We start from the raw sequence: 57,671 nt of genomic DNA, 5'->3' as shown, positions 1-57,671 counted from the left end.
TAGAAAATGACGCCGGCCAGCGGAATCACCAACACATAGCCGGCATCGGTAGCCGTATGGCTGACAATGGCCACCAGAATAATGGAAGGGGTCAGCAGAAACCCGGGGGTGGAATCCAGCATGCGTTTGAGCCCGGCGTTAATAAAACCGGAATGCTCCGCCACCCCGATGCCCAGCATGGAGACCAGTACCACACCCAGGGGGGCAAAGGTCGTGAAGATGGTGACCATGCGTGACATAAAATCGGCCATGCTGTCACCGGTCAGCAGGTTATTGACCACCACCGGGGTCCCGGTTCTCGGGTCTATGGCATCGAAACTGGTCCCCGCCAGCAGGGCTGACAAAACCCAGACTATGATCATGCTGATCAGAAAAATAACGGCGGGATCGGGTAGCTTATTACCCACTTTTTCTATCTTGTCCAGCGCCCGGGTCGTCCAGGTAGGGTTAGTTGTCATCGGATGGCTCCAAATTATTATTATCTGCGTAGCACCTCAGCCACGCTCCTTTTTTCCAAGTGTGCCATAGCTGGTCAAGATAAAAAATGTCCAATGAGGGTTCAGCCACTCTCCCCCCAAGCCCAGCCACAAGATCTGAAAAAATCCGACTCGTTCTGATTTGATTAGATTTTAAACATGCATGCCGATACACTTCCTTGTGAATGTATCAATTTGTAAACGGATGCCAATGGATTGCCTTCTTCGCTGGCTAGTGTTGTTTAGTGCATTTCTCTGCCTTCACTCTGTCTGGGCCCGGCAAGCTCCGCCACCAATGGAGCACCCGTTGCGCTACTGTGTGGACCCCGATTGGATGCCTTACGAGGCCATTGATGCAGGCAGTCACACGGGGATGGCCTCTGACTATCTGAGGTTGGTGGCCGAAAGGGCCGGCCTGGATCTGGAGCTACTGCCGACCCAAAGCTGGCAGCAAACCATTGATGCCCTTAAGACGGGTACATGCCAATTATCGCCCATGTTAAATCGCAGCGAGCACCGGGAAAGTTATCTGGGGTTCAGCGATGTGTATTTCTATGCTCCCAACGTATTGGTGTCGAGAAAAGACGAGCCTTTTCTACAGGGCTTTACCAATATTGGCGACAGGCTGCTGGCACTGCCCCAGGATTACCGCTTACTGGAATATGTGCAAAAATACTATCCAAAAATCAGAACACTGGTCGTTAAAAGCGAAAAGCACGGCCTGCAGGCCGTGTCAGAGGGCAAGGCAGATTTGTTTGCCGGCTCTCTTTACTCGGTCAACGCCCACATCCAGCAGGCCGCTCTATTTAACCTGAAGATTGCCGGCTGGGGTGGCCCCCAGGACGAATTGCGAATAGGTGTCGCCCCTGAGCTGACATATCTCCTGCCGGCGTTAAATAAGGCGCTGGCCAGCATCAGCGAAGAGGAACATCTGGATATTCAACAACGCTGGATTAATCTGCGAATTATCCAGAACAACAATTACGATCTGGTTTGGCAGGTGGTGGCGGTGACCCTGGCAGTGCTGCTACTGCTGTTTATCTGGAACATCAGTATTCGACGCTACAGCTTGCGACTTGCCACCAAAAATCAGCAGCTGGAGTCACTGCGGAGTCAGTTGGAGGACACCAATGCCGAGCTGCAGTTTCTCTCCAATCATGATCCGCTGACCAAGCTGTATAACCGCCATTACTTCAACCTGCGTATCCAGCAGGAGCAACGCCAGTCACAGCAACATGACAAAACCTGCCTGATCATCCTGGATATTGATCACTTCAAAGAGATCAATGATTGCCACGGTCATGCCTGTGGCGATACCATTCTGGCGGAGCTGTCCGGGGTGCTGACCCGCTGTGTGCGGGACCAGGACATTGTTGCCCGTTGGGGAGGTGAAGAGTTTGTTATTCTTTGCCACCAGACGGAGTTGTCAGAGGCCGGTAAACTTGCAGAACGCATTGCCGGTAAAGTACGTCAGCGGCGGTTTTCAGGGGGGTTGTCCCTTAGTTGCAGCTTTGGGGTGGCGGAATTGCAGCCCCGGGAGAACATGACGAAATGTCTGGAGAGGGCCGATCAGGCTCTGTATGAAGCCAAGTCTCAGGGGCGCGACAGGGTCTGCGTCAGCCACTGAGCTCACCTGAAGTCCAAGGAATTAATCTGTTATGACAATATGGGTCGATGCCGACGCCTGTCCTGTGGTGATCAAGGAAATCCTGTTCCGCGCTGCCGAACGCACCCAAACCGAGACCCTGCTGGTCGCCAATCAGCCCCTTCGGACTCCGGCCTCACGCTTTGTCCGTTCGCTGGTGGTCTCATCCGGCTTTGATGAGGCCGACAACGAGATCGTACTACGGGTCCAGCCAGGTGATCTGGTGGTGACTGCCGATATTCCGCTGGCCGCCGATGTCATCGCCAAAGGTGCCGAAGCCCTGAATCCCCGGGGTGAAGTCTATTCCGGCGAAAATATCCGCCAGCGTCTGAATATGCGGGATTTTATGGATACGATGCGCGCCAGCGGCGTGCAGTCAGGAGGACCGCCACCGCTGGGAGCCAGGGAGAAACAGGCCTTTGCCAATGGCCTGGACAGTTACCTGGCCAGGCACAAAGGCCGCTCATGAACCTGTTGGCGCCAAACCTGGAATCTTACCGAAAGGACCCGGGCCACTGGGCAGCAAGGTAGGCAAACACCGTCCAGGCGGCCAGATTCTGCTGCAACGCCTTTGGGTCCACCTTATCCAGTGTGTCATCAGCCGTATGGTGTAAGTCGAAATAGTCCGTGCCATCCTGCATCAAGTCCACCGCAGGCATCCCCAGTTTAACCATTTGTCCCACGTCCGGACCACCAGAGGCAATGCTGTCGCTTCTGACTACCCCTAGGGCACCCATCAGTTGCGCCATGCTGTCGATGACCGGCAAAGCCTGCGCACCGACTTTGGCCGACAGGGCCCAGACCGGACCGGCCCCAAAATCGGATTCAGCGCCGATAATATGTTTGTCCATATCATCTTGGTGTGCAGCTGCATAAGCTTTGGCACCCACCAGGCCCACTTCCTCGGCGGCAAACAATACCACCCGGATGGTGCGGTAAGGGCGTTGTTTGAGGCTATCCTGAATCAGATTGGCCGCCGCCATGGTCAGGGCCACGCCTGCGCCGTCGTCCACTGCGCCTGTGCCCAGATCCCAACTATCAAGGTGTGCCCCTAACAATACTACCTCATCGGGCTTGGTGCGGCCCTGGATCTCGCCGATGACGTTAGCGACTTCCACTTCGCCCTTATCCCGGGTTTGGATGTTGACGGTAAGGCTGACGGGATTGCCCCGCTCCAGCATCCTCTCCAGTAAGTCAGCATCCGGGTTTGACAAAGCGGCAGCCGCAATTTTTGGCTTATCTTCGTCATATCTTAGTACGCCGGTATGGGGCAGCCGGTGGCTATCGGTACCAATAGACCGGATCAACAGCGCCTTGGCGCCCATGGCGCCGGCGATACTGGCTCCCTCCCCCCTGGCTCGCACGGCAGGACCGTAACCTGAGCCTGTCTTATGTCTGTGCATTCGGTTTGAGATAAAGACAATCTTGTCCTTTACCTCACCGGGACTGGCCTTTTCCAGCGCCTCCAGGGTGGCAAAATGGGCTATCTCCCCTGTTGCGCCCCCTGGTGGTGTAGAGACAGAGTGACCAAGAGTGGAAATCTGCAGCGGCTGGGTAAAAGGTGCGATGACGGCGGCGGATTCGGACAGGCGCTGCCATTGCTTGACTTTCACGGGCTCGGTCCAGACTTTGTCAAATCCCATCTCCCTGAATTTAGTCTTGGCCCATTCGATAGCCTCCAGTTCCTTGTCTGAACCTGCCAGTCGCGGCCCCACCTCTGTAGTCAGGGACTCCAGTAACTTATAAGCCTGGTCAGATGTCAGGGCCTGGTCCCTGAGCTGTGCGGCCTTATCCAGGGTGGCGCTGTCCATGGCCGCCGATTGGACGGCCAGACTCAGCGCACAAAGTAATAACATCACAGTAGGTTTAAGGGTCCCAATAAGCTGCATAGATTTCCTTGTTTGTTATCAGACCGGCAAGATTATCCTTCTGCGTGAATGGGATCCAGTGGCCGTCGTCAGGCAGCCATGTCGGCAAGACAAGCGTACAGATCGTTAAGTTCCTGGTGCCAGCCCTGTACATTCATTTTCCGCTGGTGATGATTCAAAAAGCCGGACTCTTTCAGTGTCAGGCGGGTGCCGCCATCGGTCTGCTCCAGCGACCACTCAACCAGAGTGGATTGTTCAGCAGCAAAGGGCACATCCTTATCCTGCATCCAGCGCCAGGCCAGAAAGCGGTTAGGTTCTACCCTTTCAATTCGCATAGCGAAGCGCCCCGAACAGACCTCTTCAGGCCATTCAAACCAGCCTTCACTTCCCTCGGCCAACTGGTAATCGGCTCTGGAGCCAAACCACTGACTGACCTTAGCCGGGTCGCTAATGGCCTGCCAGACCTGTTCGATGGACTGATTGAATTCCAGCTGTCTGCTGATGCTGTCTATGTCACTCATGATCTTCTCCCAGATAATGTTTAAGTCGGGACAATCGTTCATCCCACTGTTCGGCAAAGGGTTGTAACCACAGCGCCACCCGTTCAATAGGCTTTGGATTGAGCCGGTGGAGTCGTTCCTTGCCAGCAAATTCAGCCGAAACAATCTTCGCCTTAATCAGGATATCCAGATGCTTGGTAATGGCCTGACGACTGATGCCAGCCCCTTCACTGAGCTGCTTGATGGACAACGGACCATGCAGCCAGAGTGCTTCGATCAACTGGCGTCGTTTGGGGTCGGCAAGGGCACTGAAAATATCCATGACAAGACAATATGCAACCATATGGTTGCATGTCAAATAAAAAGAAATACTTCATTTGAATGAAGTAACTACGGAGGTTTGGTAAAGCGACATGCAAGATAAAAGGCTTTGATAAAAAGTAAAAAGCCCGGCAATTGCCGGGCTTTTTTATAAGGTATGTCAACGGGAAAATTAATCTTAGTTAAGTTTTTCTTTGATACGTGCAGACTTACCGCTACGCTCACGCAGATAGTACAGTTTGGCGCGACGTACGGCACCGCGACGCTTCACTTCGATGGAAGCGACAGCTGGGCTGTGAGTCTGGAATACACGCTCAACGCCTTCACCGCTGGAAATCTTACGCACGGTGAATGCAGAGTGCAGACCACGGTTACGCTTGGCGATAACAACGCCTTCGTAAGCCTGAAGACGCTCTTTGTCGCCTTCCTTAACCCGTACCTGAACGATCACAGTGTCACCTGGGCCGAAAGCAGGAACGTCTTTTTTCAACTGTTCTTCTTCAATACGCTTGATGATATCTTGATTGATTTTGCTCATCATAACCTCTCATCCTGGATTAACTGTCATCTTGCTGCAAAGGCGCTTGCTGCTGGGACAATTCACTTTGAAATTGCCTCAATAATCGCTTTTGCTCCTCAGTCAGAGCCAGGTCGTTTAACAATTCAGGGCGTCGTTGCCAGGTTCTTCCCAGCGACTGTTTTAACCGCCACTGCCTGATTTTTTCATGGTTACCGGACAGTAGTACTTCCGGAACCGGGCGACCGTCGAGATTCTCCGGACGGGTATAGTGCGGGCAATCCAGCAGACCATCATTGAATGAGTCCTGCTCGGCGGATTGTTCATGACCGAGAACTCCGGGCACAAATCGCGCTATCGCATCCATCAACACCATGGCCGGGAGTTCCCCGCCACTGAGGACGTAGTCGCCGATAGACCATTCTTCGTCTACCTCGGCTTCTATGACCCGCTCGTCGATGCCTTCGTAGCGACCAGCTACCAGAACCAGGTTTTCCGTTTGGGAAAGGGCCTGAACTCCCTGCTGATCCAGCTTTTTACCCTGGGGTGACAAATAGATCACCCTGGAGTTGTCTCCCGCCGCCTGTTTGGCTGCATGGATTGCGTCTGTCAGCGGTTGAACCATCATCAACATACCGGGGCCGCCGCCATAAGGCCTATCGTCCACTGTACGATGCTTGTCATGGGTAAAGTCTCTGGGATTGAAACAGTCGACCTGTATCAGCCCCGATCTGACTGCCCGACCAAACACACCCTGCTGGGTGAAATTGTCGAACATGTCCGGAAACAAACTGACCACACAAAACTTGCGGGTCATCAGAAATCCGCTTCCCAATCCACAGTGATGGTTTTCTCCGCCCGATCCACCTGTTTGACCACCTGGTCCAACAGATAAGGGATCATGCGTTCTTTCTGACCAAAGGCGTCATTGATATTGGCTTTGACGACCATCACGTCGTTGGAGCCCGTCTCAAACAGTTCCCTGACAGTACCCATGTCGTAACCTTTGAGGTTAACCACACGCATCCCTACCAGATCACGCCAGTAAAAATCACCTTCTTCCAGCTCCGGCAGTTGCTCTGCCTGGATGCAGATCTCCAGGTTTTTCAGTCTGTCGACTGCATCCCTGTCATCCACCCCGTCGAGCTTGGCGACTAAACCGTTGTTGTGTTCACGCCATTGGTCTACCTTCAGTTCTTTCAGCCCGCCCTCGGTCTTTAACAACCAGGGCGCGTAATCGAAAATCCCCTCGGGTACGTCAGTATAGGAAGTGATCTTGACCCAACCTTTGACACCATAAGGCGCACCGATTTTGCCTACCACCAGAGTTTCAGACGCGTCACTCATTCCTATACCTCAGTCGGCCTGCTTACGCAGCGGCCTTTTTTGCATCTTTGACCAGACGAGCAACGCGGTCAGACAGGCTTGCACCTACACCGACCCAATGCTCAACACGGTCCAGATCGATACGCAGTTTTTCTTCCTGACCTTGAGCAGTCGGGTTGAAAAAGCCAATTTTCTCAATGAAACGGCCATCGCGCGCACGGCGGCTGTCAGCCACCACGACCTGATAAAATGGAGCTTTTTTAGCGCCACCACGCTGTAAACGAATAGTAACCATAGTTGCCTCTAAACTCGTTAAGCGTTGACATTACCTTATTTACCCCCGAACACAGCCGTAAACAGCCGGATTCAAGGGCCGCGGTATTGTACGGATTTTGCCCCCGAATGCAAGGAGAAATGCTGATTCGGTGAGGAGTGGAGCGTAATGGGGTAGGAGTAAGACAGGCCGGCTTCAGCCGGCCAATTATGTCCAGTCTATCTGGGGAACATGCCACCCGGACCGCCGGGAGGCATCATGCCTTTCATTTTTCTCATCATCTTCTGCATGCCGCCCCCTGTCATTTTCTTCATCATTTTCTGCATCTGGGTAAACTGTTTCAGCATCCGGTTGACATCCTGGATCTGAGTGCCTGAACCTGCTGCGATACGGCGCTTTCGTGACCCCTTGATGATATCGGGATGAGCGCGTTCACCCGGCGTCATGGAATTGATAATGGCTTCCATCTGATTGAAGCTCTTGTCGTTGGCCTTGTCTTTTATCTGTGCCGACATATTGCCCATGCCCGGCATCTTGTCGAGCATTGACATCATGCCGCCCATGCTGCGCATCTGTTCGAGCTGTTCCTTGAAGTCCTGCAGGTCGAAGCCTTTACCCTTCTGGATCTTCTTGGCCATCTTCTGCGCTTTGTCTTTATCAACTTTGCGCTCAACTTCTTCAATCAGGCTCAGTACGTCACCCATGCCCAGGATACGCGACGCCACCCGGTCGGGGTGGAAAGGCTCCAGGGCGTCGGCTTTCTCACCCATGCCCAGAAACTTGATGGGCTTGCCGGTAATATGTCTGACGGACAGGGCGGCCCCGCCTCTGGCGTCACCGTCGGCCTTGGTCAGTATGACGCCGGTCAGGGGCAGCGCCTCGTTGAAGGCCTTGGCGGTATTAGCCGCGTCCTGTCCCGTCATCGCATCCACCACAAACAGGGTTTCAACCGGCTTGATGGCCTGATGCAGGGCCTTAATCTCGGCCATCATGGTTTCGTCTACGTGCAACCGACCGGCGGTATCTACCAGCAGGACATCGTAGAATTGTTTTCTGGCCATCTCGATGGCGCCATTAACAATATCGACGGGCTTCTGCTCAACACTGGAAGGGAAAAACCCCACCTGGACTTCCGTAGCCAGGGTTTCCAGCTGCTTGATGGCTGCTGGACGATAAACGTCCGCACTGACAACCAGAACCTTTTTCTTCTCCCGCTCTTTGAGGAACTTGGCCAGTTTGCCCACACTGGTTGTTTTACCGGCGCCCTGCAGACCCGCCATCATAACGACGGCGGGGGGCTGTGTGGCCAGATCCAACTTTTCGTTGGCCTGGCCCATGATGGCTTCCAGCTCGCCACGGACTATCTTGATAAAAACCTGACCCGGATTAAGGCTCTTGCTGACCTCGATACCGACAGCCTTGTCCTTGACCTGACTGATAAATTCGCGCACCACAGGCAGGGCAACATCAGCCTCCAGTAATGCCATACGGACTTCCCGCAGGGTATCTTTGATATTGTCTTCAGTCAGACGTCCACGACCACTGATATTTTTCAGCGTCTGGCCAAGTCGTTCGGTAAGGTTCTCAAACATTGTGATCGCTATCCTGTTCTGGCACTGTCTCTGTTTGGCTGCGCCGCAGAGTGTTGATTCAACCCGGTTTGGCGCGGATTATACCTGAGTCCAACTGGATGCAACACCGGCAATTCCCGGATCTGTGACAGAAGCGCTCTGGCGTCATGTCAGCCGTGAGGATATACTTGGCGGCGCTTTAAGGAAGGGTCTACACGCTCAGATGAGTCATATTGATAACTACGAAAAGCAGGCTGCAATGGAAGCTAACGAGGCGATAAGATGATGCTGTTGGGACTGCTGGTAACCCTGCTATACCTGTTTGCCGCCGCCCATATCGGCAGCAGGTTGTTTCACCATGAGGGTCCCAGACACAAATTATCTGCTATGGCGGGTACCCTGGCGGTGGTGCTGCATCTTGTTCTATTGGTGGAGGGTATCTTTTCCCTGCCGGGGCAGAATATGAGCATTCTGAATGTGGCGTCTCTGGTGGCCTGGATGATCAGCCTGTCCATGACCATCGCTTCGTTCAGTCTGACCAATGCCATTCTGTTACCTGTGGTCTATGGTTTTGCCTCTCTGACCGTACTGGTCAACCTGCTGGTGCCCGACACCTATCAAATGCACATAGAAATGCGCCCTGCACTGCTCACCCATATCAGCCTGGCGCTGTTTGCTTACGGTTGTTTAATGATAAGCCTCCTGTATGCACTGCAACTGGCCTATATTAACTTTCGCCTCAAGCATAAGCAGAAATCCATGTTGCACTCTTCTCTGCCGCCATTGATGATAGTGGAGCAGATTCTGTTCAAGCTGCTGCTGGTTGGAACTGTACTGCTGACCCTTTCGCTGATTAGCGGCTTTGTCTTCCTCAATGACATGTTCGCCCAGCACCAGGCCCATAAGACAGTACTTTCGCTGCTCGCCTGGTTGCTCTTTACGACGCTCTTGCTGGGGCATTACCGGTTCGGCTGGCGCGGTCGTCCGGTGATTGTCGCCACGGTGGCCGGGGCCCTGCTCCTGACGCTGGCTTACTTCGGCAGTCGATTCGTCAAGGAAGTTTTACTGGGAATGTGAAAAAGACTTTGGCAGACTTACTCTTCTGAGCTCAGTGGCGTCGAACAATAAAAGCGCACATTCTGGCAACCGGATTAATAAGCGTCATAGCCGATCAACCAGGTCCGACGCCGTTATCAATACAGGAACCCATTTTTGGACGACATATCAACCGGCACTTTATTTATACTGCTTGCCATCTTGATTCTGTTTTCAGCTTATTTCTCCAGCTCCGAAACGGGTATGATGACCATCAACCGTTATCGCCTCAAGCATTTAGTCAAAGAGGATCATGGTGGAGCGAAGCGGGTTCACAAGCTCCTGCTGCGTCCTGACAGATTGATTGGACTGATACTGATTGGCAACAACCTGGTCAATATCGCCGCGTCGGCCATTGCCACCATTATCGGCATGCGCTTGTTTGGTGACGTAGGTATTGCCATCGCCACCTTTGCCCTGACCCTGGTAATCCTGGTGTTTGCCGAGGTCACGCCCAAGACGCTGGCTGCCCTGTATCCGGAGAAGATCTCTTTCCCGAGCTCCTTTATCCTGCTGCCAATGCTGAAAATACTCTATCCGTTGGTCTATATCGTCAATGGGTTTACCAATCTGATTCTTGCCCTGTTCCGTATCAGCCCTAAAAGTGGCGATGAAGACAGCCTGAGCCGGGAAGAGCTCCGGACAGTGGTTCACGAAGCCGGGGCTATGATTCCCAAGCAGCACCAGGACATGCTGGTAGGTATTCTGGATCTTGAAAAGGTTACTGCAGAGGACATCATGATCCCGCGCAGCGAAATTGTCGCCATCGATATCAATGACGACTGGAAATCCATCCAGAAGCAGTTGGTTCATTCACAGCACACCCGTGTATTGCTGTATCGGGACAGTATCGACGACGCGGTGGGCTTTGTGCATGTGCGTGATGCGTTGAAGCTGCTGGCCAAGGATCAATTTTCCAAAGCCAATCTGTTAAGGGCCGTCAGAGAGATTTATTTCACACCCGAGACCACTCCACTGCACACCCTGCTGTATAAGTTCCAGTCCGCCAAGGAGCGTATCGGTCTGGTGGTGGATGAATACGGTGATATTCAGGGTCTGGTCACGCTGGAAGATATTCTTGAAGAAATAGTAGGAGATTTTACCACCACCATACTGCCCACTCACAGCAAGGAAGTGAATCTGGAAGCGGACGGCAGTGTGCTGGTAGACGGCAGCGCCAACATCCGGGACCTGAATAAGGAAATGGACTGGAATTTTCCCACCGAGGGACCCAAGACGGTTAATGGCCTGATTCTGGAGCATTTCGAAGAAATTCCGCCCGCCAATGTGGCCTGCAGACTGGCTGGTTATCCCATCGAAATAGTCGAGATGACGGATAATATGGTCAAGACAGTGCGCGTCATGCCTATGCTGTACAAAGAACCGGAGCACAGCCGCAGTGAATCGGCTGGCAACTAACGAGGCTCATTCTTAGCCTGCTCGACACGACGTTGACGAATATTGGCCTTCAGCTTTTCAACACTGTCGTTGAGCTTATGCAGACGCTCCATGATCACTTTCAACTCGTCGTCATAGACGAGATCAGACTGGGCCACATGGTTTTCCAGAATCTGCTGCAAATAAGCGGGTAAACTTTTACTGGACATCTCTCCCTCCTTCCGACTTGTTATCGGAGGCGGGAGAAAAAGCTGAAGCAAATTCTCAGGGGATATACTGCTTGATCAGCGAAGCTTTATTGGTTGAGGGATCATAATCCAGATGCGCCACCCCTGCCGTGGCAAACAGCAATGAGTACAAGTGATCGCACAGCTCATCCACCAGACTGCTGACAAAAGGCATATGGCTGATGATCAGAAGCGATTGAACGTCGCTGCGGCTTGAGAGCAGCGCCCCCAGATAATGATGAAACTGCTCCGGCTCCCCATAGGGCGTCACATCGTCGGTTTCCATCACTTCGGCGGCGGGCAGGCGGCTGCAGACTGAATCCAGGGTCTGCAAGGCTCTGTTGTATGGGCTGACTATCACCAGATCGACCTTCTCCAGCAGCCCGCTCAGCCACTGCCCTGTCGTATCGGCCTCCTCCCTGCCGTGTTCTGTCAAATTACGGCGGGCGTCCTGAACGAAACAGGACTCTGCTTCCCCGTGACGCATAATAAAAATCTGCATTAGCGTTGGTATTCCTGATACAAGGCAAACCCCGGTCACAGATGATCGGACCTGGCTGAGTTGCAATTTGGGACATTATCCTATTTGATACGAGTTAAACAACCAAACGGGTATAACAGCAAGTGATCATCAGTGCATATGATAGATGCCGTTACCGGCGCCTGATACTGGACAATGGTCTCAGATTGCTGCTTGCCAATGACCCAGACAGCAGAAAGTCTGCTGCGTCCGTCACCATTGCCATGGGACACTTTCAGGATCCCGACGATTGCCAGGGCCTGGCCCACCTCCTTGAGCATCTGCTGTTTCTGGGTAACGAAGAGAACCCGTCACCCAATCATCTGGCTGACACCCTCGCCTCAAACGGCGGACATGTTAACGCCTGGACAGGCACAGAACAATCCAGTTTCTACTTTGATGTACTCAGTAATGCTTTTGAACCTGCGTTGGCCCAGTTTTCTGCCATGCTCAGCCAGCCACTTTTTCTGCCCGCTACAATAGAAAAAGAAATCCAGGCCATTGACGCAGAGTTCAAACTCAAGCAACAGGATGATTTGCGCCGCCTCTATCAGGTGCATAAAGAAACCTGCAACCCGACCCATCCTTTCAGCAAGTTTTCAGTGGGCAACGCAGAAATTTTCGGCCGCTTCAATGGTGTTGAGCTGCAAGAGAAGTTACGGGCAATGCATGCAGAGCATTACCGGGCTGAAAACATGACAATCTGTCTGGTTTCAGATCTGTCCCTGGATGATATGGAAGGATTGGCCCGGCGCTATCTTTCAGGCCTGTCCGCGAAAAAGCAGGCTGTCGCAGAGCCACTGCCTCCCCTGTATCTTCCTGAACAGTTGGGCGTAATACTGAACATAGTGCCGTTGAAGACTGCCAGGCGCATGATCGTCAGCTTTGCCCTGCCGGACGTCTATCCCTACTACAGGAGCAAGCCGCTTAATCTGATCAGTCACCTGATTGGCGATGAGGGGCCCGGCAGCCTGCTGAGCAGACTGAAGGGACTGGGCTGGGCCACCAGCCTCAGTGCCGGCGGCGGCATTCAGGGCAGTAATTTCAAAGACTTCAATATCAATCTGCAGCTAACCGAACTGGGGGCAGAGCATTGGCAGGCTATTCTTGGACTCATGTTCAGTTACTTGCAACTCATCCGCCAGCAGGGCGTCTCAGCATGGCGATTTGAAGAGCGGCGCAAGTTTGGCCAGATGGCCTTCGATTTTCACGACAAACCCAAACCCGTCGACCTGGCTTCGCACCTGTCGGTACAAATGCAGCATTTTGCAGATGACTGGGTCCTGTGTGGGGACTATCTGATGGATCATTTCGAACCTGAATTGATTCATCGGATGCTGGACAGGATGACAGCGCAAAATATGCGCCTTAAGCTGATTCTGCCAGAACTGCAGACAGATCGCCTGGCCGCATGGTATGCCACGCCCTATAAAATCTTCCCCTTACCTGCAAAGCTATTGCAGGGGCTGGAGAATACCGGTCTGGACCCTCATCTGAGTCTGCCCAGTGCGAACGACTATTTAAGTGTGCGCACCACGCCGGTTGAGGTGGAAAAGGATTACCTGACCCCGGTCAAGCTTAAGGACGAAGAGGGTTTCAGTTTCTGGTTTGCCCAGGACAACGAATTCAAACAGCCAAAAGGCGAACTTTACCTGTCTTTCGATTCTGCTGCCGTCCTGCACGGAGAAGCCGTCAGTGCCTACAAACGCATCTGGACCACTATGGTGCAGGAACGGTTGAGCCAGGATTACTATCAAGCCATGATTGCCGGTCTGCACTTTCACTTCTATGCACACCAAGGGGGCTTCTCGCTGCACACCAGTGGCTTTACAGACAGGCAATTTGACCTGGCAGAGGCCATGCTTGAGCAGATTCTGTCATTCCGGTTCAGCGAGCAGGAGTTTGAACAGGCGCGGCTCAGGCAATGGCAGGCAATGCAGAACAGTCTTCTGAACAAACCTGTCAACCGGCTATTCACCCGATTGTCCGTTTTGCTGCAGCCACTTAGCTTTTCGCCCGTCTCGCTGCTGCCTATCTTGGAGCAGGCAAGTAGCCAGGGTATGAAGGAAAAGCAGCGCGAAATACTTGGGGCCCTGCATTTGGAGTCGTTCGCCTATGGCGACTGGCCATCCAGACAGGCAAGAGATTTCAGTAACAGGATCGCCGGAAAAATCCTGCATAAGGTCACCCCGACAAAAAGCATCGCACGCAATGTTATCGCCCTGGAAGAGGGCCGCGAATATCTGGCTGAGGTGCCCTGCCAGGCAGGCGATCATGCTGTGCTGCAGTATTTCCAGACACCCACTGCCGATGTGCACGACATTGCACTGACAATACTGACAGAACAATTGCTGGCCGCTCCCTTCTTCAATCAATTACGAACTGAAAAACAACTCGGCTATCTGGTGGGCAGCGGCTACATGCCTTATAACCAGCACCCGGGGATGGGCTTTTATATCCAGTCGCCGAATCACACGCCGGAGGCTCTGGTCAGTGAAATCGAGCATTTTCTACAACAGGCTGACCTGCGCGTGCAAACCATGCCGGAGGAAGAGTTGAACGCCATCAAAGCTGGAGTGGCCAAGCAACTGGACAGTAAGGACAACAGCCTGTCAATGCGCAGCCAACGTTTATGGCTGGCCATTGGCAATAAGGACTGGCACTTTGATCAACAACATAGACTCAGCGAGCAGATACTTACCCTGAGTCGCGAGGAAATCCTGACGTTTTGCCGGCGTCTGTATTCTGGCCAGAAGTTTGGTTCTCTTCTTTTATACAGTCGCCAGTCCGGCCAGCAAAAACTGGCCCATTCCGGCACGATGATCGAAGATTTGCCGCAATTTAAGGCAACAGCCCGCCAAATCAGATAAAAGCCGCCATTTCTGCACTACTCCCTTTGACTTGCCTGCCTACATATTTTAACTTACGGAAGCGTTACCGATTACCAACAGCAGGATAGCTGTGGCTTGCAGCCATAATTGTTAAACCGCGAAGAGGGATTTTTGCTTAGCAGGCACTCGGCAACCCAAATCAGCCGAAAATTACAATTACTATAAAGCAGCCAAGCTGCATAAAGGTGTCTTTTGCGTTTCAGCCCGGTCATTATGACTTTTTTCTGGATTTTTGCCTGCCTGGCTGTTGTCGGGGCGCAGTCAGCTTCTGCCGTCACCAACACCTCCGAACTTCAATTTGAAAACTATTCCCTTGAAGATGGTCTGAGTCAGAGCACAGTACTGGATATTGCTGAAGACGCGCACGGTTTCATTTGGGTGGCGACAGCAGACGGGTTAAACCGCTTCGATGGCTATGAATTCCGTCAGTATCATCATGATCCTCAGAATCCAAGGAGCATTCCTGATCCTTTTGTTCGACAGTTATTTATTGATCGAAACAATCAGTTGTGGGTGGGAACAAATAATGGGTTGGCAAAATATGATGCCATTTCTGACAGCTTTGTTGTTTACACAAGCAAGAATACCAATCTTACAGGTCATGTAATATGGTCAATCAATGAAGTCGGAAATGATTTGCTTGTCGCTGATGAAAACAACATTTACAAGTTGGATAATAAAAATCAGGAAGTTGATTTTGTTAAATGGACTGATTTAGAAACACTGCCAGAAACTACGGAGATAGTCTCTTTTGGCGATATGATTGTGATTGGAACATATGGTCATGGAATTCAAATCTATGACCAGAGAAAGAAGGAAATATATAAGTTATCCGCTACAAACCCATGGTCAATTGAGATTTTTGCCGGTTATCTTTATCAAGCGGATGTAATTGATGACAAGTTATGGCTCGCCACGGAACAAGGTGTATATGTTGTCGATTCCAGTTTCAATTTAGTAGAGAAATTGGATACCACGTCCAAACCAAAGCTTATAAGCAATATTGTCAGAACAATAGTCCAAGATAATGATGGTCAAGTTTGGTTAGGAACTACAGAAGGAGTATCTATTTATGCCCCCTCATCTAACGAAGTGTTTAGTATAAGCAAAGAAAATGACGTATTAGTTTCGCTCAAGAGCCTCTATACTTTTAAAGTCTTTAAGGATAGTAAGGGATCAATATGGCTAGGAAGTTTTACGGACGGTCTTCACAGATATAACAAGAAAACATTGTACATAAAACACTACATTTCGATTCCTCACAGTGAAATATCTATATCTGACAACAAAGTTTGGGCATTCGCAGAAAATAGCGATGGGTTGGTATGGATTGCCACTCAGAGTGGCGGGTTGAACCTATTTGATCCCTACTCAGGAGTTGTTAAACGCTATATTCCAAAGTTCCCCCATTCTGTTTGGGACATTGCCATAGACATCAACGGAAAGCTATGGATAGCCAGTTCTGATGGCATCTTCGTGTTCACACATGATAATAAAAAGGAAACTCTAATTCCTGAAGCTCACCTCCTTGGTGGCTCTGTAATCGAGAGTCTGGTTTCACATCAAAATAAGGTTTGGATTGTATCAAACACGGGCTCTCTCAGTTGGTTAAGTACCGACGAGCTCACATTTCACAACGTGAAAGTTGCTGATTCAAGAATGCAGAGCGTTAGCCCAAAGCTAGTTGATACCAACAATAACTTATGGCTCATATCAAACCTAGGAGTATCTCTCTATAACCTTGACTCAAAAGAATTTAACCACCTTGTTTTCAATGGTTTGCAGAGGAATATAACTCTTAGTTCAACGAACTCTGTCTTGGAGACTGCCGATTATTTCTGGTTGTCCACGTTGGATAATGGCATCTTCAAGGTTTCAAAGACAGACTACAGCGTGGTTCAACATATTGATGAGAATGCTGGCTTGTCTAATGACGTGGTCCTAACCATGGTGCTTACAGGTGGTTCTCTTTGGGTAGCGACACTTAACCAGGGTATAGACCAGATAGATCCTGTATCTGGCAAGATAGTACGGTACATAACCAAGGAAATGCTTGAGTTTAATGAATTAAACGAGGGGGCAGGACTTGTTGCCTCTACGGGTAATATGTTGTTTGGAGGCACCAAAGGATTTCACATCTTTAATCCAGATCGATTACCCCTACTTGACAACAGGGTACCTCCAGACAGAGCTCCGTTAATTACTGGACTTAGCATATTCAACCAACGGGTTGAACTAGGCCACGTTGATAGTCCATTACAGTCACCTGTTCACTTATCCTCAAGTATTAGCCTGGCAAATGACGCATCGCCATTTTCCCTCGAATTTGCCCTTGTTAACCCAAAAGATTCAAGTTGGGTGAGCTACCGCTATCAACTATCGGGCCTGTCTGAAAAGTGGTTGGTAGCTGAGCGAAGTATTCGTCAGGCAACATTTACCAATTTGGGCTTTGGCAATTATACCTTCCGGGTTCAGGCCAGAGAACTGGATGGTCCCTGGTCTCCGGCCACCGAATTGAAGATCCATGTAAAGGCCCCTGCCTGGTTGCACCGCTATGCGTTGATCGCTTATGCCTTCGTCGCTTTTCTGTTGCTCAGTTATTGGTACCGTCAATATCAGGTCCGTAAAACTACCCTCCATCGGGTCAGGGACAGCGAAGAACGCTTGAAACTGACGCTGTGGAGCAGTGGCGATGAGCTATGGGACTGGGACATTAAAAAGGGAGAAATATTCCGCTCCAATATATGGGGCTCGATGGACTTCCCCCAGGACAACCAACGGGTATTTACCCAGCTTGAACCCAATATACACCATGCCGATCTGGAACGTACCCGCGAAGCCTTGAGCCAGCATTTGCAAGGGGAAACCGAGTTCTATGAAACCACCTACCGGGTCAGGGATTTTCGTGACAACTGGATCTGGATTCTGGACAGGGGCAAAGTGGTTTCCTGGGACAGTCAGCAGAAACCCCTGCGGATGACGGGAACGCTGAAAAACATCAGCCACCTGAAACAGGCCGAAGAACAACTTAAGCTGTTTAAACGTTCCATAGAAACCATCTCCGATGGGGTGTTTATTACCGACACCAGTTTCCGGATTATTTCCGTCAACCAGGCCTATTGCAATCAGACCGGCGACACCCGGGAACAGGCCCTGGCCAGCTATCTGACCTTCCATCAGTATCCCCCGGCTTTTACCGAGGAAGTTCGCAAAACCCTCAGCCAGAAAGGCAACTGGAGCGGTGAAGTGGAATCGGTCAGGCACAATGGTGAACGTTATGAGATCGATCTGAATATCGACGCTATCCACGATGAAAATGACGCCGTCAGTCACTATGTGGGGGTCTTTTCCGATATCACCTCCCGCAAACGCACGGAGAAAGAGTTACTGCAGTTGGCCAATACGGATACCCTCACCGGCCTGCCCAATCGCTCCTTCTTCCAGGCCAGTCATCAGAACCTGGTGCGCAAAGGGACAGCCCACGCCCTGCTGTGCATGGATATGGATAACTTCAAGAAGATCAATGACTCCATGGGCCATCAGACCGGCGATATGCTGATTAAGCAGATTGCCGCCAGATTGCAGAAGCTGACAGGCACCAGTGCAACCTCCTATCGGCTGGGCGGAGACGAATTCAGTATCCTTATCGAGAGCACCACCGATATCCACCGCATTACCCACCTGGCTCAGCGTATTCTGGATGAAATGGCCCGTTCCTTCGTTATCAACCGTCAGGAATTCGTACTGGGCGCCAGTGTTGGCATTGCCTTCTATCCTGAAGATGGCGCCAGTCCACAGGAACTGCTGAAAAATGCCGATACGGCCATGTACTTTGCCAAGAACGCCGGTGGCAACAAGTATCAGTTCTTCAGCGGCGAGATGAACCAGAATGCCGTCCGCCAGTTGCAGATTGAGAATCTGATAAGGCATGGCATTAAGGAAGACCTGTTCAGCGTGTTTTACCAGCCCAAGGTGGATATCGCCTCAGGCCAATTGGTCAGCATGGAGGCCCTGGTGCGTTTCGAGCATCCGGAAAAAGGCATTGTCAGCCCTGATCAGTTTATTCCTTTGGCTGAGGAAACCGGACAGATCATCGAAATCGGGGAAATTGTGCTGCGTAAAGCCTGCGAGGATACCCAACGCTGGGTCAAGCAGGGACTGTTTACCGGCCGGGTGGCCATCAATATCTCTGCCCGGCAATTTGAACTTCCGGACCTGGATCAACGGATTGAGCAGGTATTGCGGCAGACAGGATTGTCTCCCCTGCATCTTGAGTGTGAGATAACCGAAGGCACCCTGATGCAAAGACCTGAGCAGTCTCTGGCATTGATGCAGCGTCTGCGGGAAATGGGTATTCATTTGGCCTTGGATGATTTTGGTACAGGGTATTCGTCCCTGGCTTACTTGAAACGCTTCCCTCTGAATACCCTGAAGATTGACAAGGCCTTTATCGACGATATTGCCACCAGCTCTGTGGACAGGCATATGACCAGTGCCATCATCACCATTGCCCACAATCTGGGATTGAAAGTGGTGGCTGAAGGGGTCGAGGAAGAGCAACAGCTGAGCATACTGCGCCGCTACGAGTGTGAAATGCTGCAGGGTTACCTGTACAGCAAACCCCTGAATGCAGAGCGTTTTACCAAGCTATTGCAGGAAAACCGCCGACTGACCCGACTGATCAAGCAAAATAACCTCTGACCATCTTTTCCTGGAAAAGGCGGCGTGAACTTGCCGCTTTGACCCTATCCGCCTCCATTACTTGCCACTTTTCACTAGAAAAGCAAATAACGTCAAATACTTGTCAATCCTGGGCTGGCAGGGTGTGCGGCCCGGGATCGATTTTTGACGCCGCCTGGCAGATGATTATTGGTTTAGATAACTTTATATATAAATCAATAAGTTATAGAAGTGGCACGGCATTCGCTATTGCTAGGGGGAACAGTCATCTGACTGGATTCACACTTAACCCACTAGGAGAAAACGACATGTTGAAAGCTTATGCAATGGCTCTTGTACTGACTACCGCCGCTCCAGTTGCTGATAAGGCTGCCGATGGCGCCAAGGCTCCAGCCAAGGCTAATGCACCCGTTACTCAAATCTGGAAACCAGGTTCAGTTCGCATCTAAGCATAAGAAGTTGTTCAGCAGTCGCTGACTGTAGGATAACGTCACCACCAAAGCAGTTGTTGGTGGAAAGTGGAATTAAAAAAAGAGAGCGGGGCTCTCTTTTTCTTTTTTCAGAAGCAGCTAACGCTTCAGGCATTCAGATAGACGGAGCCGAATCCTCTCGCTTTTCTCAATGCCATATGCTGCTTGATATTGAACAGAGGCAATAATAAGGGACCCATCAACAAACCGGCGAGGCCCCAGCGCTTGGCCGACAAACCGGTCCTGAAGGCTTCCACATAATAGAAAATGCCGCTTAGCAGGCAAAGTATCAAGGCAGTGAACATCAGTCCTCCAACTTCTTTCTAAACTGTTTCAGGAAATGCGGACAGCCTGTCCAGATTGGCGGCAGATTATACTGATTGGTTATAATAAAGCCAGTTTTTATTTGTTAAAGTTATGTTAACCGAAGGGCCACTCTACTTCGAATCGGCGGAGTTAAAACCCTACACAAAAAAGCCGGCATACGCCGGCTCCCTGTAAAACAAACAGTCAGAGGATCAGGAGTAAAAGGTTTTATCCTGCTCCACCATCTCCTTCAACACCTTGGCTGGGGCAAACTTATCGCCATAGAGCCCCTGATAATGTTCCAGCCTGGCTACCACATGTTTGATACCCAGACTGTCCATATAACGGAATGGTCCGCCCAGGAAAGGCGGGAAGCCGATTCCGAAGATGGCACCAATGTCGCCGTCTCTGGGGCTGCGAATGACCTCTTCGGCCAGACACATGGCAGCCTCGTTCAGCATCAGCAACAGACAGCGCTCGGCAATCTGATCATGGCTGAACTTCTGCGCCGGACTGATGCCAAGCAGCGAATAAACAGAGTCATCCACGTCCTTGCCGGGCTTTCTGCCAGAGTACAGATACAGGCCTTTCTTGTTCTTTTTGCCTTTGCGGTCATCGGCCAGCAGTTTTTCGAACGCTTCCGGCGCCCTGAAGCGCTCGCCCAGTTCCTTCTCAAGAATGGGGGAAATCTTGGCGCCAATATCGATTCCCACTTCATCGAGCAGTTTCATTGGTCCCACCGGGAAGCCAAAGTTCAACAGGGCTTTATCTATCTGTTCAATCGGCTCACCTGCGAGCAGAATACAGGCCGCTTCATTCATATAGGGGGCCAGGATCCGATTCACGTAGAAACCCGCTCCATCCTTCACCACTATGGGCGTCTTGCCTTGCCGGCGGGCAAAATCCACCGTGGTGGAAATGGTTTCATCGGAGGTTCCGGTATGGGCAATGACCTCGGCAAGGGGCATTTTATCCACTGGTGAAAAGTAATGCAGGCCAATCACCTGCTCAGGACGCTCAGCCTTGGCGGCAATCTGATTGATGGGTATGGAAGAGGTATTAGTCGCAAAGATGGTGCTTTGCCTGGCATGCTGCTCAATATCCGCCACCATTTGTTGCTTCAGACTGAGATCTTCAAATACCGCCTCAATGACCAAGTCCACATCGGCAAATCCCGAATAATCGGTGGTACCCGTCAGCAAAGAGAGTTGCTTCTGCATTTCTGACTTACGCATAAAACGGCGTTTGACCTTCTTAATCAGCAGGTCATAGCTGTACTTCATCGCATGGGCGATTCCCTCACTGCGAATATCCTTGATGCGCACCGGCAACCCCGCTTTGCTCGCAGTAACATAAGCAATGCCTCCCCCCATCAGGCCACCGCCAAGTACCGCGGTCTTGGCAATCTTGGCCGGTTTGACTCCGGCCACCCCGGTTTCCTTCTTCATTTCTGTGGTGGCAAAGAAGATATTACGCAACTGGCGGGATTCCGGCGTCATCACCAACTGGCCGAAGTACCTGGCTTCTGTTTGATAACCATTGGAGCTGCCAACACCCGCTTCAATGCAGTCGATAATTCGCTCCGGAGCCGGATAATTACCCCGGGTCCTGGCGCTGGTTTGCTTGCGGGCCTGGCTGAACAAAAAGTTACGACCAAAAGGTGTGCGCTCCAACGCCTTGTTAACCAGGCTCAATTTAGGGCCTTCCCGTTTCGGTTTGCGCTTCGCGGCATATTCGAGGGCGACTGCCATCAGGATGGAATGTGGCACGGCATCGTCCACCAGGCCGTCCCGCAGTGCCTGTTTGGGTCTAAGCTGCTTCCCGGTCAGCATCATGGTCATGGCTTTCTGGATGCCGATCAACCTGGGAAGTCTTTGCGTGCCACCGCTGCCAGGCAACAATCCCAATTGTACTTCAGGCAGGCCCAGGACAGTCTTGTCATCCAGGCTGCAAACCCGGTAATGGCAGCACAGGGCCAGCTCCAGTCCGCCCCCGAGTGCGGGTCCGTGGATGGCCGCAACCACCGGAATCTTCATATCTTCAATACGCTGGAACATCTGCTGGCCGGACCGGGACAAGGCCTCGGCATCCTGGGCTGACTCACAGCCAGCCAGCATACTGATATCAGCGCCTGCCACAAAGGAGGAAGGCTTGCCGCTGGCAATCACCAGGCCTTTGATACTGTTATCCTTTTCGATTTCATCCAGTTGTTCGGCAATCTGTTCGGCAAACTCTGCCTTGAGGGTATTCATGCTCTCGCCGGGTACATCCATGATCAGGACGGCAATACCATCATCACGGCGCTCAAGGGAAAATGCGCTGGTCACTTCTGTCATATTGCTCTCCTTACTCGGTTTCCAGGATCATGGCGGCACCCAGGCCACCTGCGGCACAGGCGGTCACCAGGCCGGTGCCACCACCACGGCGGTTCAGCTCATTCAGCATCTGGGTAATCATGCGGGTGCCGGTGGCAGCAAAGGGGTGACCGTAGGCGATGGAACTGCCCATCACATTGAATTTATCCATGTCTATCTCGCCGGTAGCCTTGTCACGGCCCAATTTCTCCTTCGCGAATTTGTCAGAAGCGAACATCTTGATATTGGCCAGGGTCTGGGCGGCAAAGGCTTCGTGCATTTCAATCAGGGTCAGATCGCCCAGTGCCATGCCGGCACGGTCCAATGCAATGGGGGTGGCATAGGAAGGGCCCATCAGCATATCTTCCCAGACATCAATGGCGGCAAAGGCATAGCTTTTAATAAAGCCCAGCGGCTTATAACCCAAGGCTCTGGCCTGACTTTCAGTCATCATCAGCACGGCGGAGGCCCCATCCGTCAGTGGGGTGGCATTGGCTGCGGTGACGGTACCGTGCTTACGATCAAACACCGGCCTGAGCTTGGCATAGCTTTCCAGATTGGAGTCGAAACGGATGTTATTGTCCTGTTCCAAGGCCCCCTTGAAAGGTTCGGCATAGGCAGTCATCACTTCAGCGGCCAATTTGCCCTCTTTCCAACTGCTGGCCGCATTACTGTGTGAACGATGGGCCAGGGCATCCTGTTCCGCACGGCTGATCTGATGGGTTTTAGCCATCTGTTCCGCCGTATCGCCCATGGACAGTCCTGTGGAATACTCGGCCACGGCAGGCGGTACCGGCAGTAAGTCTTTAGGACGCAGGTGTTTAAGAACATTCCACTTCTGGCCCAGTGTTTTGGTCTTCTGCAGATCCACCAGTGCCCTGGCCAGTTTTTTGGAGACGCCAATTGGAGAGACTGAGGTGGAATCGGCACCACCTGCCACCCCGATTTCAATGTTGCCGCACATCATGGCTTCGGCAATGTTTACGGTGGCCTGGAAACTGGTGGCACAGGCGCGCGAAACGCTGTAGGCGTCCGTGTGCACATTCATGCCCGTACCCAGTACTATTTCCCGGGCAATATTTGGCGCCTCAGGCATCTGCACGACCTGCCCGTACACCAACTGGTCAATCCACTTGGGATCCACGTTGTTTCGGATCAGCAATTCGTTGACCACCATCTTGCCCAAATCGACCGCTGGCACCCCATGAAAATAGGTGGCCATTTTGGCGAATGGCGTACGCAGGCCGGCCACAATAGCGATCCTGTCCCCTTTATGGGTCGTCACTTTGTGTTCGGTGAAGTTCTTGATACCTGGCATTCTGTTTCCTTCTAGTGGTCTGACCTGTCTGGGCGGATTGTACAAGCTGATGGATAAAATTCAAATTCTAGTCGAGGCGTCATTATCCGCCATGCCCGGTCTGTAGTCTTTTGTGTCTGATTTTTATGAGAATTCAACTGTCAGCCAGAATCATGTCTGCGGCTTTCTCGGCGATCATGATCACAGGCGCGTTGGTATTGCCGCCAATGAGAGTCGGCATCACAGAGGCATCCACTACTCGCAACCCCTCCACCCCCCTGACCCTGAGGCTGGCATCTACTACGGCCATGCTGTCCTGTGGTGTTCCCATCCTGCAGGTGCCGACCGGGTGATAGATGGTTTCTGACTTGGCCCGGATAAAATCCAGCAAGTCTTCGTCAGACCGGATCTCATTGCCTGGCAGCAATTCCCGGCTCTGGTAAGCACTGAAAGCCGGCGCAGCGAGAATCTCTCTGGCCAACTTAACCCCGTCCAGCATCACCTGTCTGTCGTAGGCATTATCCAGATAATTGGGATCGATAAGAGGCGCAGCGGTGGGATCTGCCGAGGCCAACCGTATCTGGCCGCGACTTTTCGGATACAGGCAGCAAACATGCAGCCCATAGCCATAGCCGTGCACCAGGGTACGACCGTGATCCTGCAAAATAGCGGGAATAAAATGAAATTGCAGATCCGGCAGGTCGTCGGCCAGGGAGCTGCGGGCAAAGCCCCCAGTCTCGGCAATATTGCTCGATACCATGCCACTGCGGTTGCGCAGATATTGCCAGGCACCTTTCAGATAATCGGGAATGGCGCCAAACGCCACCCCGTAGCCGGCCGCCTTGCGACTTTGGCACTGCACGATAGCGTCCAGGTGATCCTGAAGATTCTGACCCACACCGGGCAAGTCGGCCAACACGGGCAGTCCTACCTCCTGTAAATGACCGGCTGGCCCGATACCAGATAACATCAGCAATTGCGGCGTATTGATGGCTCCGGCGCAAAGCAGCACTTCTTTTTTTGCATACAGGCTTTGCTTACCCTGCTTGGTGAGCAGTTCCACCCCCACTGCCCGCTGACCGTCAAACAGCACCCGCGTGACATGGCCGGCAGTTCTTAAGGTAAGATTGGCCCGGCCACGGGCTTCGCTCAGGTAGGCCCTGGCAGCGGAGCAGCGCTGACCTTCTTTCTGGGTGACCTGATAGGCTCCCACCCCTTCCCTGTCATCCAGATTAAAGTCCGCCAGCTTTTTCAGGCCTGACTGCTGCCCCGCCTCGACAAAAGCCTCAGACAAAGGATTGAGGTAACGAAGCTGGCTGACGGACAGCGGGCCGCCAACCCCATGCCAGTCATCTGCACCCTGCTGCTGATCTTCAGCCTTCTTGAAATAAGGCAGTACTGAATCCCAGTCCCAGCCCGTGGCGCCCAATGTCTCCCAGTGGTCATAATCCTGCCTTGCACCACGGATATAGCACATGGCGTTAATGGAACTGGAGCCCCCCAGCGTCTTGCCACGAGGCCAATAAAGCTGTCGATGGTGCAAATGCTTCTGTGGCTCAGTCTGATAGCCCCAGTTGATACTCCTGAAGCGACTTAGCAGCGCCAGTCCCATGGGAATATGGATAAGGGGGTTGCTGTCCCGACTGCCGGCTTCTATCAGGCAAACTGAATGGATGGCGCTTTCCGACAACCGGGCAGCCAGGGCAGAACCGGCCGAGCCTGCGCCGATGACCAGATAGTCAAATTGTGGTTGCTGATGTGCTGTCATTGCCCTCTAAAACCCTGCCCAGTTGGTACCGCCACAACAGATCGTACCAGTCAGTCTACCAGAGAAAAACGAGGATTCAGAGCCTTAATCCAGCCCAAAAAGTCGGATCAGGCTAAATTTATATTATCAGCAGAGAATGGCCTTAGGATGACAAGGCGACGGACAGAAAACGCCTGTCGCCGAGTCGCAGTTACCTGGTGTCAGCGGTTTCGGCCGTATTGTTCGTGAGACGAAACCCAGTCAGAGGACGAGATTGCAGAAGCCAGAGAGATCTCTCCGGCCAGGGCCACCGCGCCGACTATCTCGGCAAACTTCATCACCTTGTCTCGGCCATAGCAGCCCATAAGCTCCAGACATTCTTTTTGTGTTCCAATGCCTGTGCCGCCTCCATAGGATGCAACAATCAAAGAGGGAATGGTCAGGGACAGGTACAGATCTCCATCCTCGGTGAGTTCGGAATACAGGATCCCGGCTGAAGACTCAGACACATTGGCCACATCCTGGCCGGTGGCAATAAACATGGCCGTAATGCCATTGGGCGAATGCAGGCCGGTATTATTGACACCCGAGAGGAATGATCCGACCCCCGCCACCCGGCCGTGGTAATCGATCTGTCTTGGGTCGACGCGCATGACCTGCAGCAGATGCTCACGCTTAATGGTCACCTCAGCGGTCACGCGCTTGCCACGGGTGCGCATAATATTGATTTGAGAGGCCTTTTTATCCGTAGCAAAATTGGACTCCAGGTAAAAATTCTTGATGCCCTGATAATGATCCAATATCCAGCCGCAGGCGGCAAAGGTGGCTCTGCCGACCATGTTCTGCCCCGCCGCATCGCCGGTCTTGAAGTTGAAACGCAAAAAAGCAAACTTATTCGACAGAAAGTGATCGATATAGGTGAGCCTGGCCACTGACGAGGTCGCTTCAGCCTCAGATCGTATCTGCTCCATATTCAGCTTGATCCACTCGACAAAATCCCTCGCACCCCGGGCGTCTTCAAACACAAACACCGGCGCCCGCTGCATGGCATCATCCACCACCGTGCTCTTGACCCCGCCACTCATATTCAGCAATTTCATGCCCCGGTTGTAAGAGGCCACCAAAGTGCCTTCGGTGGTGGCCATCGGTACCATGAATTCACCCTGGGCATGCTCGCCCAGGATCCTGAAGGGTCCGGCGATACCTATGGGAACCTGGGCCACCCCGATGAAATGCTCTATGTTACCCTGCAGGGTATGGGGATCGATGGAGTACTGCCCCACATGGTTGATCTTGCCACCTGAAAATTGTTCAAAATACTGCTGGCGCTTCTTGATGATCTCTTCACCGTAATCGTCCAATTCGTCTCGTGGGATCTTATTGGAGGGCGCCTTCTCATCGGTAACCACATCTTCCACCTCAAATTTCAATGTACCGAAAGGTGAAACCTTGAAGCTGATCTGGATCTCATGTTTTTCCTTCGGCAGAGGCTGGCAGTTTTCAATAAAGACAAACAGAGTGCTTCTTAGTGGAAACTCATGATTGGACTGTTCATTGAACTCCCCCAGGCTGAGCTTCTGACCATCAGCCAGTTGCAGTGAAATCTTGTTGCTCGGCACAACCTGTTTGTCTATGCGTATTTCCAGCACTTCCTTGACTTGCGCATCCTTGAGACGGTTCTTCAGCGAAAAGCGCACCCCATTGCCCAGGTTGGTGAGGCTGCCGCGATTGTAAAGTTGCTTGAGTAGAATGCTTGGGATAAACATAATACGGACCTTCCCCTGTTGTTGTTATGGTCAGTCGGTGGTCATAGCCAGCCGGTAAGCAAGTTACAATATTGTTGATAAAATGCTAAAAAGCCAGAGTTTATTGCCTGTTTTCCAAGCAATAACAGCAGCTTAAATCAATCCCTCTATCAGCTACGGAGAAGCCCATTGCCCCACCCCCTCAGTTGGATCAGCCGGTTGCAATACTTCTTTATGACCTGCCTGGTAAAATGGAAGCGTTTGCGCCACTTCAGCCTGGACGAGCAGGAGCTGAATGAGCTGCTGACTCCCGGCTTACCCCTCGAACTGCTGTTGGAGGTGCCGGCCGGCAAAGGCCTGCTGAAAATTTTGAAGGCGAAACTGGCCCTTAGGTCCAACGACATACAGTTGGAACTGTATTGCGACCTGAAACTGGATGTGATGGCCAACCGGCTTTATCAGGCACACCTTCGCGTACTGGTCGGCGCCAGGCCAGAATTCAACCGGAGTAGTCGCTCCCTGCGCCCGACCGATATTCAAATAGACACCATTCAACTTATCCAGGACGATTATCTGCTGTTAAAGGACGGAAGAAACCTGTTGAGCCGCATTCTGCCGGGCTCAGTAGGCAATCTGCTCAACTCAACCCTGGGCAATGCCCTGGATCTTCTTTCCCAGGGTGGCATCTATGCGGATCTGCGGGACTATCTGCAGCTCTACCTTTCTGGCAGTAAGCAGCGGGTGCTGGATTACCATAAAAATCAGATTGAGAATCAACTGGCACAGACGCTCAGTCAGGGCAAACTGGAGTACCGGCTGGATGAAACCTCACTGGATGAACGTTTGTTTGCCGAACTGGGTCAGAAGGTGGAAGTGAAAGAGGGACGATTGCTGTTTATTTTTCACCCCTGACTCACCCTCAGGAGTGGGGGCACAGGTAGACAAAGTACTGTCGGCTGCCATGGCGAATTTCACTGGCCGCAAGCAGGCCGTTGCCCCCCAGTTTCAGTGCTTCATTGCGGGCCAGGGTCAGCAGCTCCGCCGCCACTTTTTCCTCGTCACGTTCAAAAAAGGCGATTTTATCTGTGACCTGTGCATTCGCCTGCCCCAGCTTCTTGCACTGGGCTGCCTCTGTGCTGGACAACAGCCTGATTTGTTCTGTCCCTGGCTGGGATTCAACCGAGGTACAGCCGAAGATTGCTAGCACGGAAAGACTGATTGCCAAGTTACGCATATTCTGTGGCTCCTAATGAGATTGTTGAACAGGGGTGTCATGATCCTGGGGCGGATCGTCATCCACTACCGACTTGATATCCTCATCAACCCGTTCGCCGATATCGGCAATGGTCAGTGACGGATCGTCCGCACATTTTTCCAGCATATCGAAGGCGTCGTTGAAATAACCGGCCATTTTCTCCAGGGAATCGATGTGGGTGTTGCAGCAGACCAGCCCAATATTGGCGGTCTGGTCATAGGTCAGCAGTGTAATATTAACGCCCCCTCCTGGCGTAATGGTGGAGATAGGATAGGCTGCAAGCAGCCTGGCATCTTTCAGATAACGGGTCTGCTGGGGACCAGGCACATTGGAGATCAGGATATTGGCGATGGGGCGAAACCAGTCGGATATGTGCAGCAGTTCAAAAACCAATGCCACCGACTGAATCAGAATGGTGTAGTAGCTGAAGGCACCCGGTTCCGAGCGCTTGGCCGCATTCTTGACGATACGATGATTCTCGATGATCTGCCGAAGACGCAGATAGGGATCCATCTCTCCGTGCGCCAGGCGCACCGGCACAATGGCAATCTTGTTTCCCGAGCTGTGCTCGCCGGGTTTTCGCAGGTTTATGGGCATATTGGTATACAGGGCACGCTTGAAACTGTGGCCGTAGTCATGCAGGAACCTGTGCACACCGATATCAAAACAACAAAGCAATATTTCATTGGCAGAGGCTCGCATACGTTTTGCCAGCGCCTGCACGCGTTTGAAATCCAGATCTGTGGTGGCCACCACCCTGCCCCGTCTTACCTGGCCGGTCAGCACCGTCTTGGTGCCGGAAAAAGGCACCGGCATGTAATGACTATTGATCCGCAGCAGTTTGACGAGCAGCCGGAAAAGGATCCAGCACAAGTCCACCACCGTCAGGGTAAAGTGCCATAACTGTGAAAACAGGCTGTGGAACCATTTACCCCGTGGTTTATCCCGAAAAGGCTTGGGCACCGCCCATACTGGGGAGAATCCGTGAGCTTGAGGAGATTCCAGATAGCCTGCCTGAAACCAGCGCAGCAGCGCCGCCCCATCTCCATACATATGGTGAATTTTCACGTAGATAGCGAACTGATTACCCTGGCGGCTTTTAATCAGATGGTACTGCCAAAGCGGTTTGTCCCTGTCCAGACAGGGCTCGTGCAATCTGGCGACAAACTGGTTGAGCTGGGATTTGTCCCTCACATCCTCAATCTGGTGGCACTGCACGTGGTACTGCATATCCAGACTGTCGGCCAGTTTCAGGGACAAAGGAAAACGCCAGAAAGAGTTCACTACGGTATTGAAGGGACTGGTGGGCTGATCAAATCCCCGCAATTCATCCACCAGTCGGTCCAGATACTGCCCATCTGCACTCCCGGGCAGTTCAAGCAGTTGCAGACAGGCCACGTGTTTGGGATTGTCCTGTGACTCTGTGATCCAGAATGCCCGATCCAAAAAACTAATCTTGCGCGTCATTCGGCATCACTCCCGCTGGGTTGGCCAAACTGTCCTGCCTGGATCCAATGTTCCAACTCGGCCAGTTGCGCCTGTCCGGCATCCATGTGAGGCTTGAGCAGAAACAGCAATACCATCAGGGTCTTCTGGCTGAATGTCGTGCTGTCCACGGACTGGCCCTTGAGCAGATAATAGTTGGCGGCTTGGCTGAATACCAAGCCCAACTGTTCGGCAAGCAGGGGCAATTGTTGCGCGGCCAGAGTCAGGCTGCCCGAACCTTGAAACTGACTCAGCAACGCCAGCAAGGCGTCTTCCATGTTCTGGATAAGTGCCTTGAAGCTGCGGGCCAGCTCCGGATATTTCTCCATCAGATCAGCCGGATTGCGATACAAAAACCTGAAGGTGGCGATGGCATCCAGCAGCAGATAAAGGAAATAAAAGAACTCTTCGAGGGTAAACTGATGATCAGGTGCAGCCAGCAGCCGTTTTAGCTGTTGGCGGTACATATCAAACAGCGCCAGCACGATCACTTCCTTGCCCTTGAAGTGGTAATAGAGATTACCCGGACTGATATCCAGTTCCAGTGCAATATCGACACTGGTTACCGAGGCTTCACCATGCTGGTTGAACAGCTCAAGGCTGGTAAGCAGGATCCGTTCTGCAGTTTTATTGGCCACGCCTGATCCCGATACGGAGCGATTAAAAGCCAGACTACCTGTAACTGTGGGTTATTTAAACTGCCGGAATCAAATTTTCTCCACCTGATAACCCAAGTCAGACAATTCAGCCAGCAGTCCCACCTCCCCCACCAGATGCAACGCCCCTACCAGCACCAGTTCCACCTGTGGAGTGTCCAGCATCTGCCTTAACTGGGGCAGCCAGAGCTGATTCCTGTCGACCATCAGGGTCTGATACAACTCAGGGTAGTCCTCCTTCATGGGGCGCAGTCCCTGGTCGTCAAGGGCGTCGAGATCCGCCTGCCGCCAAGCCTCCTGAAGGGAGGTCAGTATGGTGGGCAATTCCTGCAGTTCCTCCAGGGTGTACTTCACCCAGGCTTCTTTCTGCCCTTCACCAAGACTCAGCAGGTACGCCAGTTGCTGTTCGGGTGTCTCAAGAAAGCCCAGATTTTTGTTCTCCCTATGGGCCTGTTCCAGGTAGAACTGATCCACTCCCTGCTGATCAAAGCCCAGGCGGCGCATTTCCAGCATCGACAGGGTCAGCACCAGAAATGAGATTTTGAACCGGGCGACCGATGCATAAGGCAGCTGACGACTGTCCAGGTGTGCTTGCAACGACTGCAAAGTCTCGCTGCCGAGCACATCTGACAGAGTCTTCCCTTCAGGCAGTTGCATGCGCTGCATCATCTGTTGCTGGAAGGATGGCTCGGAAAAGCTGCGCAAATCCGTTTCAAAGACCAGGGTGCCGGCCTCCTGATAGGCCCTGTCGAAACCTGATGGCAATGGATAGTCCTGCCTCGTCAGGAGGTGCAGCGTACCGGCTAGATAGAGATGCGAGTCCCCCTTGCTGATCTTCCAAACCGGCCCCTCTGCCCGGACGGTATTGCTGAAAAGAATACTAATACTGACGAGAAATACTGTAACGGCTTTCATCCACTTTCCCTGCGCTGAAAAACAGGCAACTTAACCACCCTCCCCCATGCTGGCAACTGTTATTTTCATTCGCAGCCGCATAGGCAGTCCGGTCAGATACAATTTGTAGCCGCGTATTTAACATTTGATACAGCAAAGCACAGGGTCAGCTCTCTACCATGCAGTAAAACCAACCATCAGGAACTCCCATGAGTAAACCTATTGCCATTGCACTTTTGACCTGTCTGGGCTTGTCCGCCTGCCAACTGGACTTAGGCAGCGACGATGACGGTAACCGCGACAAGGCGCTGAACTTTGACTTTGAACAGACCAGCCACGGCTGGATGGCCGGCTTTTCGGATTACCCTGCAGACAACGCAGACTCCTATGAACTTGAATCCGGACTGAAGACATTGCCAACCGACAGTCAGAAGCAGGGGTTCATGCTGTCGGGAATGAACCGCAGCGATGATCTTTTTATGTACATCAAAGGCAAGGTCACCGGCCTGGAGCCCAGCACCCGCTATATTGCCACACTGGATATGACCTTTTTGTCCAACGCCGGTGAGGACTGTGTGGGAGTCGGCGGGGCGCCGGGCGAATCTGTGTATGTGAAGTTCGGCTTTGGCGAAAACGAACCACGGCAGGTCGACTACTACCTGAATCTGGACAAAGGCAATCAGTCAAACGGCGGCCAGAATGCCAACGTAATAGGCAATGTGGCTGCCGAGCACAGCGATTGCAGTGGAGAGGTATTTGCCAGCAAGCGTCTGCAGACCACCAGCCAGAACCGCCTGGAGTTCACCTCGACCGCCGAGGGGAGCATCTGGCTGTTTATTGGCACCGATTCAGGTTACGAAGGGCTGACGACTGTCTACATCGACAGCCTGGGTATGGCCCTTCTGCGCAAATAGACTTATTACAGGCCGCCGAAGACAAAGTACAACTGGGCAAACCCGGCGGCCATCCCCAGCAACGCCCCCACGACAATAAGCTTCCATTCATCCTGCTTGTAGGCTGGCCTCAGAACACCTTCAAACTCCTCAGGACTGAGGGCTTCCATCTTCTGGCGCAGATCGCTGCCAATACTCAGGGCCTGGTTCGCATAGCCATGGGCATAATGGAGAAATTTGTCCGAGTCATCAAACAGGCGCTTGATGGCCAGTTCCTTCATGGCGAAATAGTCCTTCGAGCCCACCGACAGGGCAAAATAGGGCTGCGCTACCGCCACATAGCGCTCGATGGCGTCATTCACGTGCAGTTCAATGAGTTCCAGCAATTGCGCCGAGCCGGAGCCCTTTAGGATGGCGCGGGTAATACTTTGTGAATTGAGCAGTTTCTTCTCAATAATTTCAGCGTACACACGTGACACTTCTTTTTGCCGCTTGAGAAACATGCCCTGGATGGTAAAGCCCCCTACTTTGGTGGGACGCTTGGGCTCGAAGATAATCTTGATGGCGATCCAGTTGGTGGCGTAACCGACAATTAATCCTCCAAGGGGCAGGATCCACCAGTTCTGCATGTAGTGCCAGATAAACATGGTGGGCAGACCGAACAGGAAACCGAAATACAGACCAGAACGCTCGATGAAAGGAAACTCCTTGGCGCCGGACTTGAGAAAAATCTCATTGATAAGTTCAGGATCATCAGCCAGGTGCTCAATGACCAGCTCACGAATATCCAGTATTTCGCCGATATTCTGCTGGAAATCCCGCACCATCTTAGCCACCACATTGGGAATGTCCATTTCAATGCGCTGGTAAACCAGGTTCTTGCCCTGCACCGGTAACGCAGACCAGAGGGTGGGAGCCGACTCCTGCATTACTTCATTGACGATGCGTCTGAGTACCTGCTTGAGTCGCCGCTCGATGGCCAGGGTCAACTGCACCGCATCCAGGCGGTTAACGATCTCTTCAACGCTGAGCAACTTGCCCAGCACCAGTTCCACCTCGATCTCGGCCATTTTACGCCGCTTGGCCGGGATCAGGCCCTGCCAGCCCAGAAAAGGCCGAATGCCGACAAACTCCAGCGGATAGAACATCATTTTAACCGCCAGGAAATTGGTAAACCAGCCCACTAAGGCACTGATCAGCGGGATCGACAGCAACGTCAGAGTGTGAAGGTTCCATTCCATATCAGTGTGTTGGGGCCTGTTGTTGTGGATTCTGGCGGCTTGAAATCAGGCTAACCAGAGAAGTTAGAATGGTCAATCTAAAAACTCCGGCGGTTTCAGGGCCATGCAACCAAATGACGCCGGCGCACTCCAAAGCATTGGAATTAGGTTGCCGTTTCAAATTTTTTAGCATTTGATCAGGGTATCATTTATCCGTCCTCTGTGCTGGCAGAAGCGGAATCAGTCTATCAGGGTGCAGTAGGTGGCAAACAAGAAACAACTCAATCAGTTAGAGCTTGCGATCGAAAATGCGGAAAGTTACACCGAGTTTCTGCAGGCCAGTCTCGCCCATGACGAGCTATCCGGAGCCGAAGAATGGAAAGCCGAGGACAAGTCCCCCGACTATGACTACAGGCTGATCCAGAAACGGGTGCAGCGCATCAAGACTGCCAAAGCCAATCAGGACGCAGCCGGTCTCATGTTTATCCTGCACGAGGGGATCCACGGTAATCTGGCCAATATTTCCAATCCACTGCTGGGCAATCATGCCAAAGTCGGCACCAAGTACCTGATTCAGGAATTTCTCGATGAGGTCTGCTCAGCCCTGGAATTTATCTACAACGCCGATGAGAAGGACATCGACTTTCATGAGAAGTTGTCATTCTTTGAAGAAACCAGCTACGCCTATGGCCAGAGTTGTCTGATGCTGAGCGGGGGAGCTGGCCTTGGCTTCTTTCATTGTGGGGTGGTCCGCTCCTTGCTGGAACATGAGCTGCTGCCCAATGTGATCTCAGGGGCCAGTGCCGGCTCCATTGTCGCCGCATTGGCTGCGACACGTTCCGATGACCAGTTGGGTGAGATGCTATCGGCCGAAGCCATCTTCGAGCGCTTCAACAAATGGAGCATGTGGCGCGGTCCCGGTAAGGGTTCCTGGCTGGACAGCACCAATCTTGAAAATGCCCTGATTGAACTCTTTGACCTGGTGACGTTCGAGGATGCCTACCGACTGACCGGGCGTCATGTGACCATTACCGTATCACCGGCCGATCTGCATCAGTATTCCAGACTGCTCAATACCAAAACTTCCCCCAATGCCATCATTACCCAGGCGGTTCGGGCTTCCTGCGCCATTCCACTGGTGTTCGCACCGGTTCAGCTCAAAGCCCGCAACCAGGCGGGGGATATTGTGCCTTACATCCCCAACCGCAAGTTTGCCGACGGCTCGCTGATGGCAGATTTACCCTTTACACGCCTGGCCAGATTGTACGGAGTGAATCACAGTATTGTCAGCCAGACCAATCCCCTGGCGGTCCCTTTCCTGTCCAGGCGCAAACAGCACAGTAAAGGGCTGCTGGCCCTGACCAAGCGGCACCTGACCAATCTGGCCAAGAGCAACAGCATCTATGCCTTTGATGTGTTGGAAAATATGGTACCGGGCAAAGCGGCCAAACTGGGCATACACAAGTTGCGTTCCATTATTGACCAGCAATATGTAGGCGACGTGAATATCCTGCCACAGCGCAACCTCAGCAGTCTGAAATACCTGCTGGCCAATCCCAGTGAACAGAGCATCAGAGATTTGATAAAAAGCGGTGAAAGGGCCACCTGGTCACAGCTCGACCTGATCAAACGCAGCACGCAGATAAGCAAGCATTTCCGCCACTACCTGACGCTGCTCAAGGCCCGGGAAGCCCGGATTCTGTCAAGCCATCCTGAGAAACTGCGACTGGTCAGCGGCTGATCCCGGATGAGCGAGCTGACGGGGCAAGTAATACCAATAAAAAAACCGGGCTCTGGCCCGGTCCTGACTTCCTGTCTGTCTAATTTTTTGTCGCCGTGCTGCTGGCACCCTTGCGCTGGGCAGTTGTCTTGCGCCTGGTGCTGGCCGGCGCAGCGTTTTGCTTAGACGCAGGGGCCCCCGTCCCTTCCTTGGCCTCAACAGCGGGTTTGGCCGAGGTGGACTGAGAGCGAGCGGCAGTGCGACGGGTCGCCGGTTTCTTGGTGTTTTCAGCAGGCACCTGGCTGGTTGCCGCCTCGACCCGCTTGATACGTTCTGCTTCCACCGCCACCAGCTTATCCAGCAATTTCAGCGTTTCATCCAGCCTCTCGGTGACCTGCTCCAATTCATCCTGCCCCGGGGCCAGACGATGGCGTATGGCTGCAATGCGCTGGTTAAGCCACTGGGGCAACTGGAAACGCTCTTTCAATGTATCCTCGACCTGAATACCGCGTTCGATCAAGGCACTGAAGGTATGATTTGCGTCATCCGCAAATTGATCCAGGCTCTGGGCAGTGGCCTCTTTGCCTTTGCCCACCGTGCCAAGGCCAGCCAGCCAGGTCTTACGGCCAGTCTGTTCAATTTTTTTGATGTCTTTCATGCTGCTCTCCTTATACCAGTCAGATTAATCGTTAGTGCGCATGAGCACCGAGTGATTAGATGATGAGCGCCAGAGCTGTCCGGAAAAACACAGCCTGGTTAAAGACCAGGCCGTCACTGTCAGGCTTTAACCTTTTTCTCGGCCAGCTTGGCCACTGCCAGGGTCAGGGCATCAATCTTGGCTGACAGCTCATCGACTTTCTGCTCCATTTCCGGCTTGTCCAGGCCCAGCTTTTTGCGTACTTCGGCAACGCGGGCTTCGACATTGGTCTTTTCCTTGATCTTGTCTTTGGTTTCGGCTTCAATCTTGCTGCCTTTTTCCACCAGCTCATCGAATACTTTGGAGGCGTCAGTGTTCAGTTTTTCGTAGCGCCCCTGCACCTCGTCGATGCTCTTGCCGTAGGCACCCAGGCCGGCCAGCCAGATCTTACGGGCGAAGTCTTCCGCATCGTTTACTTTGCTTTTGATAGCGTCAAATTTAGTCATGCTGTTGCTCCTGGTTTGGTTGACGCTGACAAGATTACGCAAAGGGTTTAGAAAGCGCATACTAATTAACCAACTCAATGAATAAAGTTATCCTTTGCAAGCTAACCTATTGTTAAAAAAGGAAATATAGATCCACATTATGGGCACTGCCGATGGTTCCAACTCTGTCAGACGGATTACCGCAGGTGTCTGCTCTGTCACTGGCAGGATTCTGTAACATTGTATTTCGGTCAGGGAACCCTATATAGACATGAACCTCAAAGGGATTCATTCTTGCTCGCGGCCAAGTGGCCGGATTGACTGGGCTTTTTTCCACAGGAATGATTCCCGGTCGCAGTTATGGTCGCCCTGGTGACCCAATCAGATTAATGGAAGGACAATGGCAGCCGAACAATTCAAACAACTACAGGCCTATCTCGATTCCCAGGTCCTGGGTCAGTCCACCCTTACCCGCAATATTCTTATTGCCCTGCTGGCCGACGGCCATTTGCTGGTGGAAGGTCCGCCGGGCCTGGCCAAGACCCGCGCCGTCAATGCGCTGGCCAAGGGAATTGAGGGAGATTTTCACCGGGTGCAGTTTACCCCGGACTTGTTGCCGGCAGATCTGACCGGTACCGACATCTACCGGCCGGAAGATGGCAGCTTCGCCTTCCAACAGGGTCCACTATTCCACAATCTGGTGCTGGCGGATGAGATTAACCGCGCCCCGGCCAAGGTCCAGTCTGCGTTGTTGGAGGCCATGGCTGAACGGCAGATTACGGTGGGCAACCGGACCTATCCCCTGCCCGAACTGTTTCTGGTTATGGCCACGCAGAACCCCATTGAGCAGGAAGGAACCTATCCCCTGCCGGAGGCCCAGTTGGATCGCTTCCTGATGCATCTGGAAATAGATTACCCTGGGGCGGATACCGAGTTGTCTATCTTGCGCCTGACTCGCAACGAGGCCCTGCACCAACAACAGGTATCGCCTCCCAATCTCAGTCAGCAGGATATTTTTGCCGCCCGGGCGGCCATACTGAAAATCCATCTGGCCGAAGCGCTGGAACAGTATCTGGTGCAACTTATTATCGCTACCCGCAAACCCGCAGCGCTGGATAAGAATCTGGCCAACTGGATCGAGTATGGCGCCAGCCCCAGGGCTACCATCGCCCTGGATCGATGCGCCCGGGCCCATGCCTGGCTATCGGGACGGGATTTTGTCGGACCGGATGATATCCAGGCCGTGTTTCACAATGTTCTCAGGCATCGACTGCTACTCAGTTACGACGCCGAAGCCGAAGGGATCAGCTGCAACCAGGTTCTGGACCGGATTCTGGAACTGGTACCGGTACCCTGACCTTGTCTGTCGGGAACCTGAAAGTGGGCAGTATGCAATCTCACACGCAAGAGGATGTGGCGCATTGGCTTAAAACACACCACAGTGACGGTGTCCATTTGGCCGTAAGCGAGCTTCTGTATTATCAGTCCAAGACCAGTCTGTTGGATTTGTCCCCTGGTAAGACCATTCAGGCCAAACTGGCAGGGACTTATCTGGCAAAAACCAAGGGCCGGGGCATGGAGTTTGATGAGGCCCGCCACTATCAGCCAGGGGACGATATTCGCGCCATCGACTGGCGGGTCACGGCAAGGACGGGAAAGACCCACACCAAATTGTACCGGGAAGAGAAGGAGCGGCCCGTCTTTGTGCTGACCGATCTGTCAGCGGATATGCACTTTGGCACCCGTTTTTTGTTCAAGTCTGTGCAAGCGGCGCACCTGACCGCCCTGATTGCCTGGTCGGCGCGCAAACGCGGAGATCGCATCGGCGGACTGATCTATAACCAGGACCAACACCTGGAGTTCAAGCCCCTGACCCGGCAAAAAGCGGTACTAACTTTGCTCAAGGGCCTGATGCAGTTGCATCAGCCCCAGCCGGACAAGCCCCAGACACTGAACTTCGCCGATGCCTGTGCCAGACTCAGGCGCCTGGCCCGGCCTGGCAGCCTGATCTTCCTGGTCAGTGACTTTGGTCAGTTGGATGAATCCGCCAAACAGCATTTGTTCCGCCTGTCCAGGCATTGTGAACTGGTGGCTTACCCCATCAGCGACCCTTTCGAGCATGCCCTGCCCAGCGTCCGCGTTCCTCAGGAGGTCAGCGTCACGGACGGCCGGCAAACCCGTTCGCTGGTGCTGGGCGAGAAGCGCCTCGCACAAAACTATCAGCAGGTCCATGAACAAAAACAATCACAGATGATCAGTCTTCTAAAACAATGTCGATGCCAGGTACTGCCAATCTCCAGCGCCCTGCCCCTGGAACTGCAATTGGGAAACAGGATATGAGCCCGCTCGAACAACTCAGGGACATTCACCTGCCCGAGGCCGTGGACGCCTGGCCTCCCGCGTATGGCTGGTGGTTACTGGCGCTGCTGATCCTCGGCCTGCTGTTCTTTTCCTTTATCGCGCTGAAACGCCGCCGCAGACAGCGGCTGGCTACCCGTCAGGCCCTTGAGGAACTGGAGCAGATCGATTACCAGCGGCCGGACTGGCCGGCACAAGTCAATGGGCTGCTCAAACGGCTGACGATCAGCTATCTGCCCAGGGAGAGCAGCGCTTCGTTGCATGATCAGGCCTGGCTGGCTTTTCTTGCCCGTCTGCTGCCGAAAAAACGCCGCGAAGATTTTATACAAGGCTATCGTCCTTTGCTGGCAAGCCTCTATCGTCCTGAGTCCGCCGCACTGGATGCCAGGGCAAGCCGTGAACTGGTCAGAAACTGGATCAGACAGGCCTTGCCGGTAAAAACCTCCAGGCTCGAGGAGGACCTCCATGTTTGAATTTGCCTGGTGGTGGGCACTGGTGCTGCTGCCCCTGCCTTTGCTGATCCGACTGATGCCTGCCAGACAACGCGCCCAGAGCGCAGCTCTCAGGGTGCCAAAGGTGGGCCAGGAATTCTCAGTGTCTGAACAAAAAGTGGCGTCCAATCGTGGCCGGCTGTTGCTGGCGAGTCTGGCCTGGCTTTGCCTGATTCTCGCTGCCGCACGCCCGCAATGGCTGGGGGAACCGGTGAATGTACCGGCCGAAGGCCGGGATCTGATGATTGCGGTAGACCTGTCCGGCAGTATGAAAGTGGAAGACATGCAGGTGAACGGTCGCCAGGCTGACCGGCTGATGATGATCAAGCATGTGCTGGGCGACTTTATTGAGCGCCGCATAGGCGACAGGCTGGGACTGATCCTATTTGCCGACACAGCCTATCTGCAGGCCCCCCTGACCTACGATCGGGAGACAGTCGCCCAGCTACTGGATGAGGCGGTCATCGGCCTGGTCGGTGAACAGACCGCCATAGGCGATGCCATCGGTCTGGCGGTAAAACGTTTCGAGACGCGCAAGGATTCCAACAAGGTGTTGATTCTGCTCACCGATGGTCAGAATACCGCGGGCAATATTTCTCCCAAGCAGGCTAACGAACTGGCCGTTGCCCATGACGTGACCATCTACACCATAGGCGTGGGTGCGGACCAGATGCTGGTACAGAGCTTTTTCGGCAACCGCCGGGTCAACCCTTCTCAGGAACTGGACGAGGAAATGCTCACCACCCTGGCACAAAGCACCGGCGGCCAGTACTTCCGTGCCAGGGATACGCAAAGCCTGGAAGCCATCTATGCCAGGCTCGACGAGCTGGAGCCGGTGGAACGGGAAAGCCGTCAGATGCGCCCCCAAAGTGCGCTGTTTTTCTATCCGTTGGCGACCGGGTTGTTGCTCAGTGTACTGATTTGCCTGCCTTCCCTGTTCAGTTGGTGGTCTGTGAGCAGGAGAAAAGCCCTGTGATGGACTTCAGTCAATTTCATTTTTTGCGCCCAGGCTGGCTGCTGATATTGATTCCGTTATTACTGCTGCTCTGGTCCATCCGCTATCTCAATCGCCATCAGTCGGGTTGGCAGGGGGTCCTGGCCGGCCACCTTTACAAGCAGCTTGTCACTGCCGATGGGGCCGCCCGTGGACGCCCCCCCCTGTTCCTGCTGGCGTTAGGCTGGTTGCTGGCCACCCTTGCCCTGGCCGGCCCAACCTGGGAACGGTTACCCCAGCCGGTCTATCAGCTGCATACCGGTAAGGTGGTGGTGATGGATATGTCCCTGTCCATGCGCGCCACCGATCTGACGCCGGACAGACTGACCCGTGCCCGCTACAAGGCCATGGACCTTATCGAGGCTATTGCCGAGGGAGAAACGGGCCTGGTGGCCTATGCCGGCGACGCGTTTGTCATCAGCCCCCTGAGCACAGACGGTCAGACCCTGGCCAGCCTGGTACCCTCCCTGTCCCCTGAAATCATGCCGGTACAGGGCAGCGAACCGGAGCTGGGCCTGGCGCTGGCCGTGGAACTGCTGGCCAATGCCGGCTATCAGCAGGGCGAGATTTTCTGGCTGACTGACGGAGTGGAACCCAGCCAGGTGGCGCCTATCAGTCAGTTGATCAGTGCCAGTCCTTACCGCCTGTCCATCCTGGCGGTCGGCACCGAAGCGGGTGCTCCAATCAAACTGGCCAACGGTGAACTGATGAAAGACAGCAGCGGCTCTATCGTGGTGCCTCGCCTGGATGAAGCCAATTTGCGCCTGCTCGCGCAAAAGGGCGGTGGTCGTTATGCTCCCTTGCAGGCCAGTGACAGGGATATTGACTATCTGGTCAGCCAGGACTTGCTCTCCAGGGACACCCAGGAGGGAGAACAGCAACAAGGCGGCGACCAGTGGCGCGAAGCCGGTCCCTATCTGCTGTTGCTGCTGGTTCCACTGGCCGCCTATGCCTTTCGTAAGGGGATACTGAGTCTACTGTTTACCGGCTTGTTGTTATCCTTCATGCACAGCCCCAAAGCACAGGCAAGCTGGTGGGACGACCTGTGGCAACGACCCGACCAGCAGGGTCAACAGGCTTTTGCGCAGGAACAATACCTACAGGCCGCCAAATCTTTTGACGACCCGCTCTGGCAGGGCAGCGCCCATTACCGGGCCGGTGACTACGAAGCCGCCCTTGATAGCTGGTCGCAAGTGGATTCTGTGCAGTCCTGGTATAACCAGGGCAATGCCCTGGCCCGTCTTGGCGAACTGGACAAGGCCATCGCCGCCTACGACAAGGTGCTGGAACAGCAACCTGAGCACAGCGATGCCAAGGCCAACAAAGCCTTACTGGAGCAGATGCAGCAGAAACAAAAACAGGATCAGCAGCAAAATCAGCAACAGTCTGAGCAGCAGCAACAGGATGGTGAACAGAACCAACCAAACCAGGACGGACAAAACAGTCAGGGAGAAGGGACCCAGGATCAGCAACCAAATGACCCACAGCAAAGTGAACAGCCCGAAGGGGGTGATCAGCAGGAGGCCGAGCAGAAACAACCAGAGGAACAGCAGATCCAACAGTCGTTAGATGAAGAGCAGCAGGGAGAACAGCAACAGGCCGAGGCTCAGGAAGCGCAGATGAGTGAACAGGAGCGGGAAGAGCAACAGCGTTTGCAGAACCTGTTGCGTAAGGTTCCGGATGATCCGGCTTACCTGCTTAAGCGCAAAATGATGCTGGAACATCAGCAGCGCAGACGCCAATCCCTACCCAATCAGTTGCAAAGGAACTGGTAATGCAGATGAATGTGAAAATCTATTCCCGTCTACTCACTCAGGCCATAGGCTTGTTATGCCTGGCCTTCAGCACAGCGTTGTATGCCGATGTCACCGAAGTCACGGCCTCGGTGGACAAGAATCCCGCCATGGTAGATGAAGGCATTGTCCTGACGGTGACCGCCAATGACGCGGTGGACAATAATCTGTTCGATCCGTCTCCTTTGCTGAAGGACTTTGTAACAGGAAGGACCTCGGTCAGCACGCAGACAAAAATCGTCAATTTCGACATGACCCGCACCACCACCTGGACCACCCATCTGATTCCCCGACAGCCTGGCCGTTATCAGATCCCCAGCTTTGAGATCCAGGGCCAAAAAAGTCAGCCCATCAGCCTGACCGTGTTGCCGGTCAGCCAGGCCACCCGTAACCAGAGCCGGGAAATCTTTATCACCACCGAGACAGATCTCAAGCAGGTCCACGTGCAGCAACAGATTCATTATCGCGTCAAACTGCACCTGGCCCGAGATCTTCAGCGCGGCAGTCTGGCAGCCCCCAAACTCAGCGGTGCCGATATTCGCCAGGTAGGCAAGGACAAGGAGTACTCGGAGATTATTGACGGTCAGCGTTACCGTATTATCGAACGACGCTTTGCCATTATCCCCCACTCCAGCGGTCAGTTTCAGATTGAAGGCCCCCTGTTTGAGGGCGAAGTCATAGAGCGGAACAATCAGTCGTTCGGATTTTTCAATCAAACCCGTACCATAACCCGTGCAGGTCCGGATATTGAGGTGGAGGTTCTGCCCGTTCCGGCTAACTACCCCCACCACTGGTTGCCCAGCGAATATGTGGAACTGCATGAGGAGTGGCAATCGGCCGGTCAGGCTATCAGGGTGGGAGAGCCCGTTACCCGCACACTGACGCTGACAGCCCTTGGGGTCACGGAGGAGCAATTGCCTGAGCTTGCCAGCGACTATCCGGATTCGGTCAAGACCTATCCGGATCAGGCCAACAACAGTGCCGTGGAAAAGGACGAGACACTGGTGGCCCAACGGGTCGAGTCCATCGCCATCATTCCATCCCGGGCCGGAAAGCTTGAATTGCCGGCAGTCAGGGTGCCCTGGTTCAACATTGTCACCAAAAAGACAGAGTACGCCACTGTGCCGGCCAAGACACTGGAAGTCCTGCCCGCGCTGCCTGGCAGTAATACTCTGGGGAGCATTCCGCCGGCGACAGAGCCGCCAGCCTCCCAGGCAGAAGAAGGCTCGGAGTCTGACAGGAACACTTCACTGCCAGCGACAAAGAGCTCTTCATGGTGGTCCGTCAGCAGTTACCTGCTGCTCGTCCTGTGGCTGTTGACCCTGTTCGCCTGGTGGTGGCAGAGTCACAGCAGGGGATCGAAAGCGGCCAGAACAGCAGCAACAGACTCGCTGCCGGCCGAAGAAGAACAATTGTGGAACAAACTGTACAAGGCCGTCAGAAGCCAGGATGCCCAGGCAACACTGGAGTATCTGCCTGCCTGGCTGGGCCGGATCCTGGACAACGGCGGCAGTCTGGCAGACTGCCAGCAACAGCTTGGCGATGCAGAGTTGAATGAGGCGATAAACCAGTTGATGGCCAGTCGCTTCGGCAGGCATCAGTCCGGATGGCAAGCCGGGCAGCTTGCGCAAGTGCTCAAACGCCTGCGCCAGGCCAGCAAACAAGGCAAGCCACGGGTCGGCACCCAGCTTTTGTCCCTGAAACTAGAATAACGATAAAGACAACAGAGGATTACCATGCAACACAACAGACTTTTTCAGGCCAGCCTCATTGCCCTGGCCATCAGCGCCTGCAGCCCGGCACCACAAACTCAGCAAGCCGAATCGGCAGCCGTACAAGAGACTCAGCAGAGTGAGTCGCAACGGCTGGCTGCCTTCTTCGAACAAAGTTTCGAGCAGGATCTCAAGCGATCACCAATGTACCAAAGCTATCTGGGCCTGAAATGGGATTATGGCGAGTGGGACGATGTATCTGAACAGGATAATGAAGAAACCGCCGCCCTGATGCGCGAGCGCCTGGCTCAGATTAATCAGTTTGACACCAGTAAGCTGAACGCCCAGGAAAGACTCAGCCACCATATCTACAAAGTAGATCTGGAACGCCGCCTGGCCAACGATTCTTTCCGTCACCACAGCTATATCATGGATCAGTTCCGCGCCTGGCATACCACGGTGCCCAGTTTCCTGATCAATATTCACCGGGTCAATGAACTGTCAGATGCCGAAGCCTATGTTTCGCGCCTGGAAGGGGTCGATACCCTGTTCAATCAGGTCATCGAACAATTGAAGATCCGCGAGGAACTAGGGGTGTTTCCACCGAAGTGGTCTTACGATCAGATGATTGCGGCCTCACACAATGTGATTAGCGGCGCCCCATTTACTGAAGGCGAAGAGACGTCCACCATCTGGGAAGACTTCCAGGCCAAAGTGGCGAAACTGGAAATGGATGCGGCCCAGAAGGAAGACCTGCTGACCCGCGCTAAGGGCGCATTGCTGACGTCGGTCAAACCAGCCTATGAAGCCCTGATTGCAGAACTCGAATACCAGCGCGAGCTGTCTCCCGAAGGTGACGGCGTGTGGCGCCTGCCCGATGGCGACAAATGGTACCAGAACCGTCTTGCCTGGTTTACCACCACCGACCTGAATGCCAACGAAGTCCATCAACTGGGGCTGGACAATGTTCAGCGCATTCACCAGCAAATGCGCGATATTATGAACAAGGTCGGTTTCGACGGCACCTTGCAGGAATTCTTCCAGTTCATGCGCACCGATGAGCAGTTTTACTATCCCAGCACCGAGGAAGGACGTGAGCGGTATCTGACTGAAGCCAGGGCTTTTATTGACCAGATGCGCCAGCGTATCCCGGAGTATTTCGGACTGCTGCCCGAGGCTGAAATGATCGTGAAGCGGGTCGAACCGTTCCGGGAACAGTCAGCCGGCAAAGCCTTCTATCAGAGTCCGGCCAAGGACGGTTCTCGCCCCGGTACCTACTATGCCAACCTTTATAACATGCAGGACATGCCTATCTATCAGATGGAAGCCCTGGCCTATCATGAGGGGATCCCGGGACACCATATGCAGCGCGCCATTGCCCAGGAACTGGAAGGCATTCCTGAATTCCAGAAATATGTGTCCTTTACCGCTTATACGGAAGGATGGGGTCTGTACACCGAAGAACTGGCCAAGGACATGGGTTTCTACAAAGACCCCTACTCCGACTTCGGTCGCCTGGCCATGGAGCTGTGGCGGGCCTGTCGACTGGTGGTGGACACCGGCCTCCATGATAAGAAGTGGAGCCGTGAACAGGCAATCCAGTATCTGCTGGACAATACGCCCAATTCCGAGGGCGACTCCACCAAAGCCATTGAGCGTTATATCGCCATGCCCGGCCAGGCTACGGCCTATATGGTCGGTAAGCTGAAGATCATGGAACTGCGCCAGTACGCCATGGATGAACTTGGCGACAAGTTTGACTATAAGGGCTTCCATGATGAAGTACTCAAGGACGGCCCGGTGCCTTTGAACATGCTGGAAGACAAGATTACGGCCTGGGTCAGGTCAGTAAAAGGCTGACCATAGTTTCAGCGTTATCGCCGTTCCTGCGCATCCCTGCGCCCACGGCATACGACCGCCAAGGATGGCGGAAGTGCAGAAAACTCAGGGAGACGGTTTTCTGCCCGTTCATCCTGAACATCGCCGTTCCTGCGCGTCCTGCGCCCACGGCATACCCTTCATCCTGAACATAAAGTCCGGTTTTTACCGGGCTTTTTTGTTGCGGCAACTGGGCTTAGAATGGTCCATCGCAATAAGAAGTGGCCCGACCCTTCTTTGACAGGGGTTCACACCTGCATGTTTTCACGAAAGCAAAAGTCTACAGCCACGGTCTGTGCTGACATGACAAATAAAAACAAACGTTATGAAGCGCTGGTTCAGGCGCTGCATGGCGACATTTACCGGTATGCCTACTGGCTGGTGGGGAACAAAGCCGTGGCCGAGGACATAGTGCAGGAAACCTTTCTGCGGGCCTGGAAGTCGCTCGACTCCCTCAAGGATGAGAAGGCCGCCAAGTCCTGGCTGATCACTATACTTCGGCGCGAAAATGCCCGTCGGTTCGAGCGTAAACAGTTCGATCTGGTGGAATTTGAAGACATGAACATCGCCGATGACAGTCCCGACAACGAAGACGTCCTGCAACAGAGGGAATTACACCGCCTGATGGCATCTTTGACCCAGGAGTACCGGGAACCGCTGGTACTGCAGGTATTGTTTGGCTTCAGCGGCCAGGAAATCGCAGAACAGCTGGCACTGAACAAGAACACCGTGATGACCCGGCTGTTCCGGGCCAGAAATCAGATAAAAGAGGCTTTAGAGAGTGCAGAGCAAACCCGAGGACGCCGAAATGGATGATTTACAGTTCCGCCGTACCATTTACGCTAACCCTCATGCCAATGACGAGCAACTGAAACAGGCAGCCAGTCAGGATCCGGCCAGACAGCAGTTCTGGAACGAAATGAAATCGCTTGAAAATAATATTGAGCAAAGCGTCAAAGTGCCGGTGCCGGACGGGCTGGCACAAAGACTCTTGCTGCGTCAGTCCATGGCCCAGTACCAACAGCACAGGCAGCGCCGGCGCTGGACTCTGGCGGTGGCCGCCTCCGTGCTTTTTACCTTTGGACTCAGCTTTACCCTCTGGCAACACAGGGATATCAACCTGGCTGAACATGCCCTGGCCCATGTCTATCATGAAGAGGGCGCCATGTTCGTGGATGAGGGCCTCAGCCTGGAACAGGTGAATGCCAAACTGGCGAGCTTTGGTGGTCGGTTCACCGCAGATATCGGCAAGGTCTATTATGCGAATTTCTGCGACTTTCGCAGTGTCAAAAGTCTGCATATGGTGCTGGACACCCCACAGGGTAAAGTGACCCTGTTTGTGGTGCCCCACCAGGACAATTTTTTCTTGCAGGAAGAGTTCAGTGATCAGCAATACGAAGGCCGGGCTATGGCGTTGCAACAGGCCAGTCTGATTCTGGTAGGCGAACAGGGCCAGCCACTGGAGACACTGCAGGAAAGCCTCCGACATAAAGTCCAGTTTTCTGTCTGAAAGTCCCTGGCCGGCAATCCGCGGTCAGGGCCTGATAGCATTTTTTAACAAATTACCCTAATCCCAGGATTGACAACCCGCCAACCGGGTGGAAAACTGAACGTCCACTTCTTACCGGGGACAGACCAATGAACAATTCAGCCCTTGCCTGCATTGCTGTTATTGCCGTCGCTGTCCCGGTCCTGCTGATTCGTTGCCGACCCGGCAGCTGACAGACCGGGATTCTCCCGACAAAACAATCACTTATTAATAGTTAAACGGCCTTCTGGCCAGTTTTATCCTGACAGGTATTCGCCTGCCCGCAGTTCGTCTTCCGATCCTGCCCGAGGCTGGCCTGTTTCAGGTTTTGCAAGGAATCATCCAGATGATGGAACAAACACAAGCTCGTCCGTCTTTTCGTGTACTGCTTCGCCAGGCGCTGAAAGGCGATATGAATTATGACTTTACCAAAGGCTCTATCGGCGTGGCGGCCTTTCTGCTGGCGGTGCCCATGGTATTGGAAATGGCCATGGAGTCCATTTTCGCCGTGGTGGATATCTTCTTTGTCTCCTCGCTGGGACTCGAAGCAGTTGCTGTAGTCGGATTGACCGAGGCGGTACTGACCATACTGTACGCCGTGGCCATCGGCCTGAGCATGGGCGTGACCGCCATGGTCGCCAGGCGAATTGGCGAAGGCAATGCCGCCCTTGCCAACAGGATCGCAGGTCAGGCCCTGTGGGTTGGCATGCTGGTCTCAGCGTTGGTGGCCTTTATCGGTTTGATGTATGCCGAAGATATCCTGCGCCTGATGGGCGCCGAGGGAGCCGTATTGGCCATGGGAGCGGACTATACACAGATCATGCTGTGCGGCTCCATCAGCATTCTGTACCTGTTTCTGATCAACGCTATTTTCCGTGGCGCCGGGGATGCCTCGGTGGCCATGCGCTCCCTGTGGCTGGCCAATGGTCTGAATATTGTGCTGGACCCACTGCTGATATACGGCATCGGTCCCTTTCCGGAAATGGGCGTGACCGGAGCAGCAGTCGCCACAACCATTGGCCGGGGCGTAGGCGTGATTTATCAGCTCTATCATCTGCGTGGACATCTGCACCGTCAGATCAGCCGTATTCGTGTGGGATTGGCTGAACTGAAGCCGGATATAGCCCTGATGGGTCAGTTGGTAAAAGTCAGCACCGGCGGCATCCTGCAATTTCTGATTGCCACCGCCAGTTGGGTCGCGCTGGTGCGTATCGTCTCCACCTACGGCAGCGCCGCGGTGGCGGGTTATACCATTGCTATCCGGGTGGTCATCTTCACCATTCTTCCGGCTTGGGGCATGAGTAACGCAGTGGCCACCCTGGTAGGTCAGAATCTGGGTGCGGGCCAGCCTGATCGGGCCGAACAATCGGTCTGGCGTGTGGCACGATACAACCTGTATTTTATGCTGAGCGTGGCGGTCATCTTCGTCCTGTTTGCCGAGGAGATTATCGGTTTTTTCAGCCAGGATCCGGCTGTGCTCCGGGACGGTGTCAACTGCCTGCGATTTATCGCTTACGGTTACGGATTCTATGGGATTGGTATGATAGTCGTGCAAGCGTTTAATGGGGCTGGCGATACCATGACGCCGACCCGAATCAACTTCTTCTGCTATTGGCTGCTACAGATTCCGCTGGCCTACTGGCTGGCCAAGTACCTGGCCTTGGGCACCACTGGCGTCTTCCTGGCCATTACCATTGCCGAATCGTTGCTGGCCGTGGTCGGCATCTGGCTGTTCAGACGGGGACACTGGAAGAACAGGTTAGTATAAAAAAAGGGGGCAGATTGGCTGCCCCCTTTTTTTAACAAATGCCGGTTATGAGGCATCCATGCCATTCTTCTTGGTCTTATCTTTATGCAAGGTAGTGACAACACTGGCCATCAGCTCGTTATTCTCGAAAACATCGATGTCCAGTTCCCCAACCACCTGTACATAGTCACCTTTATTCAGCTTCTGAAAGCCTTTGTTGTCCAGCGGGTTGTAAATCATTTCACTGGTATCTATCTGCATCTTACGGTTACCCGTATCGATAGTGAATTCCCGACCACTGATACTGGTGATGTTACCGCGCAATTGCATGCTGTTGTCGATATAGACGGGGGTAACAATCGGAACCGCCATGCTTTCCTCATCGACATCGTTGGCATAAAAGTACGTGTTCAGATCCTTTACATAGACACTGCCGGCTTCAACCGAGGTGGTTTCGTACAGATCATCATCCACCTGACCGTTAACCGTTACCTCATCGCCGGCCAGAATAGGGTAAGCATCCCCATACCAGTCCCAGTCATCCATCTCCACCGTGACAATACCCTTGCCATAGTCCAGCTCGAAGCTGTCGGCCCCCGCCGTCACCACAGTGCCGTTCAGGCTTATCCAACTGCCGTCCAGTTTCTGATAAGGATCCTGGGCCATCGCCGGTGCCACCACAACCGACATTAAGGCCAGGCTGAGTATCTTTGACAATTTAAACATATCGTCCTCTCCTTCTTGTTGGTTTGTGCACGCATTTTCAACTCACAGGTGTGCATTGGCCTGCGCCGGCAGAGACCAGACTGTGTTCAGTAATGAGCCACACCAAGAAAAACGGCCTCTGCTCAGCTATTTGATTGATAAGTATAGCAATTTTCTGCCAACTCCAAGTGAACGTCAGATGAACGGCGGAATTTTTTCATTCAGTTCAATGGGTTAGATAAAAATACTGAGGAAGGCTGGTGTAAAGCCGAGGACTTTACACCAGTTTTTACGCCGATAACGGGTCTGATAGCAAAGGGATGGCTATTACAGGCTGTCCTTGACCAGGCTTACCATCTCACCTATCTGTGATGGCTCCAACCAGCGGGTCAGGATCATCAAATCCTGAGTTCTGTCAATGACGATAAAGTTGCCGCCAAAGCCAGCCGCATAGAATAAGCTCTCATCCTCAACCTGAGACCACTTTTTTGAACCCTGATTCAGCCACCACATATAACCGTAACTGGGATTGGGTTGGGAAGGCTGGATAGCCCTGTGCAGCCAGTCCTTTGACAGAATCTGTCTGTCCCGCCAACGGCCTTCTCTTAGCACCATTAAGCCAAAGCGGGCCTGATCCAGGGTGGAGACAAACATTCCACCACCCGAGTGGCCGCCTCCCGTCACCGACTGCATATTCAGGCCGTCCAGACTAACCCAGGCATGCTCATAGCCTTGCCAGCGCCAGGTGACTGAGGCGCCGATGGGATCCATAATCTGCTGTTTGAGTACCTGGGGCAGCGGCTGGCGAAAGACCTGTAACAATGAATAAGCCAACAGATTGACCCGCACATCATTGTATTCCATGACGGTGCCGGGGGCATTCAGTCTCCGGTGTTTCCAGTCGTCCAGCCCCCCTTCTTTGGGTGGTCTGTCGGCCCAGTCCCTGATGCCGAACAACTCTCCGGACCAGTCCGATGACTGGTTGAGCAGCATATGCCAGGACACCCTGCTGTTATGTTCGCCGTCAAAAGTGCCGTCCCATACATAGTCGGCCACTTTGTCGTCCACATCTGCAATCAGTCCCTGATCAACGGCCAGACCGGCGACACTGGACAGATAGCTTTTGGTTACACTGAAGGTCATGTCGACCCTTTCCAGGTCCCCCCACTGTGCGACGATAAACCCGTCTTTGACAATCATCCCTGCTGGACCACCGCGTTTCTTAACCGGTCCAAGCAATTGATGAAAAGGCTCAGCCTTGAACCCTTCCAATATGGCGACCCGCAGATCCCGTGAGCCTGAATATTCGTTGGCCAGGGCAAAATCCACTGCCCGCTGCAGACTCTGGCCATCCATTCCCACCTCTGCCGGCGCTTTTTCCAGCCACTGACTCCTGGAAGGATAGTAGTCAGCCGCCTGGCTGCCTGTACAAAGTAACAGCCACAGGATCCCCATCAGACTTTTCATCGCTTTTCTCCCGCTTAGGTCTTCAGCATCAATGGCCGCTGCATATCCTGGTGCAGGATCCCGCCGTCATCATAGGGCTCCCCCACCACTTCAAAGTGCCACTGACGATAAAAGTCGATCAGTTGGCACTGGGCCCCAAGCTTAAGCAAGGGATATTCGTTCAATGTCATGGCCTTGTCGATTAGCTGACTGATCAGCAGCCGACCCGCCCCCTGCCCACGGCATGGTGGCGCCAGAACCAGTCGTTCAAATTTGTAGCAGGACTGCTGGCTATCTCCCCTCAGTCTGGCATAACCCTGCAGTTGTCCCTGTGACTGCAGAAGCAGATGCCAGCTCTGCGGATCCAGCCCGTCGATATCTGCATAAATACTCTGTTGCTCGATGATGAAAACCTGCTGACGCAGGCGGAAAATGGCCTGCAGGCTGAAGGTGTCAAGCTGCTGGAATTTACACCAGCGGGGTTGGAGTTGCATAAGGCCTCTGGAGAAAAGCATACCGACTTGATAGCATGGTATAGCAGATTAATGCAATTGACTGAATTTTCTAATTTTTTATGGAACGGTCAAAAAATAACAACAGGAGACCTTTGTGGAAACTGGCACGCTGATATCTCTCGCGCTTTATTTTATTGCCATGCTGGGCATAGGGTTATATGCCTACAGGACCTCCACCGATGATGTATCCGGCTATATGCTGGGCGGCAGGAAACTGGGGCCGGGTGTTACCGCCCTGTCGGCCGGCGCCTCGGACATGAGTGGCTGGATGCTGATGGGACTGCCCGGGGCCATGTACGCCGCCGGCATCTCACAAAGCTGGATCGCGGTCGGTCTGGTTATAGGTGCACTGATGAATTATCTGATCGTGGCCCCCAGGCTTCGTGTTTACACTGAAGTCGCCAACGACTCCATTACGATTCCTGACTACTTTGCCAACCGCTTCGAAGACAAGGGGCGCTACCTGCGCATTTTCTCTTCCCTTGTGATCATCATCTTCTTTACTCTCTACACGTCTGCCAGCCTGGTCGCGGGGGGTAAACTGTTCGACAGTTCATTCGGCATGGATTACAGCACCGGCCTGTTTGTGACCGCCGGCGTGGTCTGCGCCTATACCCTGTTCGGTGGTTTTCTGGCCGTAAGCATGACCGACTTCGTGCAGGGCTGCATCATGTTCGTTTCCCTGGTGCTGGTGCCGGTGGTGGCCTTCAACGAACTGGGTGGTATCGGCTCCGTCACTCAGCAAGTCGGGGAGATCAATCCGCAGATGCTGGATCTCTTTACCAATGGAGCAACGGGAGAAGCCCTGTCGGTGCTGGGTATCATCTCTTTGCTCGCCTGGGGGCTGGGGTATTTTGGCCAACCCCATATTATTGTGCGATTTATGGCAATACGCTCAGTGAAAGCCATCTCAACCGCACGTAATATCGGCATGAGCTGGATGATTGTGTCCATCATCGGCGCCCTGGCCACTGGTTTTGTAGGTGTCGCCTATGTGTCGCAGACCCGAATGACCCTGGATGATGCCGAAACCATTTTTATCATCTTCTCGCAGTTCCTGTTCCATCCCTTGATCGGTGGTTTCCTGCTGGCAGCCATTCTGGCAGCGATTATGAGCACTATCTCGTCTCAGTTGCTGGTCACCTCCAGCTCCCTGACCGAAGACTTCTACAAAGCCTTTGTCCACCGCGATGCCAAGGACAAGGAATTGGTGTTGGTAGGACGTATCTCCGTGCTGGTGGTGTCTGTTGTGGCTATCGCCCTGGCCTGGGATCCACAGAATACCATCCTGGATCTGGTCAGTAACGCCTGGGCCGGATTCGGTGCCGCTTTTGGCCCCGTGGTGATCTTCAGTCTGTTCTGGAAGCGCATGAACCGTGCCGGCGCCCTGTCTGGCATGCTGGTGGGTGCGGCCACCGTACTGTTCTGGATCTATGCCCCTGTCACTGTGGAAGGGCAGAGTCTCAGTGCCTGGATTTACGAGATTGTCCCCGGTTTTATCCTGTGCAGTCTGACCATCCTGATTGTCAGCCACCTGACCGCCGAACCTAGTGAAGCAATCCGGCAAACCCATGACAAGATGGAAGCCAGACTCAAGTCTGAACTGGCCTGAGCCTCCTGACATCGGGCTCCTTCCACTGGAGCCCGATTCTCCTCGCAAAAAATCTCCCGGTAGTGAATGAATAAAAATTTTCCTTCCCTTAGAATATTGTGCGATAACCTAAAGCAAGAACATTTAATCCCGTAACCCGGAATACAATACATGGCGTTTTTTGCAGCTCGTCAACCCATCCTGGACCAGGATAAACAGTTGGTTGCCTATGAGCTTTTATTCAGGGAAAGTCTGCAGAACGTGTTTCCGGATGTGGGCGAAGATATCGCCACCTCCAAGATCATAGAAGGCCTGCAGTTTAATCTGGGCCTGGATACCCTCACCGACAACAAGCTGGCGTTCATCAATTTCACCCAGGAAACCCTGCTTAACCGCTATCCCCTGCTACTGCCCAAAGACCAGATAGTGGTGGAGATACTGGAAACCGTCAGGCCCACCCGTCAATTGCTCGATGCCGTTAAGGAACTGAAGGAAAAAGGCTACACCGTGGCGCTGGATGACTATGAGCACCAAGACGTGTGGCGACACTTTTATCCTTACACGGACATCATCAAAATTGACTATAAAGTGACCTCCGAAGCGGAGATCATGAAAATTAAACAGAGCATTAAAGCTTTTCCTCATATCAAGCTGCTGGCAGAAAAAGTTGAAACCCATGAAGAATTCCACCAGGCAATGGACTTGGGATTCTGTTATTTCCAGGGCTATTTCTTCAGCAAACCCGAGGTGATGAAGAGCCGTACCCTGGATCCCTCGCAACTGACCATTGCCAAGTTGATGACGGAACTGTCCGGTGAGGAGCCGGATATTCCGGCTATCACACAGACCTTTGAAACAGACGTGAACCTGTCGTTCAAATTGCTGCGCTATACCCAATCGCCGATATTCCAGCGCCGTAACGATATCTCCAGTATTAAACAGGCCATTGTGGTGCTGGGCCTGCAGGAGCTCAGACGCTTTGTCTCCCTGCTTTTTGCCGCCCAATTCACGGATAGGAAGCCCCAGGCCCTGACAGTCATGTCACTGGTCCGGGCGCGATTCTGTGAATCCCTGTCCACCCAACCCGGCCAGCAGTCCACCGGCGAAGCCTCGTTCCTGACCGGTATGCTGTCACTGCTTGATGCTATGCTCGACTCACCGCTAGAAGAGTTATTGGGTCGCTTGCCGATTTCTCCGGTTATCAAGGCGGCTCTGTGTGAGGGAGAGGGCCGACTGGCAGAATACCTGGCCCTGTCCAAGGCCTTTGAGGATGCGGACTGGAAACAGGCTCAACAATTTTGCCGAAACGCCGGCCTGGCGGTGGACAAAGTTACCCGCCTCTATGTGGAAGCGGTGCGCTGGGCCACGGTACGGGAAAACCTCGGCTAGTCTGGCCCTCCGATTGATTAACACAAGTTTAACTAATATCCATACGTCCTAATCTCAGTATTAGTTATAGCGATCTCGCATAGCATGCCGCCCGCCTAACATGTTACTGTTCTATACATAGAATTCGATCTTATAACCTAGCAAAATCAGACTCTGGACAGACCATGGACGCCCAAATTCCTTCCATCACCCATTTAAAACAGCTTGAGGCCGAAAGCATTCACATTTTCCGTGAAGTGGCCGCCGAGTTTGACAACCCTGTTATGCTTTACAGTATCGGCAAGGACTCCTCCGTCCTGCTGCACCTGGCCCGTAAAGCCTTTGCGCCGGGGCGCATTCCCTTCCCGCTGCTGCACGTGGACACCACTTGGAAGTTTCGCGAGATGATTGAGTTTCGTGACCGGATGGCTAAAGAGCACAAGCTGGACTTGCTGGTGTACAAGAACCAGGAAGGGATTGATATGAATGTGGGTCCCTTCACCCATGGGAGTGCCAAACATACCGATATCATGAAAACCCAGGCACTGAAAAAGGCCCTGGACAAGTACCAGTTCGATGCCGCGTTTGGCGGAGCCCGCCGTGACGAAGAAAAATCCCGCGCCAAGGAGCGGGTCTATTCCTTCCGTGACCAGAATCACCGCTGGGATCCGAAGAACCAGCGGCCGGAGTTGTGGAACATCTATAATTCCAAGGTCAACAAGGGCGAAAGCATCCGTGTCTTCCCCCTGTCCAACTGGACCGAGCTGGATATCTGGCAGTATATCTACCTGGAAAATATCGCCATACCCTCACTCTACCTGTCCAAGCAACGCCCCGTGGTGGAGCGGGACGGCGTGCTGATCATGGTGGATGATGATCGTATGCCCCTGAAAGAAGGCGAGCAACCGCAGCTGGAGTGGGTGCGTTTCCGTACCCTGGGATGCTACCCACTGACCGGCGCAGTTCGCTCCAAAGCCAGTACGCTTCCGGAAGTGATCCAGGAAATGTTGCTGACCAAAACCTCAGAACGCCAGGGACGGGTTATCGACCATGACAGCGCCGGTTCCATGGAGAAGAAGAAAATGGAGGGTTACTTCTGATGGCTGAGAATATCGTGTGGCATCAACATAAAATCGACAAGGCCGAGCGGGCCAAACTGAAAGGTCAGAAGCCCATGGTGATCTGGCTGACCGGTTTGTCCGGCTCGGGCAAATCCACCATCGCCAACCTGCTGGAGCAGAAACTGACCGCTGCCGGCAAACATACTTACCTGCTGGACGGTGACAATGTCCGGCACGGTCTGTGCGGTGACCTGGGTTTTTCCGACAAAGACAGGGTGGAGAACATCCGCCGTATCAGCGAACTGAGTAAGCTTTTTGTCGATGCAGGCCTGATTGTGATCACCGCATTTATCTCCCCGTTCAGAAGTGACCGGGATTTTTGCCGTAAATTGCTGCAAGCCGGCGAGTTTGTCGAGGTCTTTGTGGATACCCCGCTGGCCGAGTGTGAAAAGCGCGATCCCAAGGGGCTGTACCAGAAGGCCCGGGATGGACAGATCAAGGAATTTACCGGCATCGATTCTCCCTACCAGAAACCGGAGAATCCCGAAGTACATCTGCCGTTCAGTGGTCAGACGGCCGCCCAGTCGGCCGATGAGCTTATTGCCAGCCTGACGGACAAAGGCTTTTTATAATGAGCAGAGCGGAGCTGGCAGACAAGATCTGCACCATTGCCCATCAGGCCGGACAGGCCATTATGGATATTTACCAGCGCGACTTTGCCGTCTATGACAAACAGGATCAGAGCCCGCTGACCGAGGCGGACCTGGCTGCACACAGAATCATTGTGGCCGGACTGCAGAAAATCTCCGTTCTGCCCATTCTGTCAGAAGAATCGGCCGATATTTCCTGGCAGGAACGCAGCCTGTGGCAAAGCTACTGGTTGGTGGACCCGCTGGATGGCACAAAAGAGTTTATTAAGAAAAACGGCGAATTTACCGTCAATATCGCCCTGGTGGAGAATGGAACCCCGAGCCTGGGCGTGGTCTACGCACCGGCTCTGGACATCACCTATCTTGGCGTGGTGGGCGAGAAGGCGACCGTCAGCCAAAATGGCAGCACCAGCCCTCTGAGACCCCATCCCCATCAGGCAGGTGAAACCTGGAAGATCGTCGGCAGCCGCTCGCACCAGAGCCCTGAAATCCAGGCATTTCTTGAGCAGTTGCCGGGCGACACCGAATTGGTGGCCATGGGCAGCTCCCTCAAACTCTGCCTGGTCGCCGAAGGTAAGGCCCATTTGTATCCAAGGCTCGGCCCCACCAGTGAGTGGGATACCGCCGCCGCTCATGCAGTGGTGCTGGCCGCCGGCGGCAAGGTAATGGAACTGGAACCCGGCGCCCTCATCGGCTCGCTGACCAGGGCCCTGACCTATAACCAGAAAGACTCATTGTTAAATCCCTATTTCCTGGTGACTTACTGACATGAATAACCAAAACGAACTGATTGAAAAGGACATCCTGCGTTATCTGGAACAGCATGAGCGTAAGGATATGCTGCGTTTTCTCACCTGCGGCAGTGTGGACGACGGAAAAAGCACCCTGATTGGCCGGTTGCTGCATGATTCCAAGATGATCTATGAAGATCAACTGGCTGCCATCAGCAAGGACAGCAAGAAAGTCGGCACCACAGGCGACGAAGTGGACCTGGCCCTGCTGGTAGACGGTCTGCAGTCTGAACGGGAACAAGGCATCACCATAGATGTGGCGTATCGCTACTTTTCCACCGATAAACGCAAGTTCATCATCGCCGATACCCCCGGGCATGAGCAGTACACCCGTAACATGGTCACCGGCGCCTCCACCTGCGATCTGGCCATTATCCTGGTAGACGCCAGGGGCGGAGTGAAAACCCAGACCCGCCGCCACTCCTTCCTGGTCTCGCTGCTGGGCATCAAGCATGTGGTGGTAGCCATCAACAAAATGGACCTGATGGACTTCGATGAGGGTGTGTATGAAACCATCCGCGAAGACTATCTGCAATTTGCCAAGCAGTTGAATATTCCGGATATCCGCTT

52 protein-coding genes (2 of these 52 cut by a window edge) are annotated in these 57,671 nt (G+C 53.4%); 26 read left to right on the top strand and 26 right to left on the bottom strand.

Going from position 1 to position 57,671, the window contains the following annotated elements; all coding sequences use genetic code 11:
- Positions 1-458 carry the start of an AbgT family transporter gene (locus J0A66_RS16190; protein ID WP_206574887.1) on the bottom strand. It extends 1,078 nt beyond the left edge of the window, so only the first 458 of its 1,536 coding nucleotides appear in the window; its start codon is at positions 456-458; its stop codon lies beyond the left edge, outside the window.
- Between the two features lie 325 nt (positions 459-783).
- Between J0A66_RS16190 and J0A66_RS16185 the strand changes: the two genes are divergently transcribed.
- Positions 784-2,103, top strand: coding sequence for a diguanylate cyclase domain-containing protein (locus J0A66_RS16185; protein WP_241264246.1), 1,320 nt, complete (start codon positions 784-786; stop codon positions 2,101-2,103).
- 31 nt (positions 2,104-2,134) lie between these two features.
- Positions 2,135-2,590 carry a YaiI/YqxD family protein gene (locus J0A66_RS16180; protein ID WP_206574885.1) on the top strand — a complete coding sequence of 152 codons (456 nt, stop codon included), beginning with the start codon at positions 2,135-2,137 and terminating at the stop codon, positions 2,588-2,590.
- A gap of 25 nt (positions 2,591-2,615) precedes the next feature.
- Here the strand turns inward: J0A66_RS16180 and J0A66_RS16175 are convergent, their stop codons facing one another.
- The 8 genes from J0A66_RS16175 to ffh all read right to left on the bottom strand — a co-directional run bounded on the left by J0A66_RS16175 (position 2,616) and on the right by ffh (position 8,519).
- Positions 2,616-4,010 (bottom strand): M20/M25/M40 family metallo-hydrolase, encoded by a 1,395-nt coding sequence (locus tag J0A66_RS16175; protein ID WP_206574884.1) that lies wholly within the window; start codon positions 4,008-4,010, stop codon positions 2,616-2,618.
- 68 nt (positions 4,011-4,078) lie between these two features.
- A complete protein-coding gene (locus J0A66_RS16170) occupies positions 4,079-4,510 on the bottom strand; it encodes an SRPBCC domain-containing protein (protein ID WP_206574883.1) in 432 nt (143 codons plus the stop codon).
- Complete coding sequence (locus J0A66_RS16165; protein WP_206574882.1) at positions 4,503-4,811, bottom strand: ArsR/SmtB family transcription factor; 309 nt, start codon at positions 4,809-4,811, stop codon at positions 4,503-4,505. The genes J0A66_RS16170 and J0A66_RS16165 overlap by 8 nt, the downstream gene beginning before the upstream one ends.
- 177 nt (positions 4,812-4,988) lie before the next feature.
- Positions 4,989-5,348 carry a 50S ribosomal protein L19 gene (gene rplS, locus J0A66_RS16160; protein ID WP_206574922.1) on the bottom strand — a complete coding sequence of 120 codons (360 nt, stop codon included), beginning with the start codon at positions 5,346-5,348 and terminating at the stop codon, positions 4,989-4,991.
- Between the two features lie 19 nt (positions 5,349-5,367).
- Entirely contained in the window at positions 5,368-6,144 is a 777-nt protein-coding gene (trmD, locus tag J0A66_RS16155; RefSeq protein WP_206574881.1) for a tRNA (guanosine(37)-N1)-methyltransferase TrmD, read from the bottom strand.
- Entirely contained in the window at positions 6,144-6,674 is a 531-nt protein-coding gene (gene rimM / locus J0A66_RS16150) for a ribosome maturation factor RimM (protein WP_206574880.1), read from the bottom strand. The genes trmD and rimM overlap by 1 nt, the downstream gene beginning before the upstream one ends.
- Before the next feature lie 22 nt (positions 6,675-6,696).
- Positions 6,697-6,948 (bottom strand): 30S ribosomal protein S16, encoded by a 252-nt coding sequence (gene rpsP, locus J0A66_RS16145; protein ID WP_206574879.1) that lies wholly within the window; start codon positions 6,946-6,948, stop codon positions 6,697-6,699.
- Positions 6,949-7,145: 197 nt separating this feature from the next.
- Positions 7,146-8,519, bottom strand: coding sequence for a signal recognition particle protein (ffh, locus tag J0A66_RS16140; RefSeq protein ID WP_206574878.1), 1,374 nt, complete (start codon positions 8,517-8,519; stop codon positions 7,146-7,148).
- 264 nt (positions 8,520-8,783) lie between these two features.
- Here ffh and J0A66_RS16135 point away from each other — a divergent pair, with 264 nt between their 5' ends.
- Both J0A66_RS16135 and J0A66_RS16130 read left to right on the top strand, forming a co-directional pair.
- Complete coding sequence (locus J0A66_RS16135) at positions 8,784-9,575, top strand: cytochrome C assembly family protein (protein WP_206574921.1); 792 nt, start codon at positions 8,784-8,786, stop codon at positions 9,573-9,575.
- A 135-nt stretch (positions 9,576-9,710) separates the two neighbouring features.
- Positions 9,711-11,012, top strand: coding sequence for an HlyC/CorC family transporter (locus J0A66_RS16130; RefSeq protein WP_206574877.1), 1,302 nt, complete (start codon positions 9,711-9,713; stop codon positions 11,010-11,012).
- Here the strand turns inward: J0A66_RS16130 and J0A66_RS16125 are convergent.
- Both J0A66_RS16125 and sixA read right to left on the bottom strand, forming a co-directional pair.
- Positions 11,009-11,200 (bottom strand): hypothetical protein, encoded by a 192-nt coding sequence (locus J0A66_RS16125; RefSeq protein WP_206574876.1) that lies wholly within the window; start codon positions 11,198-11,200, stop codon positions 11,009-11,011. The genes J0A66_RS16130 and J0A66_RS16125 overlap by 4 nt on opposite strands.
- A 55-nt stretch (positions 11,201-11,255) precedes the next feature.
- Entirely contained in the window at positions 11,256-11,720 is a 465-nt protein-coding gene (sixA, locus tag J0A66_RS16120) for a phosphohistidine phosphatase SixA (protein WP_206574875.1), read from the bottom strand.
- Between the two features lie 122 nt (positions 11,721-11,842).
- On the opposite strand from sixA, the gene J0A66_RS16115 reads away from it, so the two are divergent.
- The 3 genes from J0A66_RS16115 to J0A66_RS16105 all read left to right on the top strand — a co-directional run bounded on the left by J0A66_RS16115 (position 11,843) and on the right by J0A66_RS16105 (position 19,758).
- On the top strand, positions 11,843-14,608 hold the full coding sequence (locus tag J0A66_RS16115; RefSeq protein ID WP_206574874.1) for an insulinase family protein: 2,766 nt from the start codon (positions 11,843-11,845) through the stop codon (positions 14,606-14,608).
- Between the two features lie 234 nt (positions 14,609-14,842).
- On the top strand, positions 14,843-19,330 hold the full coding sequence (locus J0A66_RS23955; protein WP_206574920.1) for an EAL domain-containing protein: 4,488 nt from the start codon (positions 14,843-14,845) through the stop codon (positions 19,328-19,330).
- A gap of 287 nt (positions 19,331-19,617) precedes the next feature.
- The gene (locus J0A66_RS16105) at positions 19,618-19,758 is read left to right on the top strand and encodes a hypothetical protein (protein ID WP_206574873.1); all 141 of its coding nucleotides are present in this window, start codon (positions 19,618-19,620) and stop codon (positions 19,756-19,758) included.
- A 128-nt stretch (positions 19,759-19,886) separates the two neighbouring features.
- On the opposite strand, the gene J0A66_RS16100 is transcribed toward J0A66_RS16105, so the two are convergent.
- The 5 genes from J0A66_RS16100 to J0A66_RS16080 form a co-directional block, all read right to left on the bottom strand.
- The gene (locus J0A66_RS16100; RefSeq protein WP_206574872.1) at positions 19,887-20,084 is read right to left on the bottom strand and encodes a hypothetical protein; all 198 of its coding nucleotides are present in this window, start codon (positions 20,082-20,084) and stop codon (positions 19,887-19,889) included.
- A gap of 213 nt (positions 20,085-20,297) precedes the next feature.
- A complete protein-coding gene (gene fadJ / locus J0A66_RS16095) occupies positions 20,298-22,421 on the bottom strand; it encodes a fatty acid oxidation complex subunit alpha FadJ (protein ID WP_206574871.1) in 2,124 nt (707 codons plus the stop codon).
- A 10-nt stretch (positions 22,422-22,431) separates the two neighbouring features.
- Positions 22,432-23,757: an acetyl-CoA C-acyltransferase FadI gene (gene fadI / locus J0A66_RS16090; protein WP_206574870.1), complete on the bottom strand. Its 1,326-nt coding sequence runs from the start codon at positions 23,755-23,757 to the stop codon at positions 22,432-22,434.
- A 133-nt stretch (positions 23,758-23,890) separates the two neighbouring features.
- Positions 23,891-25,504: a GMC family oxidoreductase gene (locus J0A66_RS16085; RefSeq protein ID WP_206574869.1), complete on the bottom strand. Its 1,614-nt coding sequence runs from the start codon at positions 25,502-25,504 to the stop codon at positions 23,891-23,893.
- 200 nt (positions 25,505-25,704) lie between these two features.
- Complete coding sequence (locus tag J0A66_RS16080) at positions 25,705-27,249, bottom strand: hydroxymethylglutaryl-coenzyme A reductase family protein (RefSeq protein ID WP_206574868.1); 1,545 nt, start codon at positions 27,247-27,249, stop codon at positions 25,705-25,707.
- Positions 27,250-27,417: 168 nt separating this feature from the next.
- On the opposite strand from J0A66_RS16080, the gene J0A66_RS16075 reads away from it, so the two are divergent.
- Entirely contained in the window at positions 27,418-28,140 is a 723-nt protein-coding gene (locus J0A66_RS16075) for a hypothetical protein (RefSeq protein WP_206574867.1), read from the top strand.
- A gap of 7 nt (positions 28,141-28,147) precedes the next feature.
- Here J0A66_RS16075 and J0A66_RS16070 read toward each other — a convergent pair whose 3' ends face one another.
- The 4 genes from J0A66_RS16070 to J0A66_RS16055 all read right to left on the bottom strand — a co-directional run bounded on the left by J0A66_RS16070 (position 28,148) and on the right by J0A66_RS16055 (position 31,539).
- The gene (locus J0A66_RS16070; protein WP_206574866.1) at positions 28,148-28,462 is read right to left on the bottom strand and encodes a DUF4156 domain-containing protein; all 315 of its coding nucleotides are present in this window, start codon (positions 28,460-28,462) and stop codon (positions 28,148-28,150) included.
- A 12-nt stretch (positions 28,463-28,474) separates the two neighbouring features.
- Positions 28,475-29,950 (bottom strand): wax ester/triacylglycerol synthase domain-containing protein, encoded by a 1,476-nt coding sequence (locus J0A66_RS16065; protein ID WP_206574865.1) that lies wholly within the window; start codon positions 29,948-29,950, stop codon positions 28,475-28,477.
- The gene (locus tag J0A66_RS16060; RefSeq protein WP_206574864.1) at positions 29,947-30,606 is read right to left on the bottom strand and encodes a TetR/AcrR family transcriptional regulator; all 660 of its coding nucleotides are present in this window, start codon (positions 30,604-30,606) and stop codon (positions 29,947-29,949) included. The genes J0A66_RS16065 and J0A66_RS16060 overlap by 4 nt, the downstream gene beginning before the upstream one ends.
- A gap of 69 nt (positions 30,607-30,675) precedes the next feature.
- The gene (locus tag J0A66_RS16055) at positions 30,676-31,539 is read right to left on the bottom strand and encodes a TraB/GumN family protein (protein ID WP_206574863.1); all 864 of its coding nucleotides are present in this window, start codon (positions 31,537-31,539) and stop codon (positions 30,676-30,678) included.
- Between the two features lie 188 nt (positions 31,540-31,727).
- On the opposite strand from J0A66_RS16055, the gene J0A66_RS16050 reads away from it, so the two are divergent.
- A complete protein-coding gene (locus tag J0A66_RS16050; RefSeq protein ID WP_206574862.1) occupies positions 31,728-32,432 on the top strand; it encodes a hypothetical protein in 705 nt (234 codons plus the stop codon).
- 5 nt (positions 32,433-32,437) lie between these two features.
- Here J0A66_RS16050 and J0A66_RS16045 read toward each other — a convergent pair whose 3' ends face one another.
- The gene (locus J0A66_RS16045) at positions 32,438-33,652 is read right to left on the bottom strand and encodes a DUF445 domain-containing protein (RefSeq protein WP_206574861.1); all 1,215 of its coding nucleotides are present in this window, start codon (positions 33,650-33,652) and stop codon (positions 32,438-32,440) included.
- A gap of 241 nt (positions 33,653-33,893) precedes the next feature.
- Between J0A66_RS16045 and J0A66_RS16040 the strand changes: the two genes are divergently transcribed.
- On the top strand, positions 33,894-35,372 hold the full coding sequence (locus tag J0A66_RS16040) for a DUF3336 domain-containing protein (protein ID WP_206574860.1): 1,479 nt from the start codon (positions 33,894-33,896) through the stop codon (positions 35,370-35,372).
- Between the two features lie 79 nt (positions 35,373-35,451).
- Here J0A66_RS16040 and J0A66_RS16035 read toward each other — a convergent pair whose 3' ends face one another.
- Together J0A66_RS16035 and J0A66_RS16030 are read right to left on the bottom strand one after the other, a co-directional pair.
- The gene (locus tag J0A66_RS16035; protein WP_206574859.1) at positions 35,452-36,009 is read right to left on the bottom strand and encodes a hypothetical protein; all 558 of its coding nucleotides are present in this window, start codon (positions 36,007-36,009) and stop codon (positions 35,452-35,454) included.
- A 119-nt stretch (positions 36,010-36,128) separates the two neighbouring features.
- Positions 36,129-36,494: a phasin-related domain-containing protein gene (locus tag J0A66_RS16030; RefSeq protein ID WP_206574858.1), complete on the bottom strand. Its 366-nt coding sequence runs from the start codon at positions 36,492-36,494 to the stop codon at positions 36,129-36,131.
- Positions 36,495-36,873: 379 nt separating this feature from the next.
- Between J0A66_RS16030 and J0A66_RS16025 the strand changes: the two genes are divergently transcribed.
- The 10 genes from J0A66_RS16025 to J0A66_RS15980 all read left to right on the top strand — a co-directional run bounded on the left by J0A66_RS16025 (position 36,874) and on the right by J0A66_RS15980 (position 48,995).
- Positions 36,874-37,830, top strand: coding sequence for an AAA family ATPase (locus J0A66_RS16025; protein WP_206574857.1), 957 nt, complete (start codon positions 36,874-36,876; stop codon positions 37,828-37,830).
- 32 nt (positions 37,831-37,862) lie between these two features.
- Complete coding sequence (locus tag J0A66_RS16020; protein WP_206574856.1) at positions 37,863-38,813, top strand: DUF58 domain-containing protein; 951 nt, start codon at positions 37,863-37,865, stop codon at positions 38,811-38,813.
- Positions 38,810-39,304, top strand: coding sequence for a DUF4381 domain-containing protein (locus J0A66_RS16015; protein ID WP_206574855.1), 495 nt, complete (start codon positions 38,810-38,812; stop codon positions 39,302-39,304). The genes J0A66_RS16020 and J0A66_RS16015 overlap by 4 nt, the downstream gene beginning before the upstream one ends.
- On the top strand, positions 39,297-40,298 hold the full coding sequence (locus J0A66_RS16010; protein ID WP_206574854.1) for a vWA domain-containing protein: 1,002 nt from the start codon (positions 39,297-39,299) through the stop codon (positions 40,296-40,298). Before J0A66_RS16015 ends, J0A66_RS16010 begins: the two co-directional genes overlap by 8 nt.
- On the top strand, positions 40,298-42,091 hold the full coding sequence (locus J0A66_RS16005) for a VWA domain-containing protein (protein ID WP_206574853.1): 1,794 nt from the start codon (positions 40,298-40,300) through the stop codon (positions 42,089-42,091). The genes J0A66_RS16010 and J0A66_RS16005 overlap by 1 nt, the downstream gene beginning before the upstream one ends.
- Entirely contained in the window at positions 42,091-43,821 is a 1,731-nt protein-coding gene (locus J0A66_RS16000) for a BatD family protein (protein ID WP_206574852.1), read from the top strand. The genes J0A66_RS16005 and J0A66_RS16000 overlap by 1 nt, the downstream gene beginning before the upstream one ends.
- Positions 43,822-43,845: 24 nt before the next feature.
- Positions 43,846-45,681 (top strand): DUF885 domain-containing protein, encoded by a 1,836-nt coding sequence (locus tag J0A66_RS15995; RefSeq protein WP_206574851.1) that lies wholly within the window; start codon positions 43,846-43,848, stop codon positions 45,679-45,681.
- Between the two features lie 276 nt (positions 45,682-45,957).
- Positions 45,958-46,515: a sigma-70 family RNA polymerase sigma factor gene (locus J0A66_RS15990; protein WP_206574850.1), complete on the top strand. Its 558-nt coding sequence runs from the start codon at positions 45,958-45,960 to the stop codon at positions 46,513-46,515.
- Positions 46,481-47,209: a DUF3379 family protein gene (locus J0A66_RS15985; protein WP_206574849.1), complete on the top strand. Its 729-nt coding sequence runs from the start codon at positions 46,481-46,483 to the stop codon at positions 47,207-47,209. Before J0A66_RS15990 ends, J0A66_RS15985 begins: the two co-directional genes overlap by 35 nt.
- A 364-nt stretch (positions 47,210-47,573) precedes the next feature.
- Positions 47,574-48,995, top strand: coding sequence for an MATE family efflux transporter (locus J0A66_RS15980; RefSeq protein ID WP_206574848.1), 1,422 nt, complete (start codon positions 47,574-47,576; stop codon positions 48,993-48,995).
- Positions 48,996-49,040: 45 nt separating this feature from the next.
- On the opposite strand, the gene J0A66_RS15975 is transcribed toward J0A66_RS15980, so the two are convergent.
- The 3 genes from J0A66_RS15975 to J0A66_RS15965 all read right to left on the bottom strand — a co-directional run bounded on the left by J0A66_RS15975 (position 49,041) and on the right by J0A66_RS15965 (position 51,619).
- Positions 49,041-49,700 (bottom strand): hypothetical protein, encoded by a 660-nt coding sequence (locus J0A66_RS15975; RefSeq protein ID WP_206574847.1) that lies wholly within the window; start codon positions 49,698-49,700, stop codon positions 49,041-49,043.
- Positions 49,701-50,006: 306 nt separating this feature from the next.
- Positions 50,007-51,146 (bottom strand): serine hydrolase domain-containing protein, encoded by a 1,140-nt coding sequence (locus tag J0A66_RS15970; protein WP_206574846.1) that lies wholly within the window; start codon positions 51,144-51,146, stop codon positions 50,007-50,009.
- 14 nt (positions 51,147-51,160) lie between these two features.
- A complete protein-coding gene (locus J0A66_RS15965) occupies positions 51,161-51,619 on the bottom strand; it encodes a GNAT family N-acetyltransferase (protein ID WP_206574845.1) in 459 nt (152 codons plus the stop codon).
- A gap of 115 nt (positions 51,620-51,734) precedes the next feature.
- On the opposite strand from J0A66_RS15965, the gene putP reads away from it, so the two are divergent.
- From putP to cysN, 6 genes are all read left to right on the top strand, one after another.
- Complete coding sequence (gene putP, locus J0A66_RS15960; RefSeq protein WP_206574844.1) at positions 51,735-53,252, top strand: sodium/proline symporter PutP; 1,518 nt, start codon at positions 51,735-51,737, stop codon at positions 53,250-53,252.
- A gap of 150 nt (positions 53,253-53,402) precedes the next feature.
- Positions 53,403-54,620, top strand: a complete 1,218-nt coding sequence (locus J0A66_RS15955) for an EAL and HDOD domain-containing protein (RefSeq protein WP_206574843.1) — start codon at positions 53,403-53,405, stop codon at positions 54,618-54,620.
- A 164-nt stretch (positions 54,621-54,784) separates the two neighbouring features.
- Positions 54,785-55,699, top strand: a complete 915-nt coding sequence (gene cysD, locus J0A66_RS15950) for a sulfate adenylyltransferase subunit CysD (protein WP_206574842.1) — start codon at positions 54,785-54,787, stop codon at positions 55,697-55,699.
- The gene (cysC, locus tag J0A66_RS15945) at positions 55,699-56,292 is read left to right on the top strand and encodes an adenylyl-sulfate kinase (RefSeq protein WP_206574841.1); all 594 of its coding nucleotides are present in this window, start codon (positions 55,699-55,701) and stop codon (positions 56,290-56,292) included. The genes cysD and cysC overlap by 1 nt, the downstream gene beginning before the upstream one ends.
- On the top strand, positions 56,292-57,077 hold the full coding sequence (cysQ, locus tag J0A66_RS15940) for a 3'(2'),5'-bisphosphate nucleotidase CysQ (protein WP_206574840.1): 786 nt from the start codon (positions 56,292-56,294) through the stop codon (positions 57,075-57,077). The genes cysC and cysQ overlap by 1 nt, the downstream gene beginning before the upstream one ends.
- A 1-nt stretch (position 57,078) precedes the next feature.
- A protein-coding gene (cysN, locus tag J0A66_RS15935) for a sulfate adenylyltransferase subunit CysN (RefSeq protein WP_206574839.1) crosses the window boundary here: on the top strand, positions 57,079-57,671 show its 5' portion. It continues 823 nt past the right edge of the window; only the first 593 of its 1,416 coding nucleotides appear in the window; the start codon lies at positions 57,079-57,081; its stop codon lies beyond the right edge, outside the window.

This window comes from Bowmanella dokdonensis (assembly GCF_017254865.1).
Classification (GTDB): Bacteria; Pseudomonadota; Gammaproteobacteria; order Enterobacterales; family Alteromonadaceae; genus Bowmanella; species Bowmanella dokdonensis.
This window is presented reverse-complemented; position numbering and strand designations above follow the sequence as displayed.

Coding starts and splice junctions, on each gene's coding strand:
- J0A66_RS16070 (WP_206574866.1), bottom strand. CDS start 28,462: ATGCGTAACTTGGCAATCAGTCTTTCCGTGCTAGCAATCTTCGGCTGT.
- rpsP (WP_206574879.1), bottom strand. CDS start 6,948: ATGGTTACTATTCGTTTACAGCGTGGTGGCGCTAAAAAAGCTCCATTT.
- trmD (WP_206574881.1), bottom strand. CDS start 6,144: ATGACCCGCAAGTTTTGTGTGGTCAGTTTGTTTCCGGACATGTTCGAC.
- J0A66_RS16065 (WP_206574865.1), bottom strand. CDS start 29,950: ATGACGCGCAAGATTAGTTTTTTGGATCGGGCATTCTGGATCACAGAG.
- J0A66_RS15965 (WP_206574845.1), bottom strand. CDS start 51,619: ATGCAACTCCAACCCCGCTGGTGTAAATTCCAGCAGCTTGACACCTTC.
- J0A66_RS16050 (WP_206574862.1), top strand. CDS start 31,728: ATGAGTAAACCTATTGCCATTGCACTTTTGACCTGTCTGGGCTTGTCC.
- cysQ (WP_206574840.1), top strand. CDS start 56,292: ATGAGCAGAGCGGAGCTGGCAGACAAGATCTGCACCATTGCCCATCAG.
- fadJ (WP_206574871.1), bottom strand. CDS start 22,421: ATGACAGAAGTGACCAGCGCATTTTCCCTTGAGCGCCGTGATGATGGT.
- J0A66_RS16100 (WP_206574872.1), bottom strand. CDS start 20,084: ATGTTCACTGCCTTGATACTTTGCCTGCTAAGCGGCATTTTCTATTAT.
- J0A66_RS15995 (WP_206574851.1), top strand. CDS start 43,846: ATGCAACACAACAGACTTTTTCAGGCCAGCCTCATTGCCCTGGCCATC.
- J0A66_RS16025 (WP_206574857.1), top strand. CDS start 36,874: ATGGCAGCCGAACAATTCAAACAACTACAGGCCTATCTCGATTCCCAG.
- J0A66_RS16080 (WP_206574868.1), bottom strand. CDS start 27,249: ATGTTTATCCCAAGCATTCTACTCAAGCAACTTTACAATCGCGGCAGC.
- J0A66_RS16045 (WP_206574861.1), bottom strand. CDS start 33,652: ATGGAATGGAACCTTCACACTCTGACGTTGCTGTCGATCCCGCTGATC.
- sixA (WP_206574875.1), bottom strand. CDS start 11,720: ATGCAGATTTTTATTATGCGTCACGGGGAAGCAGAGTCCTGTTTCGTT.
- J0A66_RS15980 (WP_206574848.1), top strand. CDS start 47,574: ATGATGGAACAAACACAAGCTCGTCCGTCTTTTCGTGTACTGCTTCGC.
- J0A66_RS16055 (WP_206574863.1), bottom strand. CDS start 31,539: ATGAAAGCCGTTACAGTATTTCTCGTCAGTATTAGTATTCTTTTCAGC.
- cysC (WP_206574841.1), top strand. CDS start 55,699: ATGGCTGAGAATATCGTGTGGCATCAACATAAAATCGACAAGGCCGAG.
- J0A66_RS16010 (WP_206574854.1), top strand. CDS start 39,297: ATGTTTGAATTTGCCTGGTGGTGGGCACTGGTGCTGCTGCCCCTGCCT.
- J0A66_RS16135 (WP_206574921.1), top strand. CDS start 8,784: ATGCTGTTGGGACTGCTGGTAACCCTGCTATACCTGTTTGCCGCCGCC.
- J0A66_RS23955 (WP_206574920.1), top strand. CDS start 14,843: ATGACTTTTTTCTGGATTTTTGCCTGCCTGGCTGTTGTCGGGGCGCAG.
- J0A66_RS16105 (WP_206574873.1), top strand. CDS start 19,618: ATGTTGAAAGCTTATGCAATGGCTCTTGTACTGACTACCGCCGCTCCA.
- rimM (WP_206574880.1), bottom strand. CDS start 6,674: ATGAGTGACGCGTCTGAAACTCTGGTGGTAGGCAAAATCGGTGCGCCT.
- J0A66_RS16085 (WP_206574869.1), bottom strand. CDS start 25,504: ATGACAGCACATCAGCAACCACAATTTGACTATCTGGTCATCGGCGCA.
- cysD (WP_206574842.1), top strand. CDS start 54,785: ATGGACGCCCAAATTCCTTCCATCACCCATTTAAAACAGCTTGAGGCC.
- J0A66_RS16030 (WP_206574858.1), bottom strand. CDS start 36,494: ATGACTAAATTTGACGCTATCAAAAGCAAAGTAAACGATGCGGAAGAC.
- J0A66_RS15975 (WP_206574847.1), bottom strand. CDS start 49,700: ATGTTTAAATTGTCAAAGATACTCAGCCTGGCCTTAATGTCGGTTGTG.
- J0A66_RS16180 (WP_206574885.1), top strand. CDS start 2,135: ATGACAATATGGGTCGATGCCGACGCCTGTCCTGTGGTGATCAAGGAA.
- J0A66_RS16000 (WP_206574852.1), top strand. CDS start 42,091: ATGCAGATGAATGTGAAAATCTATTCCCGTCTACTCACTCAGGCCATA.
- J0A66_RS16165 (WP_206574882.1), bottom strand. CDS start 4,811: ATGGATATTTTCAGTGCCCTTGCCGACCCCAAACGACGCCAGTTGATC.
- ffh (WP_206574878.1), bottom strand. CDS start 8,519: ATGTTTGAGAACCTTACCGAACGACTTGGCCAGACGCTGAAAAATATC.
- J0A66_RS16035 (WP_206574859.1), bottom strand. CDS start 36,009: ATGAAAGACATCAAAAAAATTGAACAGACTGGCCGTAAGACCTGGCTG.
- J0A66_RS15990 (WP_206574850.1), top strand. CDS start 45,958: ATGTTTTCACGAAAGCAAAAGTCTACAGCCACGGTCTGTGCTGACATG.
- J0A66_RS16015 (WP_206574855.1), top strand. CDS start 38,810: ATGAGCCCGCTCGAACAACTCAGGGACATTCACCTGCCCGAGGCCGTG.
- J0A66_RS16125 (WP_206574876.1), bottom strand. CDS start 11,200: ATGTCCAGTAAAAGTTTACCCGCTTATTTGCAGCAGATTCTGGAAAAC.
- rplS (WP_206574922.1), bottom strand. CDS start 5,348: ATGAGCAAAATCAATCAAGATATCATCAAGCGTATTGAAGAAGAACAG.
- J0A66_RS16020 (WP_206574856.1), top strand. CDS start 37,863: ATGCAATCTCACACGCAAGAGGATGTGGCGCATTGGCTTAAAACACAC.
- J0A66_RS15955 (WP_206574843.1), top strand. CDS start 53,403: ATGGCGTTTTTTGCAGCTCGTCAACCCATCCTGGACCAGGATAAACAG.
- J0A66_RS15970 (WP_206574846.1), bottom strand. CDS start 51,146: ATGAAAAGTCTGATGGGGATCCTGTGGCTGTTACTTTGTACAGGCAGC.
- J0A66_RS16170 (WP_206574883.1), bottom strand. CDS start 4,510: ATGAGTGACATAGACAGCATCAGCAGACAGCTGGAATTCAATCAGTCC.
- J0A66_RS16005 (WP_206574853.1), top strand. CDS start 40,298: ATGGACTTCAGTCAATTTCATTTTTTGCGCCCAGGCTGGCTGCTGATA.
- fadI (WP_206574870.1), bottom strand. CDS start 23,757: ATGCCAGGTATCAAGAACTTCACCGAACACAAAGTGACGACCCATAAA.
- J0A66_RS16175 (WP_206574884.1), bottom strand. CDS start 4,010: ATGCAGCTTATTGGGACCCTTAAACCTACTGTGATGTTATTACTTTGT.